At 67.3% G+C, this 56717-nt stretch carries 54 protein-coding genes and 1 riboswitch (2 of these 55 only partly in view); of the genes, 28 read left to right on the top strand and 26 right to left on the bottom strand.

Annotated features, from left to right (window positions below; all coding sequences use genetic code 11):
- From ACT9TC_RS13675 to ACT9TC_RS13660, 4 genes are all read right to left on the bottom strand, one after another.
- Positions 1–189, bottom strand: the beginning of a protein-coding gene (locus ACT9TC_RS13675) for an ABC transporter permease (RefSeq protein ID WP_458042937.1). Its footprint begins 1056 nt before the window's first position; the window shows 189 of its 1245 coding nt (coding positions 1–189); its start codon is at positions 187–189; its stop codon lies off the left edge, out of view.
- Between the two features lie 8 nt (positions 190–197).
- A complete protein-coding gene (locus tag ACT9TC_RS13670) occupies positions 198–1718 on the bottom strand; it encodes an ABC transporter ATP-binding protein (protein ID WP_458041009.1) in 1521 nt (506 codons plus the stop codon).
- Between the two features lie 101 nt (positions 1719–1819).
- Entirely contained in the window at positions 1820–2920 is a 1101-nt protein-coding gene (locus ACT9TC_RS13665) for a BMP family lipoprotein (protein WP_458041008.1), read from the bottom strand.
- Positions 2921–3086: 166 nt separating this feature from the next.
- Entirely contained in the window at positions 3087–4199 is a 1113-nt protein-coding gene (locus ACT9TC_RS13660) for a mannose-1-phosphate guanylyltransferase (RefSeq protein ID WP_458041007.1), read from the bottom strand.
- A 178-nt stretch (positions 4200–4377) separates the two neighbouring features.
- Here ACT9TC_RS13660 and sdhC point away from each other — a divergent pair, with 178 nt between their 5' ends.
- The 8 genes from sdhC to trpS all read left to right on the top strand — a co-directional run bounded on the left by sdhC (position 4378) and on the right by trpS (position 12467).
- Entirely contained in the window at positions 4378–4806 is a 429-nt protein-coding gene (sdhC, locus tag ACT9TC_RS13655; protein ID WP_458041006.1) for a succinate dehydrogenase, cytochrome b556 subunit, read from the top strand.
- A complete protein-coding gene (locus ACT9TC_RS13650) occupies positions 4806–5261 on the top strand; it encodes a succinate dehydrogenase hydrophobic membrane anchor subunit (RefSeq protein ID WP_458041005.1) in 456 nt (151 codons plus the stop codon). The genes sdhC and ACT9TC_RS13650 overlap by 1 nt, the downstream gene beginning before the upstream one ends.
- A 62-nt stretch (positions 5262–5323) precedes the next feature.
- Entirely contained in the window at positions 5324–7129 is a 1806-nt protein-coding gene (sdhA, locus tag ACT9TC_RS13645; protein ID WP_396642793.1) for a succinate dehydrogenase flavoprotein subunit, read from the top strand.
- 1 nt (position 7130) lies between these two features.
- Positions 7131–7916: a succinate dehydrogenase iron-sulfur subunit gene (locus ACT9TC_RS13640; RefSeq protein WP_458041004.1), complete on the top strand. Its 786-nt coding sequence runs from the start codon at positions 7131–7133 to the stop codon at positions 7914–7916.
- A 7-nt stretch (positions 7917–7923) separates the two neighbouring features.
- On the top strand, positions 7924–9168 hold the full coding sequence (locus tag ACT9TC_RS13635; protein WP_458041003.1) for an MFS transporter: 1245 nt from the start codon (positions 7924–7926) through the stop codon (positions 9166–9168).
- A gap of 9 nt (positions 9169–9177) precedes the next feature.
- Positions 9178–10419 carry a YihY/virulence factor BrkB family protein gene (locus ACT9TC_RS13630; RefSeq protein ID WP_458041002.1) on the top strand — a complete coding sequence of 414 codons (1242 nt, stop codon included), beginning with the start codon at positions 9178–9180 and terminating at the stop codon, positions 10417–10419.
- 17 nt (positions 10420–10436) lie between these two features.
- Positions 10437–11315, top strand: coding sequence for an exodeoxyribonuclease III (locus ACT9TC_RS13625; RefSeq protein ID WP_458041001.1), 879 nt, complete (start codon positions 10437–10439; stop codon positions 11313–11315).
- A gap of 147 nt (positions 11316–11462) precedes the next feature.
- Positions 11463–12467: a tryptophan--tRNA ligase gene (trpS, locus tag ACT9TC_RS13620; protein ID WP_458041000.1), complete on the top strand. Its 1005-nt coding sequence runs from the start codon at positions 11463–11465 to the stop codon at positions 12465–12467.
- A gap of 150 nt (positions 12468–12617) precedes the next feature.
- Here the strand turns inward: trpS and ACT9TC_RS13615 are convergent, their stop codons facing one another.
- Positions 12618–13220 carry an endonuclease domain-containing protein gene (locus ACT9TC_RS13615; RefSeq protein WP_458040999.1) on the bottom strand — a complete coding sequence of 201 codons (603 nt, stop codon included), beginning with the start codon at positions 13218–13220 and terminating at the stop codon, positions 12618–12620.
- 714 nt (positions 13221–13934) lie between these two features.
- Here ACT9TC_RS13615 and ACT9TC_RS13610 point away from each other — a divergent pair.
- The 7 genes from ACT9TC_RS13610 to ACT9TC_RS13580 all read left to right on the top strand — a co-directional run bounded on the left by ACT9TC_RS13610 (position 13935) and on the right by ACT9TC_RS13580 (position 19675).
- Positions 13935–14498 carry a GNAT family N-acetyltransferase gene (locus ACT9TC_RS13610; protein ID WP_458040998.1) on the top strand — a complete coding sequence of 188 codons (564 nt, stop codon included), beginning with the start codon at positions 13935–13937 and terminating at the stop codon, positions 14496–14498.
- 141 nt (positions 14499–14639) lie between these two features.
- Positions 14640–15515, top strand: coding sequence for an Fpg/Nei family DNA glycosylase (locus ACT9TC_RS13605; RefSeq protein ID WP_458040997.1), 876 nt, complete (start codon positions 14640–14642; stop codon positions 15513–15515).
- 79 nt (positions 15516–15594) lie between these two features.
- Positions 15595–15740: riboswitch (FMN riboswitch) on the top strand.
- 68 nt (positions 15741–15808) lie between these two features.
- Positions 15809–16849 (top strand): bifunctional diaminohydroxyphosphoribosylaminopyrimidine deaminase/5-amino-6-(5-phosphoribosylamino)uracil reductase RibD, encoded by a 1041-nt coding sequence (gene ribD, locus ACT9TC_RS13600; RefSeq protein WP_458040996.1) that lies wholly within the window; start codon positions 15809–15811, stop codon positions 16847–16849.
- Position 16850: 1 nt separating this feature from the next.
- Positions 16851–17498 (top strand): riboflavin synthase, encoded by a 648-nt coding sequence (locus tag ACT9TC_RS13595; RefSeq protein ID WP_458040995.1) that lies wholly within the window; start codon positions 16851–16853, stop codon positions 17496–17498.
- On the top strand, positions 17495–18769 hold the full coding sequence (ribA, locus tag ACT9TC_RS13590; protein WP_458040994.1) for a GTP cyclohydrolase II: 1275 nt from the start codon (positions 17495–17497) through the stop codon (positions 18767–18769). The genes ACT9TC_RS13595 and ribA overlap by 4 nt, the downstream gene beginning before the upstream one ends.
- Positions 18766–19248: a 6,7-dimethyl-8-ribityllumazine synthase gene (gene ribH / locus ACT9TC_RS13585; RefSeq protein WP_458040993.1), complete on the top strand. Its 483-nt coding sequence runs from the start codon at positions 18766–18768 to the stop codon at positions 19246–19248. The genes ribA and ribH overlap by 4 nt, the downstream gene beginning before the upstream one ends.
- Before the next feature lie 73 nt (positions 19249–19321).
- Complete coding sequence (locus ACT9TC_RS13580; protein ID WP_458040992.1) at positions 19322–19675, top strand: Fe-S protein; 354 nt, start codon at positions 19322–19324, stop codon at positions 19673–19675.
- A 91-nt stretch (positions 19676–19766) separates the two neighbouring features.
- On the opposite strand, the gene ACT9TC_RS13575 is transcribed toward ACT9TC_RS13580, so the two are convergent.
- From ACT9TC_RS13575 to ACT9TC_RS13540, 8 genes are all read right to left on the bottom strand, one after another.
- Entirely contained in the window at positions 19767–20591 is an 825-nt protein-coding gene (locus ACT9TC_RS13575) for an ABC transporter permease (protein WP_458040991.1), read from the bottom strand.
- On the bottom strand, positions 20588–21460 hold the full coding sequence (locus ACT9TC_RS13570; RefSeq protein WP_458040990.1) for an ABC transporter permease: 873 nt from the start codon (positions 21458–21460) through the stop codon (positions 20588–20590). Before ACT9TC_RS13570 ends, ACT9TC_RS13575 begins: the two co-directional genes overlap by 4 nt.
- The gene (locus ACT9TC_RS13565; protein WP_458040989.1) at positions 21457–22398 is read right to left on the bottom strand and encodes an ABC transporter ATP-binding protein; all 942 of its coding nucleotides are present in this window, start codon (positions 22396–22398) and stop codon (positions 21457–21459) included. Before ACT9TC_RS13565 ends, ACT9TC_RS13570 begins: the two co-directional genes overlap by 4 nt.
- Before the next feature lie 89 nt (positions 22399–22487).
- Positions 22488–24662 carry a fibronectin type III domain-containing protein gene (locus ACT9TC_RS13560; protein WP_458040988.1) on the bottom strand — a complete coding sequence of 725 codons (2175 nt, stop codon included), beginning with the start codon at positions 24660–24662 and terminating at the stop codon, positions 22488–22490.
- 55 nt (positions 24663–24717) lie between these two features.
- A complete protein-coding gene (locus ACT9TC_RS13555) occupies positions 24718–25716 on the bottom strand; it encodes a VOC family protein (RefSeq protein WP_458040987.1) in 999 nt (332 codons plus the stop codon).
- A gap of 32 nt (positions 25717–25748) precedes the next feature.
- Complete coding sequence (locus tag ACT9TC_RS13550) at positions 25749–26810, bottom strand: 4-oxalomesaconate tautomerase (RefSeq protein ID WP_458040986.1); 1062 nt, start codon at positions 26808–26810, stop codon at positions 25749–25751.
- Positions 26797–27522, bottom strand: a complete 726-nt coding sequence (locus tag ACT9TC_RS13545; RefSeq protein ID WP_458040985.1) for a 4-carboxy-4-hydroxy-2-oxoadipate aldolase/oxaloacetate decarboxylase — start codon at positions 27520–27522, stop codon at positions 26797–26799. The genes ACT9TC_RS13550 and ACT9TC_RS13545 overlap by 14 nt, the downstream gene beginning before the upstream one ends.
- Entirely contained in the window at positions 27519–28289 is a 771-nt protein-coding gene (locus tag ACT9TC_RS13540) for a PIG-L deacetylase family protein (protein WP_458040984.1), read from the bottom strand. The genes ACT9TC_RS13545 and ACT9TC_RS13540 overlap by 4 nt, the downstream gene beginning before the upstream one ends.
- Before the next feature lie 156 nt (positions 28290–28445).
- On the opposite strand from ACT9TC_RS13540, the gene ligM reads away from it, so the two are divergent.
- The gene (gene ligM, locus ACT9TC_RS13535; RefSeq protein ID WP_458040983.1) at positions 28446–29849 is read left to right on the top strand and encodes a vanillate/3-O-methylgallate O-demethylase; all 1404 of its coding nucleotides are present in this window, start codon (positions 28446–28448) and stop codon (positions 29847–29849) included.
- 72 nt (positions 29850–29921) lie between these two features.
- Here ligM and ACT9TC_RS13530 read toward each other — a convergent pair whose 3' ends face one another.
- From ACT9TC_RS13530 to ACT9TC_RS13520, 3 genes are all read right to left on the bottom strand, one after another.
- Complete coding sequence (locus tag ACT9TC_RS13530) at positions 29922–30455, bottom strand: flavin reductase family protein (protein WP_458040982.1); 534 nt, start codon at positions 30453–30455, stop codon at positions 29922–29924.
- Complete coding sequence (locus tag ACT9TC_RS13525; protein WP_458040981.1) at positions 30452–31651, bottom strand: acyl-CoA dehydrogenase family protein; 1200 nt, start codon at positions 31649–31651, stop codon at positions 30452–30454. The genes ACT9TC_RS13530 and ACT9TC_RS13525 overlap by 4 nt, the downstream gene beginning before the upstream one ends.
- Positions 31652–31806: 155 nt before the next feature.
- Positions 31807–32757 (bottom strand): LysR family transcriptional regulator, encoded by a 951-nt coding sequence (locus ACT9TC_RS13520; RefSeq protein WP_458040980.1) that lies wholly within the window; start codon positions 32755–32757, stop codon positions 31807–31809.
- A 204-nt stretch (positions 32758–32961) separates the two neighbouring features.
- Here ACT9TC_RS13520 and ACT9TC_RS13515 point away from each other — a divergent pair, with 204 nt between their 5' ends.
- Positions 32962–34236, top strand: a complete 1275-nt coding sequence (locus tag ACT9TC_RS13515; RefSeq protein ID WP_458040979.1) for an ABC transporter substrate-binding protein — start codon at positions 32962–32964, stop codon at positions 34234–34236.
- Positions 34237–34285: 49 nt separating this feature from the next.
- On the opposite strand, the gene ACT9TC_RS13510 is transcribed toward ACT9TC_RS13515, so the two are convergent.
- On the bottom strand, positions 34286–34762 hold the full coding sequence (locus ACT9TC_RS13510) for a MarR family winged helix-turn-helix transcriptional regulator (RefSeq protein ID WP_458040978.1): 477 nt from the start codon (positions 34760–34762) through the stop codon (positions 34286–34288).
- A 136-nt stretch (positions 34763–34898) separates the two neighbouring features.
- Here ACT9TC_RS13510 and ACT9TC_RS13505 point away from each other — a divergent pair, with 136 nt between their 5' ends.
- Both ACT9TC_RS13505 and ACT9TC_RS13500 read left to right on the top strand, forming a co-directional pair.
- The gene (locus tag ACT9TC_RS13505) at positions 34899–35816 is read left to right on the top strand and encodes an SDR family NAD(P)-dependent oxidoreductase (protein ID WP_458040977.1); all 918 of its coding nucleotides are present in this window, start codon (positions 34899–34901) and stop codon (positions 35814–35816) included.
- 11 nt (positions 35817–35827) lie between these two features.
- Complete coding sequence (locus ACT9TC_RS13500; protein ID WP_458040976.1) at positions 35828–37543, top strand: AMP-binding protein; 1716 nt, start codon at positions 35828–35830, stop codon at positions 37541–37543.
- Here the strand turns inward: ACT9TC_RS13500 and ACT9TC_RS13495 are convergent.
- The 3 genes from ACT9TC_RS13495 to ACT9TC_RS13485 form a co-directional block, all read right to left on the bottom strand.
- Positions 37451–38233: an NAD(P)-binding domain-containing protein gene (locus tag ACT9TC_RS13495; protein ID WP_458040975.1), complete on the bottom strand. Its 783-nt coding sequence runs from the start codon at positions 38231–38233 to the stop codon at positions 37451–37453. The genes ACT9TC_RS13500 and ACT9TC_RS13495 overlap by 93 nt on opposite strands.
- A 25-nt stretch (positions 38234–38258) precedes the next feature.
- Positions 38259–39140, bottom strand: coding sequence for an IclR family transcriptional regulator (locus ACT9TC_RS13490; RefSeq protein WP_458040974.1), 882 nt, complete (start codon positions 39138–39140; stop codon positions 38259–38261).
- A gap of 76 nt (positions 39141–39216) precedes the next feature.
- Entirely contained in the window at positions 39217–40587 is a 1371-nt protein-coding gene (locus ACT9TC_RS13485; protein ID WP_458040973.1) for an aminomethyl transferase family protein, read from the bottom strand.
- A 240-nt stretch (positions 40588–40827) separates the two neighbouring features.
- Here ACT9TC_RS13485 and ACT9TC_RS13480 point away from each other — a divergent pair, with 240 nt between their 5' ends.
- From ACT9TC_RS13480 to ACT9TC_RS13460, 5 genes are read left to right on the top strand one after another with little or no spacing between them, the layout of a single operon-like run.
- Positions 40828–41610 (top strand): ABC transporter ATP-binding protein, encoded by a 783-nt coding sequence (locus tag ACT9TC_RS13480; protein ID WP_458040972.1) that lies wholly within the window; start codon positions 40828–40830, stop codon positions 41608–41610.
- Positions 41597–42307, top strand: coding sequence for an ABC transporter ATP-binding protein (locus tag ACT9TC_RS13475; protein ID WP_458040971.1), 711 nt, complete (start codon positions 41597–41599; stop codon positions 42305–42307). The genes ACT9TC_RS13480 and ACT9TC_RS13475 overlap by 14 nt, the downstream gene beginning before the upstream one ends.
- A gap of 3 nt (positions 42308–42310) precedes the next feature.
- Positions 42311–43192 carry a branched-chain amino acid ABC transporter permease gene (locus ACT9TC_RS13470; protein WP_458040970.1) on the top strand — a complete coding sequence of 294 codons (882 nt, stop codon included), beginning with the start codon at positions 42311–42313 and terminating at the stop codon, positions 43190–43192.
- Positions 43192–44244, top strand: a complete 1053-nt coding sequence (locus tag ACT9TC_RS13465; RefSeq protein WP_458040969.1) for a branched-chain amino acid ABC transporter permease — start codon at positions 43192–43194, stop codon at positions 44242–44244. Before ACT9TC_RS13470 ends, ACT9TC_RS13465 begins: the two co-directional genes overlap by 1 nt.
- The gene (locus tag ACT9TC_RS13460; protein ID WP_458040968.1) at positions 44241–45503 is read left to right on the top strand and encodes an ABC transporter substrate-binding protein; all 1263 of its coding nucleotides are present in this window, start codon (positions 44241–44243) and stop codon (positions 45501–45503) included. The genes ACT9TC_RS13465 and ACT9TC_RS13460 overlap by 4 nt, the downstream gene beginning before the upstream one ends.
- A 70-nt stretch (positions 45504–45573) precedes the next feature.
- Here ACT9TC_RS13460 and ACT9TC_RS13455 read toward each other — a convergent pair whose 3' ends face one another.
- Positions 45574–46233 (bottom strand): GntR family transcriptional regulator, encoded by a 660-nt coding sequence (locus ACT9TC_RS13455; protein WP_458040967.1) that lies wholly within the window; start codon positions 46231–46233, stop codon positions 45574–45576.
- A gap of 247 nt (positions 46234–46480) precedes the next feature.
- On the opposite strand from ACT9TC_RS13455, the gene ACT9TC_RS13450 reads away from it, so the two are divergent.
- On the top strand, positions 46481–48448 hold the full coding sequence (locus ACT9TC_RS13450; protein WP_458040966.1) for an ABC transporter ATP-binding protein: 1968 nt from the start codon (positions 46481–46483) through the stop codon (positions 48446–48448).
- A 177-nt stretch (positions 48449–48625) separates the two neighbouring features.
- Here the strand turns inward: ACT9TC_RS13450 and ACT9TC_RS13445 are convergent, their stop codons facing one another.
- The gene (locus ACT9TC_RS13445; protein WP_458042936.1) at positions 48626–50458 is read right to left on the bottom strand and encodes a phosphoenolpyruvate carboxykinase (GTP); all 1833 of its coding nucleotides are present in this window, start codon (positions 50456–50458) and stop codon (positions 48626–48628) included.
- Between the two features lie 136 nt (positions 50459–50594).
- Between ACT9TC_RS13445 and ACT9TC_RS13440 the strand changes: the two genes are divergently transcribed.
- The gene (locus tag ACT9TC_RS13440) at positions 50595–52034 is read left to right on the top strand and encodes a helix-turn-helix domain-containing protein (protein WP_458040965.1); all 1440 of its coding nucleotides are present in this window, start codon (positions 50595–50597) and stop codon (positions 52032–52034) included.
- Here the strand turns inward: ACT9TC_RS13440 and ACT9TC_RS13435 are convergent.
- From ACT9TC_RS13435 to ACT9TC_RS13420, 4 genes are read right to left on the bottom strand one after another with little or no spacing between them, the layout of a single operon-like run.
- A complete protein-coding gene (locus tag ACT9TC_RS13435) occupies positions 51957–52973 on the bottom strand; it encodes a DUF4436 family protein (RefSeq protein WP_458040964.1) in 1017 nt (338 codons plus the stop codon). The genes ACT9TC_RS13440 and ACT9TC_RS13435 overlap by 78 nt on opposite strands.
- A 35-nt stretch (positions 52974–53008) precedes the next feature.
- On the bottom strand, positions 53009–53575 hold the full coding sequence (locus tag ACT9TC_RS13430; RefSeq protein ID WP_458040963.1) for an isochorismatase family protein: 567 nt from the start codon (positions 53573–53575) through the stop codon (positions 53009–53011).
- Positions 53576–53612: 37 nt separating this feature from the next.
- Positions 53613–53912 (bottom strand): hypothetical protein, encoded by a 300-nt coding sequence (locus ACT9TC_RS13425; protein ID WP_458040962.1) that lies wholly within the window; start codon positions 53910–53912, stop codon positions 53613–53615.
- Between the two features lie 26 nt (positions 53913–53938).
- Entirely contained in the window at positions 53939–54334 is a 396-nt protein-coding gene (locus tag ACT9TC_RS13420; RefSeq protein ID WP_458040961.1) for a hypothetical protein, read from the bottom strand.
- 573 nt (positions 54335–54907) lie between these two features.
- Here ACT9TC_RS13420 and ACT9TC_RS13415 point away from each other — a divergent pair.
- Positions 54908–55900, top strand: coding sequence for an ABC transporter substrate-binding protein (locus ACT9TC_RS13415; protein WP_458040960.1), 993 nt, complete (start codon positions 54908–54910; stop codon positions 55898–55900).
- Positions 55901–56002: 102 nt separating this feature from the next.
- A protein-coding gene (locus ACT9TC_RS13410; RefSeq protein WP_458040959.1) for a sugar ABC transporter ATP-binding protein crosses the window boundary here: on the top strand, positions 56003–56717 show its 5' portion. Its footprint extends 821 nt past the window's final position; the window shows 715 of its 1536 coding nt (coding positions 1–715); its start codon is at positions 56003–56005; its stop codon lies beyond the right edge, outside the window.

The raw sequence follows: 56717 nt of genomic DNA, 5'->3' as shown, positions 1-56717 counted from the left end.
GCGGGCGAAGAAGTAGCCGGCGGATTCCTGCACGTTCTCATCGGTGAACGCGATCATGATCGCGCCGACGAGAAGGGCCATCACGACAGCCAGCACCGAGATGATGGCGTTGCCTGTCGCGATCTCGCGCAGGGCCCGTTGCCAGCGACTCGGCTCGGGAGTCGAGGTCGAGGGTGCGGTTGTGGTCATGGTCTCGCTCACGCGGCGGCCCCCTCGAGATCCGGCGTCTCACCGGCCATCATCAGACCGAGCACGTCGCGCGCGGTGTCACCCGGGACGATGCCGACGATCCGGCCGCGATACATCACCATGATGCGATCCGCGAGCGCGGTGACCTCGTCGAGCTCGGTCGAGACGACGACGACGGGCACACCGGCATCCCGCGTCTCGACGATGCGTTTGTGAATGAACTCGATCGATCCCACGTCGACGCCGCGGGTGGGTTGCGCAGCGACGAGCAGCCGCAACTCGCGGCTGAGCTCGCGCGCGAGCACGACCTTCTGCTGGTTGCCGCCCGACAGGCGCCCAACCTTCGTCTCGATCGACGGCGTGCGCACATCGAACTCGGCGACCTTCTCGGTCGCGAACTCCTCGAGCCGGGCGCGTTGTACATTGCCCGCGCGGACGAACGGCGCCCCGTGGGCCCGATCGAGCATGAGGTTCTCGGTGATGGTGAACTCACCCACCAGGCCGTCCTCCTTGCGGTCCTCGGGGACGAATCCGACGCCGGCGTCGAGCACGTCGCGAACCGACCGGCCCAGCAGCTCCTGACCATCGAGCACGATGGAGCCCCGAACGTGCGGCTGCAACCCCATCAGCGCCTCGGACAGCTCGGTCTGGCCGTTACCCTGCACACCGGCGATCGCGAGGATCTCGCCCGCACGCACGTCGAAGCTGACGTGATTGACCACGACCTGCCCCCGCGGGTCGATGACCGCGAGGTCGTCGACGACGAGAGCGGATGCCCCGAGCTTCGGTGGCGCCTTTTCCACCGTGAGTTCGACCGCGCGCCCGACCATGAGTGACGCGAGGTCGGCGTTCGATGCGGTCGGCGATGCCTCGCCCACGACCCTGCCGAGGCGGATGACCGTGATCCGATCGGCGACCTCACGAACCTCGCGAAGCTTGTGGGTGATGAAGACGATCGACGTGCCGGCATCCCGCAGCTGCCGCATGATCGCCATCAGTTCGTCGGTCTCTTGCGGGGTCAGCACGGCGGTCGGCTCGTCGAAGACCAGCACCTTGGCATCGCGCGACAGCGCCTTGATGATCTCCACGCGCTGCTGCACACCGACCGGCAGGTCTTGCACGAGCGCGTCGGAATCGACGTCGAACCCGAAACGGTCAGAGATTTCGCGCACCCGGGCACGAGCCGCCGGCAGGTCGAGTCGGCCACCGAATCGCGTCTCTTCGTGTCCGAGCATGACGTTCTCGGCGACCGTGAAGACGGGGATCAGCATGAAGTGCTGATGCACCATGCCGATGCCTGCCCGCATGGCGTCACCGGGTCCGGCGAAGTGCTGCACCGTGTCGTCGAGGAGGATCTCTCCGGCGTCCGCCTGATAAAGCCCGTACAGGACATTCATCAGGGTCGACTTGCCCGCCCCGTTCTCGCCGAGCAGGCAGTGGATCTCACCGGCCTCGACGATGAGGTCGATGTGGTCGTTCGCCACCAGAGACCCGAACGTCTTCGTGATACCGCGAAGTTCGAGCTTCATGCTCCCGATCCTAGTTGGGGGTGAGTCGGATGCCGCGAGGGATCCGAACGAAGAAAGAGGGGAGGCCGGCTCGCGCCGACCTCCCCCCGAAGGTGCCGTGCTTACTCGGCCAGGTACGACTCGACGGCGATGTCACCGGCGATGATCGCCGCCTGCAGTTCCTCGATCTTGGCGGACAGCTCGGCGGGGACGCGGTCGGCCCAGTCGTGGAACGCCGCGATTCCGACGCCCTCGTTCTCGAGCGTTCCGATGAACGGGGTCGGGTCGAAGTCGCCGTTGCCGGCCTCGACGATCGCCTCGTTCACCGCGACGTCGATGCCCTTCAGAACCGAGGTGAGCAGCAGGTCACCCACCGAGGGGTCGGTCTCGTACACGTCCGCGTCCACACCGATGAGGGCGATCTCGCGACCGGAGTCGCGAATGGCGGCAGCGGCCGACTGGTAGATCGGGCCGCCCACGGGGAGGATGATGTCGGCGTTCTGGTCGATCAGGCCCTGCGCGATCTGACGCGCGGTGTCGTTGGCCTCGAATCCACCGGTGAACGAGCCGTCCTGCGCGGCGCGGTCCCAGCCGATGACCTGGACGTCCGCGCCCATCTCCTCGTTGTAGTACTCGACGCCCTGCGCGAAGCCGTCCATGAAGACCGAGACGGTCGGGAAGTTCTGGCCACCGAAGGTGCCGACGACACCCGTCTGGGAGACACCTGCGGACAGGTAGCCCGCGAGGAACGCGGCCTGAGCGGTGTCGAAGATGAGGGGCTTGATGTTCTCGGCGTCGGTCGTGCCGTCGAAGTCCTGGTCGACCGTGTCGTCGATCGAGACGTACTCGATGTCGGGGTTGGCGGTGGCGGACTCGAGCGCGGCCGGTGCGAGGGCGAAACCGACCGTGACGATCGTGTTGCAGCCCTGGTCGACCAGGTTCTGCAGGTTGGCGTTGTAGTCGGTCTCGGCCTGCGACTCGACCTCGGTGTACTCCACACCGAGCTCGTCGGCCGCCGCGACCAGGCCCTCGAAGCCGAGCTGGTTGAAGGACTTGTCGTCGAAGCCGCCGAAGTCCGACACCATGCAGGGCAGGTAGTCGAGCGCTTCGCCGCCGCCGTCGCCACCATCGGTGTCTTCCGGCGCCGCGCCGCAGCCCGCGAGCAGGGCGGCCGCCGAAAGCAGGGCCAAGCCGCTGAAAGCGGCCTTCTGAGTGATCCTCACTGTGTCCTCCAAAGACTCGCGCGAGCCCGACCGATCCGGGATCCGCGGACGAAACGTTACCTCCTGCGAGCCCAAGCGCTAGACCGTGTGGGCGCCGCGAAACCCAAAGGTTATAAAGACGCGATCCCGCGCAGGGCGGAACGCAGTCCCGGCACCGGTGACCAGGTCAGAGCACCTCGCCCTGTCCGCTGAGTTTCAGAGCGTCCACGACACCCTTCACGCGCTGGGCGTGCTCACTGGTCGTGACGAGGAGAGCGTCTTCCGTGTCGACGATGACGATGTCCTGCACCCCGATGACGCTGATCACGCGTTTGGTCTGCGAGACGACGATGCCGCTCGAGGCATCCGCCAGCACACGGGCGTTTCCGCCGAGGATGGCGAGCTCGCCCCGGCCACGGGAGTTCAGTTTGGCGAGGCTCGCGAAATCCCCGACATCGTCCCAGTCGAAGTGCCCCGGGATGACGGCCAGCCGGCCACGTTCAGCCGCTGGCTCGGCGACGGCGTAATCGATCGCGATCTTCTTCAGCGTGGGCCAGATGCGGTCCACGGCGGGACCGCGACGGTCACGGTCGTCCCACGCCTCGGCGAGCTCCATGAGCCCCGCGTGCAGCTCGGGCTCGTTGCGCTCGAGCTCGGCCAGCAACACATCGGCACGCGAAATGAACATGCCCGCGTTCCAGAGGTACGAACGGTCGGCGAAGTACTCCTTGGCGGTGTCGAGGTCCGGCTTCTCGACGAAGCGTTCGACCGCGGCTGCCTCGGGCGCCCCCTCGACGACGAGTTCGTCGCCCTTCTTGATGTAGCCGAAGCCGACGGATGCCTCGGATGGCTGGATTCCGATCGTGCAGATATAACCGTCACGCGCGACGGCGACGGCCTGCTGCACCGCGAACTCGAAAGTCCGCATGCCGCGGATCACGTGGTCGGCCGCGAACGATCCGATGATCACGTCGGGTTCGCGGCGCGAGAGCACCGCGGCGGCGAGGCCGATCGCGGCCGCCGAGTCGCGCGGTTCCGATTCGAGCAGGACGTTCGCGTCGGAGATGCCGGCGAGCTCGGCCTCGACGGCCGCACGGTGGGCGCGACCGGTGACGACAGCAATGCGCCCCTCGCCCGACAACGGAGCGAGCCGATCCCAGGTATCACGCAGAAGCGTCTGTCCCGACCCCGTCAGGTCGTGCAAAAATTTCGGGGCGTCGGCGCGCGAGAGCGGCCAGAGCCTGCTGCCCACGCCGCCGGCCGGAATGACGGCGTAGAAGCCTTCTATCGGTTGTGCCATGCAGTCAGGGTAGCCGCGGCGCTCTCCCACCATCGAACCCGCGCGAAGTATCTCGATATCGAGATAGTTAGGGTGCCCTAATCGCCGCGCCCGCACGGAGCGGGAATAGGATGTTCGTAGCGCTCGAGCCGCGTCGGCCCGGCGCATCCGTACCTCGCACCGATCAGGGAGGACGACCGTGTCCGCAGACACCCGCCAGGCACTGTCGATCTCAGAGACCACCTCCAAGCGCCCCGCCGGCACGCTCTATCGCGGCCGCGAAGGCATGTGGTCCTGGGTTCTGCACCGCATCACCGGCGTCGCCATCTTCTTCTTCCTCCTGGTGCATGTGCTCGACACCGCGCTCATCCGTGTCTCTCCCGAGGCGTACGACGCGGTCATCGGTACCTACAAGAACCCGATCATGGGCATCGGCGAAGTCTTCCTCGTCGCGGCAATCGCATACCACGCGTTCAACGGCCTACGGATCATCGCGATCGACTTCTGGTCGAAGGGCGCGAAGTACCAGCGCCAGATGTTCTGGATCGTGATCGGGGTCTGGGTCGTCACGATGGCCGGCTTCGCACCCCGACATCTCATCAACGTCTTCGCGGGAGGTGGTGAGTGATGTCCAGCGACACCCTGGCCGCTCCCCGTTCGCCCTACGCACGGCCCAAGCGCCGCGGCATCAACCTCGAGAAGTGGGGTTGGGTCTACATGCGTGTCTCCGGCGCGATCCTGGTCGTCCTGATCTTCGGGCACCTGTTCGCCAATCTGATGGTGGGCGACGGCATCCGCGGGATCGACTTCGGATTCGTTGCGGGCAAGCTCGCAAACCCGCTGTGGCAGTGGTGGGACGTCGCGATGCTCTGGCTCGCGTTGATCCACGGCGGCAACGGGATGCGCACCATCGTCAACGACTACGTGACGCACCGGACCGTACGCCGCGTGCTGGTGTGGGCGATCGGACTGTCGGCCGGATTCCTCATCATCCTCGGCACCCTCGTTGTCTTCACGTTCGACCCCTGCATCGGGGTCACCGAATCGAGCACCCTCTGGGAGACGTGCCGGGCCGCGGCCTGACGCACGATCCCCAACGACCCCTCTCAGGATCTCCAACGACCCCTCTCAGTAAGGCACCCCCTGTGACGACGACCGTGACCGGCACCGACCGCAAGACCGACGTGCACCACCATCAGTTCGACATCGTCATCGTCGGCGCCGGCGGTGCCGGCATGCGCGCGGCGATCGAGGCAGGGCCGCACGCGAAGACCGCGGTGATCTCGAAGCTCTACCCCACGCGCTCCCACACGGGCGCCGCGCAGGGCGGAATGGCCGCCGCGCTGGCGAACGTCGAAGAGGACTCGTGGGAGTGGCACACCTTCGACACCGTCAAGGGCGGCGACTACCTCGTCGACCAGGACGCGGCCGAGATCCTCGCGAAGGAGGCGATCGACGCGGTCATCGACCTCGAGAACATGGGCCTGCCCTTCAACCGCACGCCCGAGGGCAAGATCGACCAGCGTCGCTTCGGCGGCCACACTGCCGACCACGGCAAGACGCCGGTCCGCCGCGCCTGCTATGCCGCCGACCGCACGGGCCACATGATCCTGCAGACGCTGTTCCAGAACTGCGTCAAGCTCGGCATCAACTTCTTCAACGAGTTCTACGTGCTCGACCTGCTGACATCGAAAGACGCCGACGGCAAGACCCAGACATCCGGTGTCGTCGCTTACGAGCTCTCCACCGGCGACCTGCACATCTTCCACGCCAAGGCGGTCATCTTCGCGACCGGCGGCTTCGGCAAGATCTATAAGACGACCTCCAACGCGCACACCCTCACGGGCGACGGCGTCGGGATCGTCTGGCGCAAGGGCCTGCCCCTCGAGGACATGGAGTTCTTCCAGTTCCACCCGACAGGGCTCGCCGGCCTCGGCATCCTTCTGACGGAGGGCGCTCGAGGCGAGGGTGCGATCCTCCGAAATGCGAGCGGCGAGCGCTTCATGGAACGCTACGCGCCGACCATCAAGGACCTCGCCCCGCGAGACATCGTCAGCCGTTGTATGCAGCAGGAGGTCGCCGAAGGTCGTGGCGCGGGCCCGCACAAGGACTACGTCCTGCTCGACTGCACGCACCTGGGCGCTGAGGTTCTCGAGACGAAACTCCCCGACATCACCGAGTTCGCGCGCACGTACCTCGGCGTCGACCCGGTCGTCGAGCCGGTTCCCGTCATGCCGACCGCGCACTACGCGATGGGCGGCATCCCGACAAACGTCGCAGCCGAAGTGCTCGCCGATAACAACACCGTCGTTCCGGGGCTCTACGCCGCCGGCGAGTGCGCGTGCGTTTCGGTCCACGGCTCGAACCGGCTCGGCACGAACTCCCTGCTCGACATCAACGTCTTCGGCAAGCGCGCCGGCAAGAACGCGGTCGAGTACGTCAAGACCGCCGACTTCGTGCCGCTCCCGGAAAACCCCGCGGGCGCCGTTCGTGACCTGATCGAAGGTCTGCGCGCCGGAACGGGCACCGAGCGCATCTCTGTTCTGCGCAAGACGCTGCAGGAAGAGATGGACAAGAACGCCCAGGTGTTCCGCACCGAGGAGTCCCTCACCCATGTGCTCGGCGTCATCGAGGAGCTGCGCGAGCGCTTCTTGAACATCCACGTCGACGACAAGGGCAAGCGCTACAACACCGACCTGCTCGAGGCCGTCGAACTCGGCTTCCTCCTCGACATCGCCGAGGTCGTCGTCGTCACGGCCCGCAACCGCAAGGAAAGCCGCGGCGGGCACATGCGCGATGACTTCCCGAAGCGTGACGATGAGGTCTACATGAAGCACACGATGGCCTATCTCACCGGTGATCCGCACTCCTCGAAGGCGGACGACCACATCTCGCTCGATTGGAAACCCGTCGTCATCACGCGCTACCAGCCGATGGAGAGGAAGTACTGAGATGGTGTCGACTCTCGTTGAAACAACGGATGCTCCGGCGGACGCAGACCTCTCCCCCGCAGCTGACTCGGGCATCCAGTCGTTCCTGGTGACGTTCATCGTGCGCCGGTTCAACCCCGAGGTGGACGACGAACCCCGCTGGGTGGACTACGACGTCGAGCTCTACTCGACCGACCGCGTGCTCGACGCCCTGCACAAGATCAAGTGGGAGGTCGACGGATCACTGTCGTTCCGCCGCTCGTGTGCCCACGGCATCTGCGGTTCTGACGCGATGCGCATCAACGGACGCAACCGGCTCGCGTGCAAGACCCTGATCAAGGACCTCGACATCTCGAAGCCGATCTACGTCGAGGCGATCAAGGGACTGCCGCTCGAGAAGGACCTGATCGTCGACATGGAGCCGTTCTTCGCCTCGTTCCGCGAGGTCAAGCCGTTCCTCATCTCGAACACGGCGCCCGAGCCCGGCAAAGAGCGCGTTCAGTCGATCGTCAACCGCGAGATCTTCGACGACACCACCAAGTGCATTCTCTGCGCCGCGTGCACGTCCTCGTGCCCGGTCTTCTGGACCGACGGACAGTACTTCGGTCCGGCCGCGATCGTCAACGCGCACCGCTTCATCTTCGACTCGCGCGACGACGCGGGCGATGTGCGGCTCGACATCCTGAACGACAAAGAGGGCGTGTGGCGCTGCCGCACGACCTTCAACTGCACGGATGCGTGCCCCCGCGGCATCCAGGTGACCCAGGCGATCGCCGAGGTCAAGCAGGCCATCCTCCGCGGCAAGTAGCCACCTCGTGACCGGCGCGCCTCTTCTCGAGATCCGCCGGTCACGTGTGGCCGTGACAGCCGCGTATGCGGCGCAGGGCCTCGGCTATGCCGTTGTCGTCACGTCGCTGCCGTCCTTCACGGGGCGTCTCGGCATCGACGACGTCGCGGTATCGCTCATCGTGCTGCTGGTGTGTGTCACCGCAGCCGGGGGCTCCGTCGTGGCCGATCTGCTCGCGCGCTGGCGAGGTAGTCGGGCGGCCCTCGCCGCGGGCTTGATCGTCCAGGCCGCGGCGTTCGTCGGGATCGCAGTCGCCCCGCCGTTGCCGATTTTTGTCGCGGCATTCGGCGTTTACGGGCTCGGTCTCGGTGCGGTCGATGCGTCCGCCGCGATGCAGGGTGTGCTCGTCCAGCGGCGCTACGGCCGCGACATCATGGGCGCTTTCTTCGCCGCGTACACCGCTGCCGCGATCGGTGGGGCGTTGCTGGTGGCCGGCTCGGCGGCCGCTCTGGGCGATGCCGTCTTCAGCGGTGGCGTCGCGATGGGCCCCGCTTTGGCGCTCGGTGCCGCGGCTGTCGTCGCCGTCGCGGTCGCCGCGAACGGCACGCGCGCATTCGACCGCGCTCGCGCCGCCGCACCGGTTGGTGAGCGGCCCCGTATCCCGCTCCCCCGCCGCGGAATCTGGCTGTTCGGCTTCGTCATCCTGGCCGCGTTCACCCTCGACTCCGGTGTCAGCACCTGGAGCACGATCTATCTCAACGACGACCTTGCCTCCGGTGCGGCGATCGCACCGCTCGGTTATGCCGCCTACCAGGTCGCGATCCTGGTGACGCGTCTCACCACGGACCGCGCAACCGGACGGTGGGGGCGCACCGTGGTCGTCGTCACGGCGACATCGGTCTCGATCGTGGGGCTGGTGCTCGTTGCGGCACTCCCCTGGACGATTGCGGCGATCGTCGGCTTCGCGCTTGCGGGCGTCGCCGTCGGGGCGCTCGTGCCCCTGTCTTTCACGTCCGCGGGAGCGCTGGCGCCGACCCGCGGCGATGAGGTGATCGCCCGCGTCAACCTGTTCAACTACGCCGGCGCGGTCCTCGGGGCGGTTCTGCTGGGACTTCTCGCCGACGCGCCCGGACTCGGCATCGCCTTCCTGCTACCCGCCCTGCTGCTCGTGTCGATCCTGTTCCTCGCCCGGCGTTTCGGTCGGGCGGTTGCGGCAAGCGAGCCATCCGTCGGCACGTCCGTATTCGCGGACGGTGCCGATCCGAGTCGCTAGCCTGGGGGCGTGAGCTACCGCCGACCGTCCGACCCCGCGGTGGCTCCCGACGGCTCCGACGAGGAGAGCGCGGCCGGTCGCAGCGACGACGACGCCGGGCGGTGGGAATCCGCACAGGAGACGCTCCGACGCCACCTCGAAGAGCCGGTGCAACGGGCGACGCAACTGACGCGACGCACACTGGCCTGGTTTCCGGTCCGGGTGTGGCGGCACTTCCTTCGCCACAACGGGTTCTTGCTCGCGGCGGGAGTGAGCTACCAGTCGCTGTTCGCGATCTTCGGTGTGATCTACCTGGCGTTCGCGGTGGTCGGCCTGTGGATCGGCGCGAGTCCCGCGGCGATCGCTCGGATGATCGACATCATCAACGAGTACATCCCGAACCTGATCAGCGAGAACGGGCTGGTCACCCCCGAGCAGGTCGAGTCCGTCACCACCGCCACGGCGACGACCCTCGGCATTACGGGAGCCGTCGCGCTCGTCATCGTCGTGTGGACGGCCATCGGATTCATCACCTACGCCCGCCGCGCAGTGCGGGACATCTTCGGCCTACCCTTCGATACGCGCTCGTACCTCTTGTTGAAGGCCCGCGACTTGCTCGCCGCGGTGATCCTCGCCGTCGCGCTGCTCGTCGGCTTCGCCATCAGCGGCATCGCCACCTGGGCCCTGACACTGCTGTTCACCGTCTTCGGGATCGGCGACCTGAGCGTGTTGTCGAACGTGACGGCGCGAGCCGTTTCCCTCCTGGTCTCGTTCGCGATCAACGGCGCCGCGCTGGCCGCGCTGTTCCGGTTCCTGACGGGGGCGGCGCTCGCCTGGCACCGGATCTGGCCGGGCGCTTTGCTCGGCGGCGCCGCCATCACCGTGCTGCAGGTGGGCGCCGGTGTGCTGCTGATCTACACGCCCTCGAACCCCCTTCTGGCGACGTTCGCGGTGCTGATCGGGTTTCTCCTGTGGTTCCGCCTGAACGGCATCGTCATCCTGGTCGCGGGGGCGTGGATCGCGGTCGGTGCGGCCGATCGGAACCTGGCGCTGACGGAACGCACGGAAGAGGAAGCGCGGCGCGACGAGTACCGGGCGTTGCTCGTGGCCGCGGATGTTCGTCTGCGCGAGGCGCGCATCACTCGTGACACCGCGCCCTGGTATCGCTCCTGGCGCGCGGGCCGCGACGTACGTCTGGCCGAGGATGAGCTCGAACGCCTCCGAGACTCTCCCCCGCCGGAGCCGCAACCGCGCGGCTTTCTGCTCGACTGAGCTACGGGGCGCCGAGCATGTCGGAGGCCGTCGATACAGTAGAACGCGTGCCTCGACCCATCCGCATCGCCTCTGTCAACGTCAACGGCATCCGGGCGGCGGTGCGCAACGGGATGGCCGGATGGCTCGACCGGGCCGATGTCGACATCCTCGCGCTACAAGAGGTGCGCGCCGAGCTTTCGCACGTCGAGAGTGCTCTGCCCGGGTGGAACCTCGTCCACGACGAATCGCTCACCAAGGGCCGGTCGGGGGTCGCGGTGGCCAGCCGACTGCCCATTGCCGCCTCGCGCATCGAGCTGGGCGACGAGACGGTCGACTCGCGCGGCCGGTGGATCGAGGCCGACCTCGACGTCGACGGAGAGCCTCTGACCGTCGTCAGCGCCTACGTCCACTCGGGCGAGGACGGCACCCCGCGTCAGGACGCGAAGTACGGATTTCTCGACGCGATGGAGCGCCGGATGCCCGAGCTCGCCGCCGACGGCTCGCTCGCCGTGATCATGGGCGACCTGAACGTCGGGCACCGCACGCTCGACATCAAGAACTGGAAGGGCAACGTCAAGAAGGCCGGGTTCCTCCCGCGCGAGCGGGCGTACTTCGACCGGTTCCTCAGCGAAGCGGGCGAGCCCGTGACGGGTGTCGACGGTTCGGTCGGGACGGGGCTCGGATGGGTCGACGTGGGGCGCCGTTTCCACGGCGAGGTGGACGGCCCGTACACGTGGTGGTCGAATCGTGGTCAGGCCTTCGACAACGACACCGGCTGGCGCATCGACTACCAGCTGGCGGCCCCCGCCCTCGCGGACCGGGTCACCGACTACCGGGTCGCGCGAGCGGCGGCATATTCCGAGCGCTGGAGCGATCACGCGCCGGTCATTGTGGACTACTCGCTCGGCGGCTGACCGGACGGGTCACTTCGACAAGCTCAGTGACCGGCGGCCAACCCGCTCGCTGAGCCCGCGCCCCGCGCCGCTCGCGGAGCCCGCGCCCGTGCCCCGCTCCCTGAGCTTGTCGAAGGGAGCACCCGTCCCGCGATCTAGGATTGACCGGTGAGCAAAGCGCGCCTGTACTCCGGAATGCAGCCTTCGGCGGATTCCCTCCAGATCGGCAACTACATCGGTGCGCTGCTGCAGTGGCGCGACCTGCAGGAGTCGTACGACGCGTTCTTCTCCGTCGTCGATCTGCACGCACTGACCCAACCGAACGACCCGGCCGAGCTGCGTGAGAAGACCCGCCGCACGGCCGCGCAGTACATCGCCGCCGGCATCGAGCCCGCCAAGTCGACGCTGTACGTGCAGTCGCACGTACCCGCGCATGCCGAGCTGGCGTGGATCCTCGGCACGCTGACAGGCTTCGGCGAGGCCGGTCGCATGACCCAGTTCAAGGACAAGTCCAGCCGCTACGGCCAGGATGCAACATCCGTCGGTCTCTTCACCTATCCGGTGCTGATGGCGGCCGACATCCTGCTCTACCAGACAGCGGTCGTGCCTGTCGGCGACGATCAGAAGCAGCACATCGAGCTGACGCGCGACCTGGCGGAGCGCTTCAACGCTCGCTACGGCGAGACTTTCCGGGTGCCGATGCCGATGATCCAGCAGGAGTCTGCGCGCATCTACGACCTGCAGAACCCGACCGCCAAGATGTCGAAGTCGGCGGAGTCGGATGCGGGTGTGCTCTGGCTGCTCGATGACCCGTCCGCCACCGCGAAGAAGGTCATGCGTGCCGTGACCGACAGCGACGGCACCGTGCGGTACGACCGCGAGAACAAGCCGGGCGTCTCGAATCTGCTGGTGATCTATGCGGCCCTCACCGGTCGTCAGATCCCCTCGATCGAGGACGAGTACGCGGGGCGCGGCTACGGCGACTTCAAGAAGGGCCTCGCCGACGTCGTGGTGTCGGAGTTCGAGCCCGTCCGCGCGCGCGCACTGGAGCTGCTCGACGACCCGGCGGAGCTCGATCGTGTGCTCGCGGCCAACGCCGACCGCGCGGACACCGTCGCGAGCTCCACGCTCGACACGGTCTACGAGCGCGTCGGCCTCCTTCGCCGCCGCTGATCACCGTCCCTGCGCCTCAGCCAGGCGCGCGACTGAAACCTCCCGAGCCGTTCACAATTCAGTCTGTGCGCGTGCGCTCTCGTCCGGACCCGCATGATCCCGCTGGTCCGGAGGGTGACGGTGTGCGCGCAGACTGAGTTGTGAACGCGGTCAGCGTACCGGGCCCCGACGAAGTAGCCCCTTGAGTGCCGCGAAGACCTCATCTTCTCGGTACAGGATGTCTTCGGCAGGGAGCCGCAGCACGCAATAGCCCTGCTGCGCGAGTTTGAGGTCGCGACGATAATCCTTGAGCTGCTGCTCCCAACTTCCGTGGTGGGCCTTGCTGTCACATTCGATGACCAGCCAGCCATCCACCACCAAGTCGACGAATCCCACACCCGAGAACGACACCTGCAGGTCAACGGCGCAGCCCAGCCGCATCAGAAGCAGACGCACCAGCGACTCGGTGCCCGACTCGGAACGCGAATCGAGAAACCGCCGCAACACGCCAAACCGGCTCGGCAAAGCGGCGAAGACGTCGGCCAGATCATCCGGCGTGACCAATCCCTTGTGGAGCGCGCTGTCGAGTGTCGCGATCGCGTACTTCGGTTGCTGGCACCGAATGGCGTGCACGAGCGCATCGACGATGTCGACCGCGCCACGCATCGGAGCGACCACGAAACGATGCCAATGCAGAACTACCCCGTCGCGAGTGCGTGGCAGCGGATGCTCGCGCGCGTTCGGTGCGCGCATGCGGCTGTCGCCGCGCTCCATATGAACGTGGAGCGCTGAAGAATCGAAGACGAATACGTCAAGCACGCTCAGCAGTGAGAGGCACCCGAGCCGTCCTCCGACCCGCACGGCCTGCACGAGTTGCGTCGGCGCATCGGACGAGAGGTATCTGTCGCGTCTCGCCCGGATGAGGCGCCCTGCCCGCACCGCTCTGGTGATCGCTCGCGATGTCATTCCGTTCGTGCGCAACTCAGCGCGCTTCCACACATCCCACATCTCTCGAGGCTGCTGGCAGAGCGGGGACACGCCGCGCTTTTCTGGCCGAACCGTGGACAGTGACCCGAGGGGACGGGTGTGGAGGACCTGATGAAGGAACCTCGGCGCCGAGTGCGGGGTCGGTGCGGTTCACAATTCAGTCCCGAGCAGTCTGCTGCGGCCTGGCTGGCGCGAAACAGTGGGGCCTGTCCAGGTCGCCTGACCGGGGGAGACTGAATTGCGAACACCAAAGCGAGGCGAAGGGCAGCGCGGCCGGATCGGGCAAGCGGCCGCACGTTCCACGGGGCCAAGAGATCGAGGGGGCTGCGCGCGGTTCGGAATTCAGTCCCGCGTGGTCTGGCCGAGGCGCACCGCCGCGGAATGGAGCGGACAGAGCCCTGGGCCCAGTCCGCAGAGACTGAATAGCGAACCGCACGGCACGGTCATGACACGGCATGGCCCGCGGCTGAGCGCCGGCGGCGCGAACGGTAGGGTCGCGGGGTGGAACCCATCGTCCTGCACACCGAGCGCCTCGAGTTGTCCATCCCGACGCTCGCCGATATGGACGCGATCACGGCGGCCGCGCAGGATCCGGAGGTGCCGCGCTGGACGACGCTGCCCTCGCCGTATACACGAGCCGACGCCGAAGAGTTCGTCGCAAAAGCCGCGAGCTGGTGGGAGTCGACGAGCGAGTTGACCTGGGGCATCCGCATCGACGGGTCCTGGATCGGGATGATCGGGTTGCACGCCACGAGGCCCGGCGGCGACGCCGAGATCGGGTTCTGGCTGGCGAAGGACGCCCGCGGCAACGGGTACCTGACCGAGGCGGCCGCCCGCGTGATCGACTTCGCGTTCGCCGAGCCACTCTCGCTCGCGCGCATCCAGTGGCGCGCCATCGTGGGCAATATCGGCTCGGCCCGCCCCGCTCGCGCCCTCGGCTTCCGGTACGAGGGCATCACGCGCCAGGGTCTGGCAGATCCGCGGGGTCGGTACGACGGCTGGGTGGCCGGGCTGCTCGCGACCGACGACCGCGCGCCGCAGCCCTGGCCCGGCGTGCTGGACTGAGACGTTCGTCTGCTCCGACAGGCTCAGAGGTCGAGGACCGGGACCGGGGCGGGCTCAGGGACCGAGACAGAGACCGAGACCGAGACCGAGACGAGTTCAGGACCGGCGACAACCCCCGTTCCCCGTGGCAGGATGGGCCCCATGCCGGAGATGCCCGAGGTCCAGGGACTCGTCGAGTTCCTGCGCGGACGCATCGTCGGCCTGCAGATCGCCAAAGCTTCCGTGGCACAGATCGCCGCACTGAAGACCTTCGATCCGCAGATCACCGCGCTGCACGAGGCATCCATCGTCTCGGTCGATCGGGCCGGCAAGTTCGTGGACATCGGATGCCGCGGGCCCGCGGACGAACCCCTGCACCTCGTGTTCCATCTGGCCAAGGCGGGGTGGCTCCGCTGGTACGACAGTGTGCCGACAACCCTCGTCAAGCCCGGACGCTCTCCCATCGCCATCCGCGTTTCGCTCAGCGACGGGTCGGGGTTCGACCTGACGGAAGCGGGCACGAAGAAGTCGCTCGCGGTCTATGTCGTGCGGGACCCGGCCGACGTGCCGGGCATCGCACGGCTGGGGCCCGACCCCCTCGACCCGGCGTTCACGGTCGAAACTCTCGCGGGACTCCTGGAGGGCCGACGGACGCAGATCAAGGGCGTGCTGCGCGATCAGTCGATCATCGCGGGCATCGGCAACGCCTACTCCGACGAGGTACTGCACGTCGCACGGATGTCGCCCTACGCGCTGGCGGCATCACTGACAGCCGAGGACGTGCAGGGCCTGTACGACGCGATGCACGCAACGCTTCAGGATGCGGTGGCCACGGCATCCGGCAAACCACCCGCCGATCTGAAAGACGCCAAGCGTCGCGGTATGCGCGTGCACGGTCGACGTGGTGAAGCCTGCCCCGTCTGCGGCGACACCGTTCGAAGTGTCTTCTTCGCCGACAACTCGCTCGAGTACTGCGCGACGTGCCAAACCGGCGGCAAGGTGCTCGCCGACCGTCGCCTCTCGCGGCTGCTCAAGTAACGCACGATAAGACGGCCCGCGTGCCACCTGGCGGGAATGAATCGCGCATGACCGCGTTGGATAGGATCAGATAAGTAACAACGTGCTCCGGGGTCGGTGAGAATCCGAACCGGCGGTGACAGTCCGCGAGCTGCGGCGCTTTGCGCCATGGCTGATCCGGTGGAATTCCGGAACCGACGGTGATGCGTGGGAAACCACGCGAGTCCGGATGAGAGGCAGCACGCGGCGACCATCATGACGGTTGCCGATGCGCAATTCGTTGCGAGCACCCCGGATGAATCGAAGGATCCGGGATGACATACAACGACACCGAGTGGCAGGCCATGGGCCGCGCCACAGAGCTAGCGCTCCTCGGTCCGCGGGGCATCAACCCCCAGGTCGGTGCCGTGGTCTTGAGCCCGACCGGCGAGAGCCTCGCCGAGGGATGGCATCGCGGCGCGGGCAACCCGCACGCCGAGATCGAGGCACTGTCGCGTCTGTCGCCAGAGGATGCCCGTGGTGCCACGATTGTCGTCACGCTGGAGCCCTGCAACCACACGGGGCGCACCGGCCCTTGCGCCGTGGCGCTGCTCGACGCGGGCATCTCGCGCGTCGTGTACGCCGTTGCCGACCCCGCCGAGCCGTCGTCGGGCGGCGCCGAACGGCTTCGTTCGCACGGTGTGGACGTGGAGGCGGGGGTGCGCGCCGACGAGGTCACCGAGATGCTGGACTCGTGGCTGACCGTCGTTCGTCTCGGCCGTCCTTTCGTGACCGTGAAGTGGGCGCAGAGCCTCGACGGCCGCGCCGCCGCGGACGACGGCACGAGCAAGTGGATCACCGGGCCGGACGCGCGGGCCGACGTGCACCGGCGGCGTGCCTCCGCGGATGCGATCGTCGTCGGGACGGGAACGGTCCTGGCCGACGATCCCGCCCTGACCGCCCGGCTCGCCGACGGCGGACTGGCCGAATCGCAGCCCCTGCCCGTCGTCATCGGCAACCGTGCCGTGCCGCCGGATGCGGCGCTGCGGCGGCATCCGCGCGGTGTGCTCGAGGCCGGGACGCAGGACCTGCATCAGGTACTCGATGACCTGCGCGAACGCGGTGTGCAGAGCGTCTTTGTCGAGGGCGGACCGACCCTCGCGAGCGCATTCGTGCGCTCGGGTCTCGCCGACCGCGTGCTGACCTACATCGCCCCGGTTCTGCTCGGTGGCGAGAAGACGGCGATCGGCGACATCGGCGTCTCAACGATGGCGGAGGCCCGCCGCCTGACCCTCACCGGCATCGAGCGACTCGGCGATGACGTCTTGCTCATCGCCGAACCCGCGCGCACCTCCGCCGACGAAAGGACCGACTGACGTGTTCACCGGAATCATCGAAGAGATCGGCGCCATCACGGCGATCGAGCCGTCGGGCGATGGGGTGCGGCTCAGCGTCCGCGCTCCCCTGGCGATATCGGATGCCTCGCACGGCGATTCGATCTCGGTCAACGGGGTCTGTCTCACCGTCGTCGCCAGCGATGAGTCGTCGTTCACCGCCGATGTGATGCGCCAGACGCTCGACATGTCGACGCTCGCGGACTTCGCCCCCGGGCGCCCCGTGAACATCGAGCGTGCGACGGCCGTCGGCACCCGTCTCGGCGGACACGTCGTTCAGGGGCACGTCGACGGAACGGGCGTGATCCTCGAAGTCCGGCCCGGCGAGCGCTGGCGGGTCGTGCGCGTCGGCGTTCCCGAGTCCCTCGCGCCCCTGGTCGTCGACAAGGGGTCGATCGCGATCGACGGCGTCTCACTCACGATCAGCGCCGTGAGCGACCCGGGCGCGGCAGAACCGTGGCTCGAGGTATCCCTCATTCCCGAGACGCTCGAGGCGACCACGCTCGCCGAGCGGGTCGTGGGCGATCCCGTCAACCTCGAAACAGACATCCTTGCCCGTCACGTGCAGCGCATGCTCGCATTTACCGCGACACCCACCCAAACACCCTCGAGTGAAGGAGGCTCACGATGAGCCTTTCCCCGATTTCCGTCGCCCTGGACGCGCTTCGCGCCGGGCGGCCCGTGATCGTCGCCGACGACGAGAACCGCGAGAACGAGGGCGATGTCGTGCTTTCAGCCGAACTCGCGACGCCCGAATGGGTTGCGTGGACGGTGCGCTGGTCGTCGGGCTTCATTTGCGCCCCGATGCCCTCCGAGGTCGCGGATACCCTCGACCTGCCGCCCATGGTGGTGCACAACGAGGATGCTCGGGGCACGGCGTACACGGTCAGCGTGGACGCTGCCGACCGCATCTCGACGGGCATCAGCGCCGCGGATCGCGCACACACCCTCAACGTTCTGGCGAACCCTGAGTCGACGGCGGCGAGCGTCATCCGACCCGGGCACGTCCTTCCCCTTCGCGCCGTCGACGGCGGCGTGCGTGAGCGCAGCGGACACACCGAGGCGGCGGTCGAGCTGATGCGCCTCGCGGGCCTGCGACCGGTGGGGGCGATCGCCGAGATCGTGGCCGAGGACGGCAGCATGATGCGCCTCCCCGGGCTCATGGAACTCGGCGAACGCGACGGAGTGCCCGTGATCACGATCGAACAACTGATCGCGTACCTCGAAGAACACGAGCCGCGCGAGGCCGAGCCGCAGGGTGTTCACCGCCGTCGCGTGAGCCTGCGCGCCGAGTCGATCGTGCCGACGACGCACGGCACGTTCCGTTTTCTGGCTTACAAGGATCGGGTCACGGGCACCGACCACCTCGCCGTCATATCGGGCGAGATCCCGGATGCGCCGCTTGTGCGCGTCCACTCGGAGTGTCTGACCGGCGAGGCATTCGGGTCACTCAAGTGCGAATGCGGGCCCCAGCTCGACGCCGCTCTCGACACTATTGCCGAAAAGGGCGGAGTCGTCGTCTACATGCGCGGCCACGAGGGCCGCGGCATCGGACTGATCAACAAGCTGCGTGCCTACAGCCTGCAAGAGGCGGGCCTCGACACGGTCGACGCGAACCTCGCCCTCGGGCTGCCCGCCGACGCCCGCGACTATGCCGCGGCAGCCGGTATCCTCGCCGATCTCGGCATCGAGCGCGTGCGGCTCATGACGAACAACCCCGACAAGGTCGATCAGCTGCGCGAGTTCGGCCTCGACATCGTCGAGCAGGTTCCCCTGTTGGTCGGCGTCGGCCCGAACAATCACCAGTACCTCGAGACGAAGCGTGACCGGATGGGTCATCTCATCGCCGAGCAGGAACTCGCCGATGCATTCGCCGATATGAAGACGGGAAACGACGTATGAGCGGTAAGGGAGCGCCCGTCCTGCGGGCAGAAGACAAGCCGGACGCCTCGGGCCTGCGCGTCGTGATCGTCGCTGGCGAGTGGCACGAGCAGATCAGCGACGGCATGATCGCGGGGGCGACGCGCGCCCTCGACGAGTTCGGCGCGGACTACTCGCTCGTCCGCGTGCCGGGCTCGTTCGAGCTGCCCGTGGCGTGCAAGGTGGCCCTCGAGGCCGGAGCCGATGCCGCGGTCGCCCTCGGCGTCATCATCCGCGGCGGCACCCCGCACTTCGAATTCGTCTCGTCGGCGGCGACCGACGGCCTCACGCGTGTGGCGCTCGACACGGGCAAGCCGGTCGGCTTCGGCGTACTCACCCTCGACGACGAGCAGCAGGGCATCGACCGCGCCGGCCTGCCCGGCTCGCGCGAGGACAAGGGATACGAGGCCGCGGATGCCGCCATCCGCACCGCCCTCGTGCTGCGCGCGCTGCGCGGCTGACGCCAAGCGCCTCGCGCTAGATGAGGTCCCCCTTGCTGGCGCTACTCTCCGCCGTGCCCCTACTGTGAGCAGCATGGAGATCCTGCGTCACATCGTCGTGTTCGTGCACATCACCGGCTTCGCCGTGCTGTTTGGCGCCTGGGCCGCGCAGGCGTGGGGCGGCAAGCGGCAGATCACCGGGCTGATGAACGTCGGCCTCGCGATCGCGGCCGTCGCGGGCCTCGCCCTCGCCGCGCCCTGGGGCATCGAGTACGACCTGAACTACGTCAAGATCGGCGTCAAGCTCGTCGTGCTGTTGATCATCGGCGCGCTGATGGGCATCGGTCAGGCGCGCGGTCGTCGAACCGGTGCTGTTCCCGCTCCCCTGTTCTGGTCGATCGGCGCGCTCACGCTGCTCAACGCGGGTATCGCCGTCATCTGGCGCTGACGCGTTTCGACTCGTCGCTGCGCTCCTCACTCAACGGCCGAGGATCTCGCCGGTCGTTGAGCGAGCGCAGCGAGACGAAACGCCCACCCCGTCAGTCCAAGAACAGTGCCCGCAGGCGCTTGGTCGTGAAGACGAGTCCGATCGCGATCATCACCACGTAGTAGAGCACGTGCCACAGCATCCCCGGGTGTAGCGAACCCGTCGTCAGCCCCCGGACGAGCTCGACGCCGTGCCAGAGCGGCAGCGCTCGCACGATCGCCTGCACCCATTCGGGGTAGACGGTGATCGGGTAGAAGGTCGCCGAGAACAGGAACATCGGCAGCATCACGAAGTTGATCCAGTCCATGTGCTGGAATGCCTTCATGTAGCTCGTCACCGCCATCCCGAGGCTCGCGAAACCGAAGGCGATCAGCATCACGGCGGGCAAGGCCAGGAGCGCCGTCCACGAGAGGTTCAGCCCGGCGAACTGCATGATGATCAGAAACCCGGATGCGTAGACCAGGCCGCGCAGCAGCGCATAGAGGATCTCACCGAGCGCGACATCCAGCGGCCCCAGCGAGGTCGCGAGCATGCCCTCGTAGAGCTTGCCGTAGTTGAGCTTGAAGAAGACGTTCCACGTCGAGTCGTAGATCGCCCCGTTCATCGCCGACACAGCCAGCAGGGCGGGCGCGATGAAGGCCGCGTACGAGACGACGAGGCCGGCGGATGTCTCGACGGTTCCGATCAGCGCGCCGAGACCTATGCCCATCGAGGCGAGATAGAACACGGGCTCGAAGAATCCTGAGAGCACGACCAGCCAGTTCGACGAGCGAGCCGCGAGGAGTCCGCGCTGCACGACGGCGCCGGGGTTGCCCGCCCAGAGCGCCCGCACTCCCCCGCCACGGGACGGGGCCGTCGTCATCGTCTGCGCCGTCATCGCGCCAGCCTCCTGGTGAAGATCCGGCGAGACAGCAGGTACCCGCCGACCGCCAGCACCGTCAGATAGGCGATGTGCACGGCGACCATCAGGACGGACTCGTCGCGACCGTAGGTGAGCGCGCGTCCGAGTTCGGTGGCGTGCCAGAGCGGCGAGACCCACCCGATCCACTGCAACCACACGGGGAGCGTGGCAAGCGGATAGAAAGTCCCCGAGAACAGGAACATGGGCATGAAGACGAAGCGCTGCACGAGGGCGAACTGACCCCGGTCATCCTGGATCGACGCCGCGTAGGCCAGCAGCGGTGCGCCGAACGCGAGTCCCCCGACCAGTGCTACCAGCACCGCGAACGAGCCGGCCGCCAGGTTGGGTACCGCCCCGAACAGGCAGAGGAACGCGAAATAGGCGACCGCGACGACCACCATCCGTGCCGTTGCCCCGAACACGACGCCGGTCGCGATCTGCGAGCTCGACAACGGCGAGGCATTGAATCCATAGAAGTAGCGGCGCCACTTGAACCCGCCCAGAACCGGATAGGTGAACTCTTCGCTCGCCACCGAGATCGTGGCGGTCATGAGCAGAGCGGGTGCGACAAAGACGAGGTACGAAACCTGCTGCCCGCCGTCCACGATCGGGACCTCGATCAGGGCAGCCAGGCCGACGGCCAACCCCAACAGATACAGGATGGGCTGCCCGAGCGCACCGACGACGATCGTCCAGCCGTACGCACGCATCGTGCGCACCATGTGCTCGGTGACGTACCAGGCGCCCCGGGTGCGCGGACGCTTACCCCAGGCGAGCGCCTCTTGCCGCAGTTCGTCGAGGGTCGGGGTGGGCGACGGCGTGGGCGCGGTGATCTGGCCGCTCATTCGATCAGCGACCGTCCGGTGAGGCGCAGGAAGACATCCTCGAGGCTCGATCGCCGCACGAGCGAGGTGATCGGCTCGAGCCCGAGCTGGGTGATGCGCTCGAGCGCATGCTCTCCGTTGTCGGTGTAGATCAGCACGCGGTCGGGCAGCACTTCGACCCGCTCGCCGATTCCCTCGAGTTGCGGCGCGACCTCGGCGTTGCGGTCTGAGCCGAAGCGCACTTCGAGCACTTCGCGCGTCGAGTGGGCGCGGATGAGGGATGCGGGGGTGCCCTCGGCCATGATGCGGCCCTTATCGACCACGATCAGGCGGTCGCAGAGCTGCTCGGCCTCGTCCATGTAGTGGGTCGTCAGAACGAGCGTCGTGCCGGTCTCTTTGAGCCGGAACAGCCGGTCCCAGAGGACGTGCCGGGCTTGCGGGTCAAGGCCCGTAGTCGGTTCGTCGAGCAGCAGGATGCGGGGGTCGTTGACGAGCCCGCGAGCGATCGTGAGCCGGCGCTTCATACCGCCGGAGAGCTGGTCGACCTTGCTGGTCGCCTTGTCTTCGAGCTGGGCGAAGGCGAGCAGTTCGTCCGCCTTCTGGCGGCAGACGCTCGCGGGCAGACCGAAATACCGACCGTAGATGAACAGGTTCTCGCGCGCGTTGAGCTCGCCATCGAGGTTGTCTTGCTGCGGCACCACGCCCAGGCGCGAACGAATGTCGGGACCGTGCCGGTCCGGGTCGAGACCGAGGATCGAGAGGTCGCCGCTCGTGCGCGTCGAAACCGCGCCGATCATCTTCATCGTCGTGGACTTGCCAGCCCCGTTCGGGCCGAGCAGCCCGAAGGACTCCCCCGGCGCGACCTCGAAACTCAGACCATCGACGGCGACGAAATCGGGCTTGCCCTTGACGCGATACGTCTTGACGAGGGACTCGGCGGAGATGACGGCTTCTGGCACCGGACTACCCTAACCGCGGGCGCTGACATCGCCGACCGCACCCACTCAGCCGCCGGCTCAGCCGCCGGCTCAGCCGCCGAAAAGCGGCGTTACCGCGCGGGCACCCGGGCGCGGCGCGCGACGATCACCATCGCTCCGCCGAGGGACAGGAGGGCGAGCGCGACGTTCGACAGGGATCCGTCCGACTGTCCGCCGGAGTTCGCAAGCCTCGCTCTCGCGGGGACTGCTGCCGCGGGCGTCGTGACGCCGACGGCGGCGAACGCCGTCTGACCCGACGTCCCGAACCCCGACACAACGAGCGTGTGCGAGCCCGGAGCGAGGGTCGACGGGATGGTGACGCTGAACCGCGCAGCGCCCGCGCCATCCGTCGTGCCGATTCCGACCCGAACCGGCGTCGAATACAACGTCGCCTCGACCGAAGACGTGGGAGCAAAACCCGTCACCTCGACGAAGAACTGCTGGCCGGCGACGATGTTTGTCACGACGCTGCCATCGGCGGCCAGCAGCCGCACCGTCGTGCCCGGGGTGGACGTCGGCGGGGTCGACGGAGCAACGGATACGACAACAGACACGGGGCTCGACGGCGTCGATGCCAACGACGTCCCCGTGCTGTTCGTCGCCGTTACTGCGAACGTGTAGCTCGTGCCCGCGGTCAGACCTGGCACAACGCACCACAACGCCGTCGTCGTGCATGTTGCACCGCCTGGTGACGCGGTCACCGTGTACGAAGACACCGCAGCACCGCCGTTCGATGACGGCGCGGACCACGTGACGAAAGCCTGCCCCGCGCCCGCGCTGGCCGACGCCGCGCCTGGCGCGGAGGGTGCGGTCGCGGCGACCCCGATCGTCACGGTCGCGGTTGCGACCCCAGAGGTCGCGCCCGTCCCCGTCACCGTGTAATCCGTCGCACCCTGAACCGGTCCGGTCGGCGTGCCGCTGACCGACCCCGAGGCCGGGTCGAGCACGAGTCCCGCGGGCAGTGCGGGCGAAACCGTGTACGTGACAGCACCCACGAAGCCGGTTCCAGACCAAGCACCCGTCGGCACGATCGGCTCATTGAACGTCGCCGAGATCGTGCGGGATATGGGCGACAGCGCGGCAGGTACGGGCGCGAGCGACAGCGCGAAGGCACGCCCGCCCCCGTCAGAAACCGCGTAGGCACGGTCGGTGTTCGGCAGGAATGCGACGCTGACGATTGCGAACACGAGGTCGATCGATTGTGTCGTCGCCGTGGCGGGGTCGACCACCGCGACGCCTTTCGATCCCGTCACCCAGACCAACCCATCGTCGGGGTCGACGATCGGCTGGTACGACGACCAGGGCAGTGGCGCGGTAGACGAGACATCGCCCGTGCTCGTGTCGATGATCCTCAGGGTCGACGTCTGAATCTGCATGAAGGTCATCGGATCCATCGAGTACGCCGTGTTGACGCTGTAGAGCTCCGTGCCATCCGTCGAGAGCGTGATGGAAACGACCTGCGTCGAAGATGAGACGGTGTCGAGCACCGTTCCCGTCCCCGTGTCGACGACAGAGATCGTGCTGCTGCCGTCAACGACGTAGAGCTTGGTGCCATCCGCAGACAACGACGCCTTCGTCACATTCGAGATCGACGCCAGCGAGGTGCGTTGCGTCGGCGAGGTGTTCATCACGAAGAGGCCGTTGCTCTGGCTATAGTACAGATAGTCGCCGCCCGGCGAGACGGCTAGTGCGGTTGCGGTGCTCGGCACCGTGACGGTCTCGTCGATGGTCGCCGTCGCCGTGTCGATCACCACTATGGCCAGAGCGGCGTTCGTGGTCGTCACGTACAGGCGCGCGCCGTCGGGCGAGAGCTTTGCCGACTGAACTGATCCGGGAAGGGTGATAGGGCGAACCGTCTCGGTCGAGGTGTCGATGATCGCCATGGTCGTCGCCCCGAAGGCGAATAGCTGCGAACCATCCGGCGAGCCGATCATCAGGCCCGGCCGCATCGTGCCGAGGTCGATGCTGCGCACAACCGTGTTGGTATCCGTGTCGATGACCCGGACGGCAAAGCTGTTGTCGACCGACACATAGACGACTTCACCCGTGGCCGAGGCCACGACCGAGCGCGGGTACTGGCTGAGGAGGATCGTGTCGTCGAGTGTCGGCATCTCGGCCGCTGCTGCAGGCGCAGCGACTCCCACCAGCACGATCGCGGCCGCGAGAATGCTGGTCAGAAGCAGTGCGATCCGTGACCGGATCGATCGTTGCGGTACGGGGGACGAGAAACCTCGGTGGGGGGGCACGTTTCCGACACTATCGGTAGATCTAACCCACCTCGGAACGCTTCTCCGCAGCCCCTCAGTGCTTGCGGCCCTCGAGGGCTGCGCGGTCGATCTCTTCCTGATTCTCGACGTACGGGGTGCCGTGTGTGTGGAAGGTCGCGACGGTCTTCATGCCCCACGCCTGGCCCTTCGCACGTTCGGCCGCGGTCCACTCCACGACCGGCCAGTCGGGGTCGAGGATCAGACGTGCACCGGCGTTGGCGAATTCGATGCGATTGCCGCCGGGCTCCCACACGTAGAGGAAGAACGTCTGGTTGATGGCGTGCTTGTAGGGGCCGTACTCGATGTAGATCTTGTTCTCGAGGAAGATGTCGGCGGCCTTGAGGATGTCTTCGCGGGTGTCGGGTGCGAGCGCGAAGTGGTGGAAACGTCCGCGCGTGCCCGTCCAGTCCTCCGAGTACACGACGTCGTACGACTTCTGCGCGAAGCGGAACCACCACGCGGCGTACCCGCCCTCGTCCTTCACGACGCGCTCGGACTCGCGCGCGCCCATCACGTCGCGCCAGAACTCGCCCGATTTGGTGACATCGGCGGCGAGGTAGTTGATGTGGTCCATGCGGCGGACGTTCACGCCACGGCCCGGGAAGGCCGATGCCTGGTTCTTCAGCGCCGGGGTGTCCTGCTCGTCCGGCACGTAGTGCTCGGTGTCGTAGTAGATCGCCATGAGGTGGCCATCCGGGTCTTCGAACTCGTACGAGCGGCCGACGCCCACCTCGGGCTCGCGCCATCCGTGCCCGAGTCCGGCGGCCTCGATCGCGGCGACGCGACGCTCGAGTGCCTCTTCGCTCGACGCGCGGTACAGCGAACGCCCGACGCCGTTGGTATCGGAGGCCGTGAGCTTGATCGTGTAGAGCTGGTACTCGTCCCAGCAACGCAGGTATGCCGAGTCGCCGATGCGGGCGACCTCGCGCATCGCGAGCAGGTCGCGGAAGAAGTGCAGGCTCTCTTCGAACTTCGGGGTGAACAACTCGACGGCGCCCAGATGGGCGATATCGAAGTTCTCGGTGCGGGCCATGGGGTGTCCTCTCTGACGTTTGGTACTCGGGACTACAGTCGCGGACGCGGAAAAACCGTGCCGTCGAAGATCTTGCGCGCGGTGCGCTCGGAGACGGATGTGCCGTACCAGGCGTCGTCCGCGCGGCGCTCGACCGCGACCCGCGCGGGGAACGCGCCGGTCGGGTGCTCGATCAGGCTGGGATCGGCGGCCGCGTCGACCGCGATGTCGGAGCCGACGGCCCCGGGAATCCGGATGCCCGCGGCAACCGATGCCGCCATGAGTACACCGATCGAGGTGTGTACGCGGGAGGGAATGAATGCCCTCGTGGAGATGGCGCCCCCGGCGCGGGGCGGCGAAAGCAGGAACATCTTCGGCACCGTCTGCGCCGAGACATCCCCGAATCCCATCAGCGGACCCGCCTGCAAGCGGATCCTCTCGATCTCGGCGACCAGCTCGGACCGCGCCTCGAGCTCTTCGGGGCTCTCCGACCCATCGACGCCGAACTCGTCGGCACGGAGCAGCACCACGGGCATTCCGTTGTCGATCAACGTGACGCGGTGTCCATAGATCTCGTCGACGACGTTGCCGGTCGGGAGCAGCGGCGAGTCTCCCCCGACCTCGAGCTCGATCGCGCACGCAATCCCCGGCACACCGTCGATCGCGAAATCTCCGTCGTAGGCGACGACCCCACCGGGCGTGCGGATGCGTGTGCTCGCGACATCCCCCGTGTTCAGCATGCGGATCCGCACCGGGGTCTCGCCGTCCTGCGCATCGATCAGACCGCGCTCGATCGCGAACGGGCCGACGCCCGCCAGCAGGTTGCCGCAGGTCTGCGCGTCACTGACGACGGGCTTGTCCACCACGACCTGCAGGAACAGATAGTCGACGTCGATGCCGGGTTCGCTCGACCGCGAGACGATCGCGACCTTGCTGGTGAGCGGGTGCGCTCCCCCGAGTCCGTCGATCTGCGCCGGATCAGGACTGCCCATGACACGCAGCATGAGCTCGTCGCGTTCGGCGGGGTCGGAGGGCACGTCCTCCGCGAGGAAGTACGCCCCCTTTGACGTGCCGCCCCGCATGAGCATGCAGCGGATTCCGTCAGCGCCCGCCATGCTCCGCCTCGAACTCCGCTTCGCTCATATAACGACCACCGAGGTCGCGGAAGACGTCGCGCAGGCCCTTGCGATCGAGGCTGAGGTCACCGCTCTGATAGGCGGCGCGATCGGCCGCCTCTTTTTCGACGCGGGTGTCGGATGCGGCGAGCACGCTCTCGGCGTCGGCCCGCGGCACGCACATGACACCGTCGTCGTCGGCGATCACCACGTCGCCCGCCCGAACGACGACTCCCCCCACGACAACCGGGACGTTGACCGAGCCCGCCGTGGCCTTGACCGTGCCCTGCGCGTTGATCGCGCTCGACCAGACCGGAAAGCCCATCTCCCGCAGGTCGACGACATCGCGAACACCCGTCGTGGTGACGAGTCCGCGCACCCCGCGCTGCGCGAGCGCCGTCGCGAACAGCTCGCCGAACGCCCCGTCGACGGAGGGCGAGGTCGTTGAGACCACGAGGATGTCGCCCGGTTGGCACTGCTCGATCGCGACGTGGATCATCAGGTTGTCGCCGGGCCACGACAGCACGGTCACCGCGGAACCGGCGATGCGCGAGCCATCCTGAATCGGACGGATGTCCGCCCCGACCAGGCCGATCCGCCCCATCGCCTCGTGCACCGTCGCCACGCCGTGCACACCGAGGGCATCGATCGTCGCGGAATCCGCGCGCGCGACATCCGTGACGACCACGCCGGTCTGCTGCGTGCCCGTCATACCAGCACGTCCGTGACCTGCGGGTAGTACCGCATGTAGGCCTCACCCATGGTGGTGGCCCCGTCAGTTGCGGCGGGCAGGCCGAGGTTGGGGCCGGCGTTGCGCTTGACCTGCACGCCACGGCGCACGGCGAGCGAGGTGTAGTACTCCCACATGTGCTTCTGCGCGGGTAGGCACTCCATGGCCTTCTGCTTGAGAGGGAACGCGGCCGTGATATCGAGCAGCACGTTCGGCTTGAAGTCCGACTGTTCGGGCTGGTGCGGCTCGAAGAAGAACACGGGCGGCGCGCCGATGATGTCGTCTGTGCCCGGGTAGGAGCCATCCGAATTCGCCACGCCGATCGCCTGAGCGAGCACGCGCGCTTGCAGCGCCATCCGCGCCGCCGCGGGGTGGTCACCGTTATAAGGATCGGCAAGCGGATGCGTCAGCACGACCGTCGGCTGCGTGCGACGGAAGACGTCCACCAGTTTTTGCACCGCCTCGGGAGACTCGATCAGGGGGTAGTCGCCGAGGTCGAGGAACTCGATGTCGGCGCCCAGCGCCGTCGCTGCGGCCGTTGCCTCCTCGCGGCGAATCGCCTTGATCTCGTCGAGCGGTTTGCCCGCGATCCACTGGCTCGCCGATTCGCCGCGCTCCCCGTAAGAGAGGCACACGACGGTGGCCCGCTCGCCGCGCATCGTCGCGGCGGCGATCGCACCGCCGGCGCGCCAGACGAAGTCGCCGGCGTGAGCGCTGACGACGAGAAGCGAAGGACTGGTTTCTGCCATGGGGGAACTCCTGACGTGTAGGGACAGCGAATCACACCCCTAGCGCGATGGTCAAGATTTTGGTTACAATTCTGGCGACGCTCAAATCACTCTGGACATAGTGATTTGCCCTCCGTACCATCAGGACTACCGACAAAGATGTTGAAAGGAACCACCATGGCCAGCAATCTGCAGCAGGTACTCGACGAGGCGGGCAACACCGTCGAGATGCTGCGCAACTCGAAGCTCGGCACCTACATCTACCCGGTCGTTCCGGCCGAGTTCTCGAACTGGCGCCGCGAGCAGATCGCCTGGCGCGATGCGGCCGTGCTGTTCGATCAGACCCACCACATGGTGAACCTGTTCGTCTCGGGACCCGACGCCCTGAAGCTCCTCGCCGAGACCGGCATCAACAGCTTCACGAACTTCCCGGTCAACACCGCCAAGCAGTTCGTCCCCACCGCCTCCAACGGCGGCGTGATCGGTGACGGCATCCTCTTCCGTGAGGGCGAGAACGACTACGTCTACGTCGGCCGGGCGCCGGGCGCCAACTGGCTGCAGTACCACGCCGAAACCGGCGGATACAAGGTCGACGTGACCTACGACGACCGCTCCAACTCGCGCCCGTACGGCGAGGCTGTGTCTCGCAAGTACTACCGCTTCCAGATCCAGGGCCCGAACGCCTGGCCGATCATCGAGAAGCTCAACGGCGGCGAGCTCGAGAAGGTCAAGTTCTTCCACATGGGCGAGCTCACGATCGCGGGCGAGAAGGTCCACACCCTGCGTCACGGCATGGCCGGTGCGCCCGGCCTCGAGCTGTGGGGCCCGTACGAGCAGCACGGCAAGATCCGCCAGGCGATCCTCGAGGCCGGAGCCGAGTTCGGCATCGAGCCCTGTGGCTCGCGCGCCTACTCCTCCAACACGCTGGAGTCGGGCTGGATCCCCTCGCCGCTGCCCGCCATCTACTCGAGCGAGGCGGAGCGCGGCTACCGCGAGTGGCTGCCCGCGAACAGCTACGAGGCGATCAACGCCCTCGCCGGCTCGTTCGTCTCCGACAACATCGAGGACTACTACCTCAGCCCGTGGGAGCTCGGCTACGGCTCGTTCGTGAAGTTCGACCACGACTTCATCGGCCGCGACGCCCTCGAAGCGATCGACCCCGAGACGCAGCGCAAGAAGGTTACGCTCGCCTGGAACGACGAGGACCTGAAGAAAATCCTCACGAGCGTCATCGACCGCGAGGGCGTCGGCTACCAGTTCTTCGACCTGCCGAACGCCAACTACGGCTCGTCGAACTACGACGCCGTGATCGACGCCGACGGCAACACGGTCGGCCTGTCGCTCTTCACGGGCGTGACGGCGAACGAGAAGCGCGGCCTGTCGCTCGCGACCGTCGACCGCGACGTGCCGATCGGTACCGAGCTGAAGGTCGTCTGGGGCGAGCCGAACGGCGGATCCGGCAAGACCACGGTCCAGCCGCACGACCAGATCGAGGTACGCGCGATCGTCAGCCCGGTTCCCTACGCGGTCACCGCCCGCCAGGAATACCAGGGCGGATGGCGCTCGACCGGTCAGCTCTGATCTGATCCCGCAATGATGAAGGCCCGCATCCCTCGGCGGCTGCGGGCCTTCGTCGTTCGGGGAGCGGCTCCGTCAGCGCCGCGCGAACGCCGTGAGCTGTGCGGGATCGGCAACGGATTCGGCATTGAGCCGGTGCCACGTGCGGTTCTGGTACACGAGGCCATCCGGCAGCCCCGGGCCGTCAGCCAGGCGCGACTCGATCGCCGTGCCGACGAAGACCGTCGACCCTCCGGCGTCGATCCGGTGCAGGATGCGCGCGCGCAGCCACGTGTGCGCGTCGTCGAAGACCGGCTCCCCCGTCTCGAGCCGGCGCCACCGCGTCTCATCGGCGAACCGATCGATGCCGCTGGTCGCGCCGAGGATCGCGAGGTCGAGGTTCTCGGCCGACAGCAGGTGCACCACGACGGTGTCTGCCAGGCGTAGCACGACGGCGCTCGAGCTGTGCACCGAGACCGAGAACATCAACAACGGCGGGTCGGCGCTGACCGCAGATACAGACGATGCCGTGAGCGCGATGGGCACACCCGAGGCGTCGGCGGTGATGAGTGCCACACCCGCGGGATGCGAGCGAAACGCGGCCTTGAATTCGTCCGGCGAGGTCATCATGCGACCGAGGCCAAGTAGCGGATGGCTCCCTGCCGCCAGTTGAGGGTCACGTGGTGCGAGATCATCTCGACGTCGCGCTTGGCGCGCGAGATCGGGTGCTCGGCGTTGCCTGCGCGGGCACCCACGAGCGAGAAGATCTGCTGCACCGACCGCAGCGCCGTGCGTGTGACGAGAGCATTGTCACGTGCCTCGCGTGCGGTGTCGGCCTCGCTGGACTCCTCACGGCGACGTGCCCGCTCGGACGCCTCGAAACTGCGCTTCTCGATCAGCAGTCGAGCCATTTGGATGTCGCCCTGAGCCTGTGCGAATTCGCTGGCTACGTACTCCTGATCGGCGAGGCTGACGGAACCCCCCAGCGCGTTGGCCACGCGGGTCGACGACCCGACGGTCTCGGCGAAGTGCTCCGCCGCGCCCCAAGCGGCCCCGACCGCGCACGAAGCGAAGGGGAATCGGCCGTGCGAGGGCCAGGTCGCATACATCGTGTCGAACGTGGGATGCATCGACCGGCGCTCCTTCAGCTTTCGCACGGTGTCCTGCGTCCGCTGCACGCGGTGCTCCGGCACGAAAACGTCGGTCACGGACTGTGAGCGGCTGCCCGTGCCACGCATGCCGGTCGGATGCCAGTCATCGATCGTCTCGGCATCCTCGCGCGGCACGAGGAACATGTGGCCCTCGCCGTTCTCGCCGACGGGCGCGTTGAAGATGAGCCACTCGGAGAAGTCGGAGCCACTGCAGAAACCCCACGTGCCGGTCAGGCGATAGCCGCCCGGGACCCTCTTCACGACGGCCTTCGGGTTGAGGTTGGTGTTGCCCGCGAGCGTCGCGTAGGTGTCCGTGCCCCAGATCTCGTCCTGCACCTCTTCGGGGTACGCCAGGATCGCCATATTGTCGGAGCTCAGGATCGAGAACACCCATGCGGTCGACGCACAGCCGCGGGCGAGGTTCATCGCGATCCGTGCGTGCTCGTGCTCGCTGAGTTCCAGTCCGCCGTACTTCTTCGGTTTGAGGACGTGCAGCAGACCCGCGTCGCCCAGACGGCGGTACGTGTCGTCGGGGACGCGACGGTCTCGGTCGACGTCTGCGGCGCGCTCGCGCAGGACGGGGATCAGAGCCTCCGCCGAGGCGACGACATCATCCGCCGTCAGAGTGGACGAAGGGGCGACCCGCGCCGACGTGGGTGCGAATGTGGAGGACATGGGAACCGCCTCTCGCGCGGCGTCGGTGCCGCGCTGTTTGGTGAGTAGTCCCCCCATCCTCACCAGTGCGCGCTTATGCGGTCAAACAGAACAATTCGACGATAAAGCTCAGCAAATCCGTTCAACTGAGTGTGGCTCTAACTCGCCGAAGAGTCTCACGGACCCTCCGCGCCATACTGTCGGCGCACCAGCTCGGCGAGTGCCCGCGCACGGGCCGAAAGCTCCACCCCACGCGCCCAGGCGAACACGACCGGCACCGACGGGGGCGGCGGGACGATCTCGCACTCGATGAGAGGGAGACCCTCATAGCTGAGCTTGTTCGCTGGTCGCTGCACGAGCACCGCGTAGGCCGAGTCTGAGCGCGCGACGATCGACCGGGTGAGTTCGAACGCGTGGGTGCGGTGCCGCACCCGCGGAACGAGTCCGCGCGCCTCGAACATCGACATCGCGTAGCGGGTGCTGGGGGTCTGGTCGAAGAGCACGAAGGGCAGGTCAGCGAGCTCCTCCATCGTGACAGCCTTCCTGCTCGCAAGAGGGTTGCCCGCCCCGAACAGGGCGTAGCCGCGCGCCACGTACAGCTCGAACGTCTCGAGGGCCTCGAACCCGCCCATGTCGTACATTATGGCGACGTCGATCGCACCCGAACGGAGGGCCGCACTGAGCTCGTCCTGCGCTCCCACCACGAAGTCGATGGATACCTGGGGATGCAGCGCCTCGTATTCTTCGAGTATCCGCGGCAGCACCGCCGGAGCGAGCGTCGCGAAGCATCCGAGTACCACCGGTCCGACGAGTTGCGTCCCTCCCCCTTGTACAGCGTAGTTCAGCTCCGCCACATCGTCGAGCAACCGGCGGGCCTTGTCGCGGACCAGCATTCCCGTCGAAGTGAGGGTGACTCCCTGCGCACGACGACGAACACAGAGCTCTGCACCCAGCGCGCGTTCCAGTTCGGTAATGGAGGCCGAAATTGCGGAGGGCGAGAAGCGCAGAGCTTTCGCCGCGCCGCTAATCGTGCCGGCGTCGGCCGCGGCGACGAAGTGCGTGAGCTGACGAAACGTGAGTTCGCCTCGGGTGAGCTGACCCTCGAGGGTGGGATCGACGGTGACCATGCGCCCACCCTATAGCTCATCAAAACCGTGCTTCTTCCTCGTATTGTTCTGTTTGACCGGCGAAGCTCTCAAAGAACAGGATGGACGCGGATCCACATCCCGGTCGCTCCCCGCGAGGACGCGGCCGCGACGCCATCGCCAACCGCCGCGTTCAGTGACGACCGCCGACGGGATGCGCGTCACTACCACGGGAGGCACAGCTCGATGAAGATCTCAGGTTCCTCGCGTCGCGCATACGCGACGCTCGCCACTGTCGGAGTCATTGCTCTCGCAGTGACCGGATGCGCCAGAGGCGGTGGAGGTTCGGGCGACGCGAGCGGGGGCTCGGTCGAAGCGAGCCCGGGCATCACCGACACGTCCATCACGATCGGCACCACCGCGCCGCTCACGGGCAACGCCGCGGGAGTCGGAAACTGCGCGGTCGACGGCGGAGTCGCCTACTTCGGCGCAAAGAACGCCGAGGGTGGTATTGAGTTCGGCGACGGCAAGACGCGCACCGTCGAGTTCAAGGCCTACGACGACGGCTACGACCCGCAGCGTGCCCTCGCAAACTTCCAGCAGATGCAGGCAGACGGCGCCTTTGGCGCCGCGCTGAGTCTCGGGACGCCCACGAATCGCGCCTGGCGCGAGGCCGCGATCGACGCCGAGTTCCCGCAGGTTCTGCTGCAGACGGGCGATCCCCTCTTCAGCAACCGCGAAGAGAGCCCATGGCAGTTGGGATTACTCCCCGTCTACCAGCAGGAAGGCGAGGCGTTCGGCGAACTGCTCGCGAACTCTCCCGAAGATCACAAGGTCGCGATTCTGTTCCAGAACGATGACTTCGGCCAGGGCTACGTCGAAGGCTTCAAGGCCGCCATCGAAGGCGCCGACAACGTCGAGATCGTCAAGGAGCTCGGCTACGAAGCCACCTCCACCGATGTGAACGCGCAGATTACCGACCTCGCGTCGACCGACGCTGACATCTTCTTCAACGCCATGTCGTCGCTCGCGCCTCTCGTCATCGGTTCACTGCAGCAGGCCGACACGATCGGCTGGCACCCCAGCTGGTTCCTCCCCTCCGTCTCGGCAAGTCCCGCAGCGTTCCTGGTTCCGTCAGGCGTCGCCGACACCTTCCCGGGCATCTACACGACCGCGTCATCGATGACCGCAGGTTCGCCGTTGTTCACGGAGGACCCCGAGAGCACGGTCTTCCTCGACGCACTCGCGGAGTACACGGCCCAGAGCGGCATCCCGAGCTTTCCGCAGTGCCTGTGGAGCTGGATCGGTGCGTCGATCCTCGAGCAAGCGTTCATGAAGATGGAGGAGCCGACGCGCGACAGCTTCATGGAAGCGCTGCGTTCGATCACCGACTACCCGGCACCGTTCCTGCTCGACGGGGGTGTCATCGACACGACATCTGATGACCGACCGGCGATGAGCAACCTCGTCGTCCAGACATACAACGGAGCGGGCTTCACGATCGTCGACGAACTGGGCTGAGCCTCAGCGTCGGCTGACGGGCGCGCGGACCTTCGGGTGCGCGCGCCCGTCAGCTCGCGGGGGCCTCTTCCTCCAGAGCCTCGGCGACGGGCACACGATGCCCTGCCCGATCGAGTGCGTTCCGCGCCCGCCGCAGATAGTCGCCGAACTGCTCGCGCTCGTTCTCGGATAGATCTGACACCAGAAGATCCTCGAGCGCCTCGACCTGCGGTGTCAGATCCGCAACGGCCTCCGCGCCGCTCTCCGTCAAGAAGAGCAGGATGCGGCGACGGTGAAGCGGATCGCTTTCGCGTCGGACGAACCCGGCTTCTAGCAGCGGATCCATCGTCGCGGCCATGGTCTGCGCGCGAACGAACGAGCGCCGCGCGAGTTCCGAGCTCGTGATGCCGGGTCGCCGGGCGAGCACCGTCATCGCCGTGTACTGGGCCGCGGTCATCCCGGCCGCCGCGCAGGCCTCGAACAACCGTGGACGCAGAGCCAGGTCGAGCTGTTTGATGATGTAGACGAGTCCACGACTGCTCTCCACGTGCTCCTCCTCTCGCCGCGGTTCAGGGTAGCGCGTTCGGTCACTTCCTCCCGATCTTGAGTTTCAGCTATCCTGAATATGAATTGGCGCGAAGTCGCGCGGGTTCATGCTCATGCTCATGCTCAAAGGAGAAGCCATGACGCCGACCAACGAGACCGTCCGCCTAGATGGACGTGTCGCGATCGTCACCGGCAGCGGTCGAAGCCTCGGACGCGCCTATGCCCTCGCGCTCGCAGACGCGGGTGCAGCAGTCGTCGTCAACGATGTGGACCCCGTGACGGCGGCCGAGACGGTGGCCGCCGTCACCAGCACAGGCGCGCGAGCGGTCGCCGTCGTCGCGCCCGTCGGCCCCACGAGCACAGCAGAAGCGCTCGTTGATGCGGCGCTCACGCAATTCGGGCGCCTGGACGTCCTGATCGCCAACGCCGGGGTACTGCGCGACCGCGTGCTGTGGAAGATGGAGGACGCGGACTTCGACGCCGTCGTCGATACGCACCTGCGCGGCACCTTCACGTGCGGCCGCGCGGCCGCGATCGCCATGCGCGAGCAAGGGGACGGCGGGCGGATCGTCGTGATCGGGTCACCTGCGGGCCAGTTCGGCAGCTTCGGACAAACGAACTATGCCGCGGTGAAAGCGGGTCTCGTCGCGATGGCACGCACCTGGTCGCTCGAACTCGCGCGCGCCGGCATCACCGCGAACGCCGTGATTCCCACGGCCCTGTCGCCGATGACGGCAACGATCCCCGCGTACACGCAGGTCTATGAGGACTTCCTCGCGACCGGTGAGATACCGCGCGAATTCCGAAGCGGCCACGCTCTGGGAACACCGGAGGACGTCGCGCCGCTGCTGGTCTGGCTCGCCTCCGAGCGCTCGGCACACGTCACGGGCCAGGCGATCGGGATCGGCGGCGACCGGCTGACCCTCTATTCACACTCAGCCGCTCTGCGCACCCTCGACCACGACGGCGGCTGGAGCGCCGAGGGGATCGACGAGGCATGGCGAGACGATCTGTCCGCGATGGCCCAGACATCCGGTCCGCCAGATCTCCCTTGAAGGGCATGGCGATGAAGGGGTACTACAGTGACGTCTGGCAGGCGCTCGGACGCGCCATGCCGGACCGCACCGCAATCGTCGCCCCCGACGAGCGCATCAGTTACCGACGGTTCACGGATGCAGCGGGGTCGCTCGCGCACCATCTGACCGAGCAGGGTCTCGGCCCGGGTGACGGCCTCGGGATTCTGCTGTACAACCGGCCGGAGTATCTCGTAGCGTTCTACACCGGCTTCGCGACGGGGATCGCTCCGACGCCCATCAACTATCGGTTCCGTCCCGCCGAGGTCGCCGCGCTTCTCAACGACAGCGGCGCGGGCGCTCTTCTCTACCCGGCCTCGCTGGCCGAGGTCGTCGAGGAGGCCGTGCTGCTGTGCGCCGTTCGCCCCGCACTCATCGAGATCGATGACGTGGGCCGCGGCACAGGGCCCGTGCTCGCCAGGGCAACCAGCTACGCCGATGTCATCGCGACCCCCGGGTGGTTGCCCGAGACTCCCCCGCCCGGCGGCGAGCTGCGCCTCTATACGGGCGGCACCACGGGCCGCCCGAAGGCCGTGCTCTGGGGCGCGGAGGACATCCTGGACGTCCAGCTGTACTCGATCTACGACTCGGTCGGCGTACGCCCCCCGACCGACATGACGCGGGCCGTCAACATCGCCCTCGCCCCCGAGACGCCCCGCGTCGTCAGCCTGCCACTCGCCCCGTTCATGCACGGCACGGCGCTCTTCACCTCCATCAACACCCTGATCCTGGGCGGCACTGTCGTCGTCACCTCCTCCCCCCGCCTCGACGCCGACGATGCGGTGCACCTGAGCATCGAGGAGGGTGTGACGCGGCTGATCGTCGCGGGCGACGCCATCGCTCTCCCCCTCGCCATCGCCGCCGAACAGGCCGGCATCACCCGGCTCGGGCGCGTCTCGTCGGCGATCAGCTCGGGGATGCGCTTCGGAGACGTAGCCAAACGTCGCCTGCACGATCTCGGGCTCACGTCGATCATCGACCTGCTGGCCTCGACCGAGGGCGGCCCCTTCGCCGTCAATGTCACGACGTCGGTCGACGATGTGCCGGGCATATTTCGGCTCATGCCGGGCGCCGTCGTGCTGGACGAGCAGCAGGAAGAGGTGCAGCAAAGCGTCGGCGCCCGCGGCATCCTCGCGTTTCGGGGAACCCTGCCGCGTGGCTATCTGGGCGATGAAGAAAAGACACGTGCGACCTTCCCCGAACTCCGCGGAGTCCGGCACGTCGTGCCCGGCGACTGGGTCCGGGTGCTGCCGGACGGCGGCGTGGAGCTTCTCGGCCGCGGCAGCGCCGTCGTCAACACGGGCGGCGAGAAGGTCTACCCGGTCGAGGTGGAAGAAGCGCTGTTGACCCACCCGTCCGTCGCTGATGCCGTGGTCTTCGGCATGCCCGATGCCCGATTCGGCGAGGTCGTGACCGCCGTGGCCGTGCCCGCGCCGGGCGCGACGGTCGACATTGAGCAGCTGCGCGACCACGTCGGCACGCGCCTGGCCGGCTACAAGAAGCCGCGCAACGTGTTCGTCCGCGAGAGCCTCGAGCGCACACCGCACGGCAAGGTCGACATGCTTCGACTGAAGGAGAGCGTGGCCGCTGAGCTCACCGGCGGGCGAAGAGCGGGCTCAGTCCCGCTCGGCCAGGATCCGCTCGAACCAGGCGAGAGTCGCGCGCGTCATATCCGCGGGCTGACCGGATGCCTCGAGCTCGGCGAGTGATGCTCGCACCTCTTGTTCACGACGCGGCGCGTGCTCGTACGAGCCCGAGATGAGCCGCTCAACGAGCGCTGCACCTCCTTCGCCGAGCTCTTGCGCAATGCGGTCGCGCAGCCAGCCCTCCGAACCGGACACCCGAGCGGCACCCAGACTCTCGATGACGAGCGCCGCGAGGCCTTTCATGAAGATGCTCCGCAGGAGCTTCATGCGAGCCGCCTCGCCCGCCGCGCCCGGCACCACCGTGAGCGGCATCCCGAAGGGCGCCATGAGCGCCACGAATCCTTCGGCGCCCTCGCCGCTCGCGAGAAGGTCGGTCAGGTGGCCGTCGCGCGGAACCGGCGCGAGAACGGCCACATCCGCCATCCGCACCCCGGCGCGCTCCGCCCGCTGCGCGATCTGTTGCTTGACCTCCGGTGCGGTGGTGTTGAGGTCGGCATAGATCGTCTGCGCGCCGAGGAGCGGGATCGTCCCGGTCGCGACCTCGATGGCAGCCGACGCCCCAACCAGGCTCAGGACGACATCCGCGCCGTCGATGGCATCGGCCAGAGAGTCGCGCTGGTCGACAACGGTGCCGGGCGTCGTGCGCGTGTCCTGGTAGGGGTCGAATCCCCGCACCTCAGCGTGCGCCCCCGCAAGCCCCGCCGCATAGAGGCGGCCCGCTTCGCCCAGGCCGATGATCGCGATTCTCGTCATGACACTCGTCACGATACCGGCGGCGTCATGACACCCGCGGCGGGGTGGGCGGATCGTGCGGGTCGTGCGCGAGCCGCTCCAGGTACTCGATCGAGCGCCGCGATGACCCCACGAGCGAGCGGATACTCCGAGAGCCCTCGCCCGCGTCCGGCAGGTACGCTCGGGCCAGATCGTGCGAGACGCCGACCGCGGCGCGGCGCAGCAGGTCGATCAGCGGCTGCGGCGACGCCCCGTCGTTCGGCACGACCACACCGAGCGCCGCATACACCGAGCCGTCCGGACCCGTCACGGGCACGGCGATCCCCGTCGACTCTCCGTGAATGTGCCCCGCGCTGACCGCGTAGCCATCCGCTCGCACACGACGAACCTCGCGGCGGAGCTCGTCCGGATCGACGATCGTCCGAGCCGTGTACGCGCGCAGCCCCTCGGCGATGACGTCCTCAACGATGGACGGATCACCGTAGGCGGCAAGGACGAGTCCGCTCGACGACGCGAACAGGGGGATGCGTCCGCCGATCAGCGTCGCGTTGAGCACGGCGTCCTGCGCCGACATCCGTTCGATGAAGAGCACGTCGCGACCGGCGCGCACACCGAGCTGAACGTGCTGGCGAACGCGCTCGTGCACCGCCCCCAGCCACGGGCGCGCGATTTCACGCAGGCCGACCGCGCCCGGCGTGCGACTCGCGAACTCCCAGAGCCGCACGCCGAGGCGGTAGGTGCGATCGGGCTGCCTCTCCAGCAGCCCCTCGCGTTCGAGCTCGGCGATGAGCCGGTGCACACTCGAGGGCGCGAGGCCCGTGGCGTCCGAGATCTCGGTGAGTGTGAGAAACGGATGCCACGCGTCAAACGACTCCAGGATGCGCAGGTGCTTATGCAGCACCGACTCCCCCGCGGATCCGCGAGCCATGGCTTCCTCCTCGACGCATCCCGTGGGATGCCGGGCGCCATGTTAGCCCACGGATCGCGCGGCGTGAGCTCGAGCGTCAGTCGTTCACGCGGTAGACCGTCCGGGCCCAGTCATGGAAGGGAGCCGGAGCCACGGTCGCGCGAATCCGAACCTGACGGTGCTTGGCGTCGACCGAGTGCTTCTGCGAGATCGGGGCCTCGCCCCACACCACCTCGACGACCGACCCGTCGGCGATGTCGACGTCGAGCGTCGCGAGCGACATGTACAGCTGATCGAAGGCGACATAGCCGGCGTCGGTCGAGATGCCGACCGGCTTGCCGTCGTGCAGCACCTCGTCCATCTGGTAGAAGCCGTAGCGCGCCTTCGGGAAGTCGAGGAACTTGGCCGGCACGCCGGGTTCGACCTGCGACTTCACGACATCCGCCACGTCGTCGGCGTTCCAGAGCAGCGTGACCTTGTGCCGCTTCTGGTTCTCTTTGTGACGCTCGAGCGCCTCGCGCCCGTGGAAGTCGTGGTCGAATCGCACCGACCGACCCAGCCCGAGGTCGTAGGGGGTCATGTAGTAGTCGTGGATGTCGTCCGAGAGGAGCGATCCCGCGATCGAGCCGGCCCGATTCGCCGGAAGCCACTCGCGGTACTCGGCGAGGTCGTCGTCGAAGATCGCCGGGAACGGCGTCGGAACCCAGCCCGCCTCGAGCGGCGTCGCCGAGTAGGCCTTCGCTCCGACACGGCGGATGCCGAATTCCTCGCCCGCCTCGAGGATCGCGTCGAGCACGACCTGGTTGTCTTCCCAGGGTCCGAAGAATTCGAACCCCGGCTGGCCGGCCATGCCATGGCGCAGACCCTTGACCGCGCGACCCGCGATTGTGAAGTCGCCGATGTGGAAGAACTTGACCTCGGGCACGGGGCCGCCGAACAGCTTCTCCATGACCTCGTTGGCCGCGGGACCCTGCAGCTCGTACCGGTAGAACGTCGGCGGGCCCTGGCGCATGTGCGAGTTGGCCTCGAGACGGTGGTGGACGTCCTTGCCCGCTGCTTCGGCTTTCTCCACGTTGAATCGAACCCAGTCGATGAGCAGGTGGTGACCGATGAGGACGAGTCCCTCGCGTTCGGTGGAGTTGTAGAACAGGATGCCGTCACCGATCAGGTAGCCGTCCTGGTTCACCGAGATCAGCTGCTTGGCGATGCCCGGACGGAACGTCGCGAACGTGTTCGGCGAGATCGACTCGAGCAGCGGGATCAGGTCGTCGCCGCCCAGGAAGAGCTGCGTCATGTGGTGCGACTGGTCCATGAGCGCAACCGTGGTGTTCCACGCACGCTGCTCATCGCGCCAGTTGGTGAATTCGGGAGCGACGGGAAACGTGAAAGCGGGCCAGTTCTGGTTGCGCAGCAACTCGACGGCTCCGCCGACACGGGTGATCGCCTGGGCGAGGGATTCGGATGTCATCTTCGACCTTCCTGTGGAGGGAACCTCATCGTAGGCAGGAGCCACATACGATCGGTCAGAGATTTCCGTTGAAAAGAATCGCGGCTGTCAAGAGCTTCATCGCGATGGTGGAATCACAATCTCGACACAACCCCACAGACTCACACCAAAATCGTTGACAATGCGGGTGTCGGTCCGTAACGTCCCTCAGGCGGGGCTCGACCCGCAGAGTGCAATGGTGCGACGACAAGGACGGTAGCGATGGCGGCTCAGCTGACCTTGAACGAGGTGAATCTGCGCTTCGGCGGCGTCCGCGTCCTCGAAGATGTCGGCTTCACCGTCGAACCCGGCCAGATCTTCGGTCTCGTCGGTCCGAACGGCGCGGGCAAGACCTCGCTCTTCAACTGCATCAGCGGGCACTACCGGCCGACGTCCGGCTCGATCAAGATCGATGACACCGAGATCCTCGGCACCCGTCCGTCGAGCCTCGCCTCTCTCGGGTTGGCCCGCACGTTTCAGCACCCCGCGCTCCAACTGCACTCGAGCGTGCTCGAGAACGTCCTGCTCGGTGGGCACTCCCGCCTCCCCCGCGGGCCCATCTCGTGGTCTCTGCGCCTTCCCCCCACTCCCCGCGCCGAGCGGGACCTCCGCACCGAGGCGCGGGCGCTGCTCGAGCGGAACGGACTCGGCTGGGCGGCAGACCTTCCCGCCGACGAGCTGTCGCACGGACTGCACAAGGGCGTCGAGCTCTGCCGCGCCCTGATCTGCCGGCCCCGCTTGCTTCTGCTCGACGAGCCGGCCGCCGGCCTCTCGCACGGCGAGGTCGAGCAGTTCATCGCCACGATCCGGCGCTTGCGCGACGAAGAGGACATCACCGTCATCATCGTCGAACACCACATGGGCCTGATCTCGGCACTCACCGACCGCGTCGTGGTGCTCGACCACGGTCGAAAGCTCATGGAGGGCACGGCGGCCGAAGCCCAGTCCGACCCCGGCGTGATCGAGGCTTACATCGGAAAGGAGCCCGCGGATGACGCTGCTTGAGCTGGTCGACGTCACGGCCTTCTACGGCTCCGTGCAGGTGCTTGAGGGAGTGTCGCTGAGCGTACCCGAGGGCGGCGCGGTGGGCATCCTCGGCGCGAACGGCGCGGGCAAGACCACGACGCTCCGCGCCATCACCGGTGTCGTCCGCACGGGCGGCAGCGTGAAGTTCGACGGCCGCGAGATCAGCGGCATGCGGCCCGAAAATGTCGCGGCCCTCGGCATCGCCCACGTCCCGGAGGGGCGTGGCACGCTCGGCCAGCTGTCCGTCCGCGACAACCTGCGCGTCGGGTCGTACCTGCGCAAGGACCGCAAGGGCATCGCAGAAGACATCGACTACTGCCTCGATCTCTTCCCGCAGCTCAAGGACCGGATCGGCTCGCACGCAGCGGCTCTCTCGGGTGGCGAGCAGCAGATGCTGGCGGTCGGTCGTGCCTTCATGGCCCGCCCCCGCCTGCTGCTGCTCGATGAGGCATCCCTCGGTCTCGCCCCGAGCACGGCGCGAAACGTCTACGACGCCATCGGGCGCCTGCGCCGCGAGTCCGGCATCGCGATGCTCGTAGTCGAGCAGAACGCCAACCTCGCATTCAGTCTTGTCGAATCGGCCACCGTGCTGGAGACCGGCAAAAACGTCATCACCGGAACTTCGTCCGAGCTCAAGGGCATGGACGAGATCCGCCGCGCCTACCTGGGAGGCTGACGGATGGGTACCTTCGTCCAACTCGTCATCGACGGCCTGTCGGCCGGGTCGATCTACGCGGCGCTCGCGCTCGCGATCGTCCTGGTCAACCAAGCGACAGGCCTGATCAACTTCGCGCAAGGCGGGATGGCCGTCCTGTCGGCCTACATCGCCTACGCGTTCCTGCAGATCGGCCTGCCGCTCATCCTCGCGATCATCGCGTCGATCATCCTGTCGTTCGTCCTCGGGGCGATCATCGAGCGATTCGTCATGCGCCGCTTCGAGGGTGGCGAGCCCGACACGGCGATCGTGGTCACGGTCGGTCTGCTCACGCTGATCACTGGAATCTGCGGCTGGATCTGGAGCTACAACAACCTGCAGTTCCCCTCGCTGTTCCCGCTCGACAGCGTAAACATCCTCGGCGCCGTCGTGAGCGTCCGCTCGATCGGGACGACGCTCGTGATCGTCGGCATCATGGTCCTGCTGCAGCTGCTGTTCCTGCGTACCAAGCTGGGGCTCGCATTGCGCGCCGTCGCGAGCAACCCGCAGTCGGCGTCGTTCTCCGGCCTGCCGGTCGGTCGCCTCCTGATGACCGGTTGGGGTCTCGCGGCCGTGCTCGGCGCGGTCGCCGGGGCGCTCATCGCACCGCAGCTGACCCTCACCCCCGGCATGATGGACACAGCTCTCGTCTACGCGCTCGCGGCCGTCATCCTCGGCGGTCTGTCGAGCCCGATCGGTGTGGTGATCGCCGCCTGGGCGATCGGCATCCTCGAGAACCTCGCGGCCGTCTACGTGCCGATCATCGGATACGACCTGAAGATCGCGGTGCCGTTCATTCTGATCTTCGTGGTCTTGATCCTCCGCCCCCAGGGCCTCTTCGGACGGAAAGACGTGGTGCGAGTGTGATGGCGCAGGCAGCAAGTCTGAAGAACAAAACGTGGGTGAAGTGGGGCGGCATCCTGCTCGTCGTCGTCATCCTCGCGGTGGCTCCGCTGATTCTGCCGGAGTTCGCCAACCAAACGGTCGCCCGCATCGGCGTCTTTGCGGTCGCGGTACTCGGGCTGAACGTCGTGATGGGCTACACGGGCCAGGTGTCGCTCGGCCAGATCTTCTTCGTCGGCGTGGGCGCGTACGTCACGGCCTACGGCGTGAACAACGACTGGAACATCGTCCTGGTCTTCGTGCTCGCGATCCTCATCCCCGGCATCCTCGGCCTCTTCGTCGCCCTCGCGGCGGCGCGGCTCGGTGGGCTGGCCATCGCGATGGTCACGATCGCCCTCCCGATCGTCGGCGTGCCGCTCGCCAAGCGCCTGTCGGAATTCACGGGCGGATCGCAGGGCACGTCGGCGAGATTCTCGGATGCTCCGGAATGGACCGGTCTGTTCGATGACCAGTGGCAGCTCTACATCGTCATCGTGATCGGTGTGGCCACGTTCCTGCTGACCCGCAACCTTGTGCGCGGCAAGTTCGGCCGCGCCTTCGGAATCGTGAAGAGCAACGAAGCGGTGGCATCGTCGATGGGCATCTCGCCCTACCGGTACAAGGTGCTTGCGTTCACGATCGCGTCGCTGATCGGCGGAGTCGCCGGCTTTCTCTACATGGTCGTGGTGCAGTACACGTCCCCCGAGACGATGAGCTTCGGACACTCCATCACACTGCTGGCCGCGATGGTCATCGGTGGAGCGGGAAGCATCATCGGGTCGATTCTGGGCGGCGCGTACTACGTGCTCGGACCGCAGCTGACGAACCTGATCGATCCGAACCTGACCGCCGCCCTCCAGGGCGCCCTCCTGCTGCTGATCCTCTTCATCCTCCCCGGCGGCCTCGTGTCCCTCCCCCGTCTATGGCGTCGCCGCCGCGGCGGCAACCGCCCGGGCGATACGGCTGCCCAGGGCACCGAATCCACCTCCCCCGCACCGCAACAATCACAGTCAGAAGAAAAGAGGAACGTGACATGAGCACGCTTCGTAAAAAGGCGCGGATCACCACGGTTGTGGCAGGAATCGGCATCGTCGCCGTCCTGGCCGCCGGGTGTTCCCGCGGAGGCGACGGCGGCGGATCCAGCGATGGACCCGCCGAAGCCAGCCCCGGAATCACCGACACCAGCATCACGCTCGGCATCACCACCCCTCTGAGCGGCGCCACCGCCGGCCCCGGTACCTGCACGGTCGCCGGGATCACGGCCTGGTTCGGCGCGAAGAACGCCGAGGGCGGCGTCGAGTTCGGCGACGGCAAGACCCGCACGGTCGAGATCGACGCGCTCGATGACGCCTACGACCCGCAGAAGGCGCTCGCCAACTTCCAGCAGCTCGAAAGCAGTGCCTTCCTGATGACGTCGGGACTCGGCACGCCGACCAACCGTGCGTACCGCGAAGCGGCGATCGCGGACGAGGTTCCCCAGGTGCTGATCCAGACCGGTGACCCGATCTTCAGCAACACCGAAGAGAGCCCGTGGCAGCTCGGATTCGTACCGATCTACCAGAACGAGGGCGCCGCGTTCGGCGAGCTGCTCGCGAGCTCCAGCGAAGACCACAAGGTCGCCATCTTGTCTCAGAACGACGACTACGGCGAGGGGTACGTCGAGGGCTTCAAGGAGGCCATCGAGGGCGCCGACAACATCGAGATCGTCGATGAGCTGACCTACGAGGCGACCGACACCGACGTGAACGCGCAGCTCACCGAGCTCGCCGCGACCGACGCGGACGTCTTCTTCAACGCGATGTCCATCACACCGCTCGTCATCTCGTCGCTGCTCAAGTCGCAGGAGCTCGGCTGGCTGCCCAGCTGGTTCCTGCCCTCGAATACCTCGAGCCCCGGCGCCATCCTGACCCCGGGCAACGCCGTGGCGTTCCCCGGTGTCTATACCGTCGCGTTCGCGCAGTCGGCGTCCGCACCGACCTTCGCCGAGAGCGAAGAGGGCGCGGCGTTCCTGTCGAACCTCGCCGAGTACGCGGACTTCCCGGATGTCCCGCAGTTCCCGCACTGCGTGTGGAGCTACCAGATCGGCGCGACGCTCGAACAGGTCTTCGCCAAGATGACCGAGCCGACGCGGGCCGACTTCATGGAGCAGCTGCGCACGATCAGCGACTTCACGGCCCCGCTGATGCTCGAGGGTGCATCCATCGACACGACGCAGGATGGCCAGCCCGCCATCTCCGGCGTGACGGTCCAGAAGTACAACGGCGCGGGATACGCGACGGCCGAGACCTTCGGATAACACCTCCGCTACGGCAAGCAGAACGGCCCGGTCGGGAAATCGACCGGGCCGTTCTCGCGTGCTGTTGCTGTCAATCGAGGCGGCGCAGCACGCCCACGATGCCCTCGAGGTGCGCCCTGGTGGCGGCCTCGGCGGCATCCGCGTCGCGCGCGAGTACCGCGTCGATGATTGCAACGTGCTCGGGTGCGGACTCGGCCGCCCTGCCGGGGTGGAACGCCAGCCGGAACTGGTGCCGCGCCGACTGCGCGCGCAGGCGCTCCAACAGTTGGCGGGCGGTGTCGTGTCCGCTGATGTCCCGGATGCGCCGATCCATCTCCTGATTCAGGCGTGCGTACTCGACGAGATCTCCGCCGGCCACAGCGGCGCGGATGCGCTCGCGAAGAGCTGTGAGCTGCACGGCGTCTTCGTCCGTCAGCCGCTCCGCTGCTTTTCGCGCGCACAGCGCCTCGAGGCCCATCCGAACCTCGACGATCTCGACGGCCTCGTCGACGCTGATGGCGCGGACGCGTGCCCCGCGGTTCGGGAGACGCTCGACGAGCCCCTCACCCGTGAGGTTGAGCAGGGCGGTGCGAACGGCCGCGCGCGTTGCCACGAATCGCTCGCTGATATCGGCCTCGATCAGACGCTGATGGGGGGCGAACTCACCGCCCAGAATGGCCTCGCGGATCTGCTGAGTGAGATCGGGGCGACCACCCGGCTCGGGCTCGACCGCGGGTGCAACAGAAACCACGACCCCTCCTGTCCGTCGTAGGCGACGACCCTGTCGCCATGCTGCCTCGAGAGTATCGTACGACCGATATTGGCGCCGACATTCGCGCCAATCCTCCCTTCCGTCTGCGCGAGACTTCGCTTGTGTCCTCGAACAGGCGCAAGAACGTGACACACGCGAAGTCTCGCGCTGCTGGGCGGTGGGGGCTGAGTACGAAGTACGGTCGAAGGTAGCGCGATTGCGCATCCGTCCCACCCCGAGGTAGATCATGGCCGACACCACCCGCACCCGTGGCCGTGGCCGCGGACGCCGCTCCGAGCCCGAAGGCCCGCGCGCGACGATGCGCCAGCTGCTCCCCTTCCTGTTCGAGCACAAGAAGGTATTGATCGTCGTCGCGATCCTGAGCGTGCTCGGCGCGGGCGCGACCCTGGTCCAGCCGCTCCTCGTGGGCCAGATCATCGAGCGGGTGCAGACCGACGTGTCGCTCGGCGCGCTCGTCTGGCTGCTGGTCGGATTCGTCATCGTCTCGTCGATCATCTCGGGCTACCAGCACTACTTGCTGCAACGCACAGGAACGGCCGTGGTCTACTCGAGCCGCCGCAAACTCATCTCACGCATCCTGCACCTGCCGATCAGCGAGTTCGACGCCCGCCGCACCGGTGACCTGGTCTCGCGCGTGGGCACCGATACGACCCTGCTCTACGCCGTCCTGACACAGGGCCTCGCGGATGCGATCGGTAGCGCGCTGATCTTCGTGGGGGCCCTGATCGCGATGGCGATCATCGATCCGCTTCTGCTCGCACTGATCGTCGTCGTGATCGGCGTGTCCGTCACCGTCGTGGTGTTGCTGAGCGGACGCATCCGCACCGCCTCCACCGAGCAGCAAGTGAAGGTGGGCGAACTCGCATCGGGTGTCGAGCGCGCCGTCGGCTCCATCCGTACCGTGCGCGCCTCGGGCGCGACCGAGCGCGAGGTCGTGCAGGTATCGTCGCTCGCCACCGAGGCCTACGGCGTGGGGGTGCGGATCGCCAAGGTCTCGGCCCTCGTCGTTCCGATCGCCGGCATCGCGCTGCAGGTTTCGCTGCTCGTCGTGCTCGGCGTCGGCGGCTTCCGCGTCGCATCCGGGGCGATCGGCATCGCCAGCCTCGTGACGTTCATCATCTTCCTCTTCATGCTGATCGGCCCCCTGGGGTCGACGTTCGGCGCCATCACGAGCGTCAACCAGGCGCTCGGGGCACTCGGCCGCATCCAGGAGGTGCTCGACCTGCCGACGGAGGACCAGGAAGACGCCGCTCTCGCTGGCGCGGTCGCCGCGCGCGTGCGGTCTGCGGATGTCTCGGCATCCGCGTCCTCCGCGTCCCCCCGCTCGGCTACAGCCCCCGCACTGGCATTCCGCGACGTGCACTTCCGCTACCCCGACGACGTGGTCGCGGCCCGTGCCGCCGCCGCAGCGGCAGCGCGGAGCCTGCTCGAAGAGGTCCACCTCGAAAAGCCCGCACAGGAGAGCGCCGCGTTCGGGAGCGCGGCCGAGCACGAGGCAGAGCAGGAGGCCGCGCGCGAGGTGCTCCGAGGCGTCTCCTTCGACGTGCCTCATGGCGCCCGCGTCGCCCTCGTCGGGCCGAGTGGCGCCGGAAAGAGCACCGTCCTTTCTCTGCTCGAGCGGTTCTACGACCCCACTGCTGGGGCGATCGAGCTCGACGGCGCAGACATCCGCACCCTTCCACGTGACGAGCTGCGCGCTCGGTTCGGATACGTCGAACAGGATGCCCCGACCCTCGCCGGCACGATCGCCGACAACCTGCGGCTCGCTTCGCCCGAGGCGAGCGACGCCGAGTGCGAGGCGGTGTTGCGTGCCGTGAACCTCGGCGATGTGCTCGAGCGCAGCCCGCTCGGACTTCAGGCCCCCGTGGGCGAGGACGGCGTCATGCTCTCGGGCGGTGAGCGTCAACGGCTGGCGATCGCGCGAGCCCTGCTGTCCGCTCCCCCGATCCTGCTGCTCGACGAGTCGACGTCATCCCTCGACGGCGTCAACGAACAGCGCATGCGCGATGCGATCGACGCGGTCGCGACGGGCCGAACCCTGCTCGTGATCGCGCACCGCCTCTCGACCGTCGTCGACAGCGACCTGATCGTCGTGCTCGACAAGGGTCGCGTCGTCGGTCAAGGCACCCACTCCGAGCTCGTGGTGTCGACCCCGCTGTATCGCGACCTCGCAAAGCACCAGCTGCTGGTGTAGTCCCCCGGCCCCGCTCTTGCTGCAGCTCGCCGCCCGGACTTGGGGCGTCGGGCCAACGACTTGGGGCGTCGGACGAACGTTGGGGCGCGGCACTCCGCGCCCCAACGTGATCTCCGCGCCCCAAGTCAGCGGGCGGGAGGCGGACTAGGGCTAGCCGGTGGGCGGGAGGAGGATGAGCTACGTGCGCAGGCGGTAGCGCAGAGCGGACAGCTCGGATTTGAGCGCGGCCGGCACGCGGCCGTCGAACGTCGCGTAGAACTCCTCGGTCAGGTCGGCCTCGGCCTGCCACGTCAAGGGATCCACTGCGAACAATTCTTCGAGATCGGCCTCGGGCACGTCGATGCCGTCGAGGTTGAGGTCCTCCGTGCGCGGCAGGCGGCCGATCGGGCTGTCGACGGCGCCGACCTCGCCCTCGATGCGGCGAACGATCCACTCGATGACGCGCGAGTTGTCGCCGAAGCCGGGCCACAGGAACCGTCCGTCCGCGCCGCGGCGGAACCAGTTGACCTGGAAGATGCGCGGGGCGCGGTCGAACCGCAGCTTCTGGCCGACCTTCAGCCAGTGGCCGAAGTAGTCCGCCATGTTGTAACCGCAGAACGGCAACATGGCGAACGGGTCCCGGCGGAGCTCACCGAGCGTGCCCTCCGCGGCGGCGGTGCGCTCGGAGGACATGTTCGAGCCGATGAAGACGCCGTGCGTCCAGTCGGTCGCTTCGAGGACGAGGGGGACGTTCGTGGCACGGCGTCCGCCGAACAGGATCGCGTCGAGCGGCACGCCCTCCGCAGCATCCCAATCCGGCGCGATCTGCGGGCACTGCCCCGCGCTCACGGTGAAGCGCGAGTTCGGGTGCGCGGCGGGACGACCGGATGTCGGGGTCCAGGGGTTTCCCTCCCAGTCGGTCAGGTGGGGCGGCGCCTCATCGGTCAGGCCCTCCCACCAGACATCACCGTCGGGGCGGAGCGCGACGTTCGTGAAGATCGTGTTGCCCCAGAGCGTCTCGACGGCCGTGACGTTGGTCGACTCGCCCGTGCCCGGCGCCACGCCGAAGAAGCCGGCCTCGGGATTGATCGCCCACAGGCGACCATCCTCGCCCGGTCGGATCCAGGCGATGTCATCGCCGAGGGTCTCGACGCGCCAGCCGGGGATCGTGGGACGCAGCATCGCGAGGTTCGTCTTGCCACAAGCCGAAGGGAACGCGGCGGCGATGTGGTACTTACGACCCTCCGGGCTGATCACCCGGATCAGCAACATGTGCTCGGCGAGCCATCCCTCATCGCGTCCGATGACCGACGCGATGCGCAGCGCGAAGCACTTCTTGGCGAGGATCGCGTTACCGCCGTAGCCGGAACCGTACGACCAGACCTCGAGCGTGTCGGGAAAGTGCACGATGTACTTGTCGTCGTTGCAGGGCCACGCGACATCCTTCTCGCCCGGCGCGAGCGGCGCACCGACCGAGTGGACGGTGCGCACCCACGAGGCGCCCTGCGCGATCTGATCGGTGACATCGGCACCGACGCGGGTCATCAGGCCGATGCTCGTGACGGCGTACGGGCTGTCGGTGAGCTGCACACCGATATGCGAGAGCGGCCCGCCGACGGCGCCCATCGAGAACGGGACGACGTACATCGTGCGACCGCGCATGCTGCCGGCGAAGATCTGCGACATCGTGCCGCGCATCCCGGTCGGGTCAGCCCAGTTGTTGGTGGGGCCGGCGTCTTCTTCGCGCTCGGATGCGATGAATGTGCGACCCTCGGTGCGCGCGACATCCTTCGGGTGCGAGCGGGCCAGGTACGAGCCCGGACGCCACTCGGGGTTGAGCCGGATGAGCGTGCCGTCGTCGACCATCTGCCGCAGCAGCGCCTCGTTCTCGGCACGCGATCCATCGACCCAGTGCACGCGAGCCGGTTGCGTGAGCGCCGCGACCTCATCGACCCAGGCGAGCAGCTCGGTGAGGCCGGCCTCGTCGGCGGGGCGTTGTCCGAAGTCGGTGACGCGACGGGGGACGGCGATACGGGTGCTCAGGGATTCGGCAAGTGCCACGATGCGCTCCTACTTTCTCGGCTCTTCTCCATTTCACCGCGATCCCTCGGTGATTTGCCGAAGTTTGCATCGGAAAGAAACGCGATTCTTTCCCTATACTCAAGGAATGGTCGGCTCCGCTCTCGAACTCACCACCCTCGGTCACCGCATCCGGCATCACCGGCTGCAAAAAGGACTGACACTCGACGAACTCGGCGCCCTCGTGGGGGTCGCCGGCAGCCAGCTGAGCCTCGTGGAGAACGGCAAGCGCGAACCAAAGCTCTCGCTTCTGCAGGCAGTCGCCGCGGCGACCGACACGGAAGTGTCCGACCTGATCTCGGGCGAGCCCCCCAACCGACGGGCGGCTCTCGAGATCGAACTCGAACGCGCGCAGGCGAGCCCGGCGTTCCGTCGTCTCGGGGTTGCTCCGGTGCGCGTCACGAAGACGATGTCGGATGAGACGATCGAGTCGCTGTTGGGTCTTCATCGCGAACTGCAGCGGCGCGAGCGCGAGGCCATCGCAACGCCCGAAGAGGCGCGCCGGGCCAACACCGAGCTGCGCCTGCGGCTGCGGGAGCTGGACAACTACCTGCCCGACATCGAACGCCTCGCCGAGAAACAGCTCAAGGCGGCGGGGCATGTCTCGGGCGCCCTCACGCACCGGACGGTCAGCATCATGGCCGAGCGGCTCGGCTTCGAGCTGATCTACGTCAACGACCTACCCAGCTCGACCCGATCGATCACCGATCTCGAGCACGGCCGGATCTACCTTCCTCCCGCGTCGATTCCCGGCGGCCACGGCCTGCGCTCGATGGCACTGCAGGCCATGGCCCACCGCCTGCTGGGTCACACCCGCCCGACCGACTACGCGGACTTCCTGCAGCAACGCCTCGAGATCAACTACTTCGCGGCATGCTGCCTCATGCCGGAAACGGCCGCGGTCGCCTTCCTGCAGCAGGCGAAGAAAGACCGGAACCTGGCCGTCGAGGACTTCCGTGACGCGTTCGGCGTGACGCACGAGGCCGCCGGGATGCGCCTGACGAACCTCGTCACCAAGCACCTCGGCATTTCGCTCCACTTCTTGCGGGTCGGTCACACCGGTTCGCTGCAGCGTGTGTACGAGAACGACGGTCTTCCCCTGCCGATGGACGTGACGGGCTCTGTCGAAGGCCAGATCGTGTGCCGCAAGTTCTCGGCGCGCGGTGCGTTCGACCAGCAGAACCGCGCAACCGAGCACTACCAGTACACGGACACACCAGCTGGCACATTCTGGTGTTCGACGCAGACGGGCAACACGACCGACGGTGAGTTCTCGATCACGGTCGGGGTGCCCTTCGACGACGCGCGTTGGTTCCGCGGCCGCGAAACGGCGAGCCGCGCCGTCTCGACGTGCCCCGACGAGGCGTGCTGCCGACGCCCCGCTCCCGAGACCGCGAGCCGCTGGGAGGGCAAGTCATGGCCCTCGGCGCGCGTGCACATGCAGATGTTCTCACCGCTCCCCCGCGGCGCCTTCCCCGGCGTGGACGACTCCGAGGTCTACTCGTTCCTCGAGCGTCACGCCGACTGACGCTGCTGCGGGGTTGTCCTGGCGCGGCGACCAACGGAACCACGCCGCGACGTAGATCGCGAGCCCTCCGATGAGTCCGACGATCACCCAGAGCACGATCAGGAAGTCGATCCATGATCCGATCGGTGGCGAACCGGGCAGGAAGGTGCGCAGCGGAATGGTCGCGAACAGCATCGCGCCCATCCAGCTCATGAAGGATGCTTCGACGCGGCGTCGCCCGCGATAGACGGCGATCGCGACACTCAGCACGAGCACCGGCATGACGATCATGAGGCCGAGCAGCACCGCACCGAACGCGATCGTGCTGCCCGAGCGGGTAGCCGTGAGCTCGACGGCGAACACCGGCTCGGGCTGCCCGTCGAATTCCACGACGCCCCCGGTGGCGACCTCTGCGATCGATATGTTCCAACCGGGAACCCGCCCCGTCGCGACGATGTAGGTCTCGAGCGGTGTCCGCTCGCCCTCGTCGTCGTAGTAGGCAAGGAAAATGGTTTCGGCGGTGTGCACGTCGAACGGCCATCGCTCGATTACACCGTCGGCGATCAGGTCCACGCTCACGGCCGACGGCACGCTCCCCGCGGCGAATTCGATCGTGCGCGAACCGGCGGCCCCGCTGACGAGGAGGTACAACGTCCGCTCAACGCTGATGCCATCCTCCGCCGCGAACCCGGCGGCCTCTTCGAGGTCCAGGTTGACCGTGATGCGGCCCGCCGTCGCCTCCACCGCCTGAGGTTCGATCCTGAACAACGCGCCTTCGCCCGTGTCGAAATCGTCGCTTACGGCGTCGGAGACAGTGCCGCTGCTGGCATACAGGGAGATCACGAGGCCGTAAACGAGCGCGATCATCGCAACGAGGGCGACGACCCAGATCGCACGCAGGCGGCGACGCGCGGATGTCGATGCGGATGCGTCGCCCGCGCCCGCCCCCTGATCCGTCACGGTCACAGTGTCCCATGGGCCCTGACGGAGTCGCCTCACGCCAGCTCGGCTCCGGCGCGTTCCAGCTCGGCAAGTGCCGCCGCGCTCGTTTCTGCGGCGACGCCGGCGACCAGGTCGGTCAGAATCCGGACGCGTCGCCCATGCGCGATCGCGTCGAGAGCCGAGGCGCGCACGCAGTAGTCGGTGGCGAGTCCCGCGACGTCCACCTCGGTCACCCGGTGGGATTCGATGAGTTCGGCGACTCGGGCGCCATCGTCGGCCGTGCCCTCGTAGAGCGAATAGGCCGGGATGCCCTGGCCCTTCTTGACGTGATGAGTGACGCGGGCGGTGTCGAACTCGGGGTCGTATTCGGCACCCTCGGTGCCCGAGACGCAGTGGACCGGCCAGGTGTCGATGTAGTCGGGTTCGGGGTGGAAGTGCCCGCCGTTGTCGCCGCGGGGATCATGCCAGTCCCGCGAGGCGACGATCACGTCGTAGTCGTCGCCATGCTCGTCGAGATACTCCGTGATCTTCGCGGCGACAGCATCGCCCCCGTCCACGGCGAGCGCTCCCCCCTCTGTGAAGTCGTTCTGGACATCGACGATGAACAGCGCCTTGGTCATCCCCTGAGCGTAGCGCCGCGCCCTCCCCCGGTGCGGGTCAGGCGAGGGCCTCCACGAGGCTCACCTTGCTGACGGCGACACGCTGAGGCACTCCCGCGAATGCCTCGGCACGGCCCTCGGACGCCATGTAGGTGCTCTCGAGCTCGAGGAAGGCCGCCTCATCGCCCTCTGCGCTGACGGCCCACACGAACTGGTTCGACTCGCGCACCGCGTAGGCGAACTCGATCGCGAACCCTGCGGCCGACCGCACCCGCGGCATCCACTCCTTCCACCATTCGAGGAAGGCGTCGAACTCCCCGTCGACGATCGTGTACGTGCGCAACTGGATGGTCTTCACCCCTCCAGCTTGGCACGCGCCACCCCTCATCCCTCGACGATCAGGGCAATCCAGCCCGCCGCGAAGGCGAGCACCGCCACACCGACCATCAGCAACGTCAGGCGCACGAGCGCACGGACCAGGGGGGACCCCTTCGACAGCCGCATGCGGTTGTGCCATCCCACGCGGTACTCGATGTCGGCCATGTCCCTCTGGCCGATGCTTTCCAGGTCGTGTGCGGTCAGCGCGGCCTCGTTGACGACGCCCTGATCGTCGAACCACCGCACGAGCGCACCCTCGTCGGTGTGTTCCACGACGGCGCGGGTGGGCGCCCAGCTCCCGTCCGCGATGCGTGCGACGAGGGCGAGAAAAGCCAGGCCGATCGCCCCGAGCATGCCGATCCACGTGAAGACCTCAGCGATGAGTCCTACCACGTCAGCCATCCGTTCAGGCTACCGGCAGCTCGCCTTGCTCATTCGGCGACCCGGTCGGTGAACTGTTTCCAGAGCCATTCGATCGTGCCGACGAGGTCGACGGTGAGGGATCCGGTACGTTCGGCGGCCGGGGAGCGCCACATCCGCGTTACCCATCCCGCCGGCACGCTGAACCTCCCCATCCCGGCCCGCTCGTTCGTCGCCCGCGACGCCTGACCCGACGGTGAACCACCCCTCGCGCGGCGAGACACCCCGCGTCGAGGGGTGCCTCGCCGCGGCGGGGGTGTCTGGGATGTGCGAGATGCATGGGAGCGCTCCCCGCGGGTGGCGCGACCCGCGCGGCGCCCCACGCTCGGCATGGCGGCGAGCGCTCACATGTGATGCCTCACTTTTCGCCGCCAATCCGGTCCCGTGCCGCGGAATCGCGGGATCATGTGGGCTCCGTGACGTAATCGTTACCAAGTCCGCTCTGTTGTGAACGGAAATGTTAGGGCTAACATTCAGCTGCGACGCGCACTCGAAAGCGTTCGCGAACCCACGACACCGGCACAGTTGCCGGTCCCAGAACGAGGAGGTTTTGGAATGATGAGAAAAGGCAAGCTTTTCGCCGGATTCGCGCTCGCGGGAGCCATCGCTCTCACGGCAGCGGGATGCTCGAGCTCGAGCGACGCGGGTGGAAGCGGTGATGGCGGCGGAGACGAACTCGTCACGGTCGGCTTCGCGCAGACAGGTTCGGAGTCGGGCTGGCGCTCGGCCAACACCGAGTCGATGAAGACCGCGTTCTCGAAAGAGAACGGGTTCGACCTGATCTTCAACGCGGCCGACAACGACCCCGCGGCGCAGATCGCGGCCGTGCGCGACTTCATCAACCAGGGCGTCGACGCGATCGTCATCGCCCCGATCGTCGAAGACGGCTGGGACGACGTGCTGCAAGAAGCAGCTGACGCCGGAATCCCCGTCGTCCTCGAAGACCGCACGGTGACGGCCCCCGACGACCTGTACGCCAGCTGGGTCGGTCTCGACTTCCGCAAGGAGGGCGTGATGGCCGGCGAATGGGCCGCCGAAGAGTTCGGCGATACCGCAACCAACATGGTCGTGCTCGAGGGCACGACGGGTTCGGCGCCCGCCAACGAACGTGCGGCCGGTTTCGACGAGGCCATCGAGGGCACCGCGATCGAGAAGATCGACTCGCAGACGGGCGACTTCACCCGCGACGGCGGCAAGAAGGTCATGGAAGGGTTCCTGCAGAAGTACGGCGTGGACGGCATCGACTTGGTGTACGCACACAACGACGACATGGCGCTCGGCGCCATCGAGGCGATCGAGGCCGCTGGGGCGGTTCCGGGCGAAGACATCAAGATCGTGTCGATCGACGCGGTGAAGGATGGCATGCTCGCCCTGATCGACGGCAAGATCAACTTCATCGTGGAGTGCAACCCGCTGCTGGGTGAGCTGGCGGCCGGCATTGTGACGGACGTCCTTGCGGGCAACGAGGTCGACAAGGAGTACTACGTCACCGACCTCAGCTTCACACCGGAAGAGGCCGCGAAGGTCATCGACGACCGTCTGTACTGATCCGCTCTGAACGAATAATCAGCTCGGACCACAGATCCGAAGCCGCCGGGGACTCAGTTCCCGGCGGCTTCGGTCACCGAAGTAACGAAAGGCCAAGTAGCCATGCCCGCGGACACCGAAGTCCCCCCGGTGATCGAGATGACCGGCATCACCATCCGCTTTCCCGGAGTCCTCGCCCTCGATGACGTCGCCCTGACGCTGCGCCCGGGCGAGGTGCACTCGCTCATGGGCGAGAACGGCGCCGGAAAGTCCACCCTGATCAAGGCGCTCACCGGCGTCTATACGATCGATGCCGGCACGATCCGCGTCGCGGGAGCCGAGCGGGTGTTCGAGACGACGGCGGATGCTCAGGCCGCCGGCATCTCCACCGTTTACCAAGAGGTGAACCTGGCCCCCAACCTGTCCGTCGGCGAGAACGTCATGCTCGGGCAGGAGATCCGGCGTGGCGGCACGATCGGCTGGAAGGCCGTTCATCGCGCGGCCGCCGAGCAACTCCACAACCTCGGACAGAGCCTCGACACCCGATCGATCCTTTCGAGCCACTCGATCGCGGTGCAGCAATTGGTCGCCATCAGCCGGGCGATGGTGCTCGACGCGAAAGTGCTGATCCTCGACGAACCGACCTCGAGTCTGGACCGCCACGAGGTCGAGCAGCTCTTCGCCGTCATCCGCACGCTTCGCGACCGCGGCGTCGCCATCCTGTTCGTCAGCCACTTCCTCGATCAGGTCTACGAGATCTCGGACCGCATCACCGTGCTGCGCAACGGCCACCTGGTCGGTGAGTACCTGGCGCGCGACCTTCCGCGCGGTCAGCTCG

It is taken from the genome of Microbacterium sp. HM-570 (assembly GCF_054165885.1).
Note: the sequence above shows the minus strand (reverse complement) of the source record. Positions and strands in the feature narration are given on the sequence as shown.

Excerpts from the sequence above, each read along its gene's own strand:
- ACT9TC_RS13670 (WP_458041009.1), bottom strand. The coding sequence starts at position 1,718 with ATGAAGCTCGAACTTCGCGGTATCACGAAGACGTTCGGGTCTCTGGTG.
- ACT9TC_RS13660 (WP_458041007.1), bottom strand. The coding sequence starts at position 4,199 with ATGGCACAACCGATAGAAGGCTTCTACGCCGTCATTCCGGCCGGCGGC.
- ACT9TC_RS13650 (WP_458041005.1), top strand. The coding sequence starts at position 4,806 with ATGTCCAGCGACACCCTGGCCGCTCCCCGTTCGCCCTACGCACGGCCC.
- ACT9TC_RS13640 (WP_458041004.1), top strand. The coding sequence starts at position 7,131 with ATGGTGTCGACTCTCGTTGAAACAACGGATGCTCCGGCGGACGCAGAC.
- ACT9TC_RS13625 (WP_458041001.1), top strand. The coding sequence starts at position 10,437 with ATGTCGGAGGCCGTCGATACAGTAGAACGCGTGCCTCGACCCATCCGC.
- ACT9TC_RS13615 (WP_458040999.1), bottom strand. The coding sequence starts at position 13,220 with ATGGAGCGCGGCGACAGCCGCATGCGCGCACCGAACGCGCGCGAGCAT.
- ACT9TC_RS13605 (WP_458040997.1), top strand. The coding sequence starts at position 14,640 with ATGCCGGAGATGCCCGAGGTCCAGGGACTCGTCGAGTTCCTGCGCGGA.
- ribD (WP_458040996.1), top strand. The coding sequence starts at position 15,809 with ATGACATACAACGACACCGAGTGGCAGGCCATGGGCCGCGCCACAGAG.
- ribA (WP_458040994.1), top strand. The coding sequence starts at position 17,495 with ATGAGCCTTTCCCCGATTTCCGTCGCCCTGGACGCGCTTCGCGCCGGG.
- ribH (WP_458040993.1), top strand. The coding sequence starts at position 18,766 with ATGAGCGGTAAGGGAGCGCCCGTCCTGCGGGCAGAAGACAAGCCGGAC.
- ACT9TC_RS13580 (WP_458040992.1), top strand. The coding sequence starts at position 19,322 with ATGGAGATCCTGCGTCACATCGTCGTGTTCGTGCACATCACCGGCTTC.
- ACT9TC_RS13575 (WP_458040991.1), bottom strand. The coding sequence starts at position 20,591 with ATGACGGCGCAGACGATGACGACGGCCCCGTCCCGTGGCGGGGGAGTG.
- ACT9TC_RS13570 (WP_458040990.1), bottom strand. The coding sequence starts at position 21,460 with ATGAGCGGCCAGATCACCGCGCCCACGCCGTCGCCCACCCCGACCCTC.
- ACT9TC_RS13555 (WP_458040987.1), bottom strand. The coding sequence starts at position 25,716 with ATGGCCCGCACCGAGAACTTCGATATCGCCCATCTGGGCGCCGTCGAG.
- ACT9TC_RS13550 (WP_458040986.1), bottom strand. The coding sequence starts at position 26,810 with ATGGCGGGCGCTGACGGAATCCGCTGCATGCTCATGCGGGGCGGCACG.
- ACT9TC_RS13545 (WP_458040985.1), bottom strand. The coding sequence starts at position 27,522 with ATGACGGGCACGCAGCAGACCGGCGTGGTCGTCACGGATGTCGCGCGC.
- ACT9TC_RS13540 (WP_458040984.1), bottom strand. The coding sequence starts at position 28,289 with ATGGCAGAAACCAGTCCTTCGCTTCTCGTCGTCAGCGCTCACGCCGGC.
- ligM (WP_458040983.1), top strand. The coding sequence starts at position 28,446 with ATGGCCAGCAATCTGCAGCAGGTACTCGACGAGGCGGGCAACACCGTC.
- ACT9TC_RS13530 (WP_458040982.1), bottom strand. The coding sequence starts at position 30,455 with ATGATGACCTCGCCGGACGAATTCAAGGCCGCGTTTCGCTCGCATCCC.
- ACT9TC_RS13525 (WP_458040981.1), bottom strand. The coding sequence starts at position 31,651 with ATGTCCTCCACATTCGCACCCACGTCGGCGCGGGTCGCCCCTTCGTCC.
- ACT9TC_RS13520 (WP_458040980.1), bottom strand. The coding sequence starts at position 32,757 with ATGGTCACCGTCGATCCCACCCTCGAGGGTCAGCTCACCCGAGGCGAA.
- ACT9TC_RS13515 (WP_458040979.1), top strand. The coding sequence starts at position 32,962 with ATGAAGATCTCAGGTTCCTCGCGTCGCGCATACGCGACGCTCGCCACT.
- ACT9TC_RS13505 (WP_458040977.1), top strand. The coding sequence starts at position 34,899 with ATGACGCCGACCAACGAGACCGTCCGCCTAGATGGACGTGTCGCGATC.
- ACT9TC_RS13500 (WP_458040976.1), top strand. The coding sequence starts at position 35,828 with ATGAAGGGGTACTACAGTGACGTCTGGCAGGCGCTCGGACGCGCCATG.
- ACT9TC_RS13495 (WP_458040975.1), bottom strand. The coding sequence starts at position 38,233 with ATGACGAGAATCGCGATCATCGGCCTGGGCGAAGCGGGCCGCCTCTAT.
- ACT9TC_RS13490 (WP_458040974.1), bottom strand. The coding sequence starts at position 39,140 with ATGGCTCGCGGATCCGCGGGGGAGTCGGTGCTGCATAAGCACCTGCGC.
- ACT9TC_RS13485 (WP_458040973.1), bottom strand. The coding sequence starts at position 40,587 with ATGACATCCGAATCCCTCGCCCAGGCGATCACCCGTGTCGGCGGAGCC.
- ACT9TC_RS13480 (WP_458040972.1), top strand. The coding sequence starts at position 40,828 with ATGGCGGCTCAGCTGACCTTGAACGAGGTGAATCTGCGCTTCGGCGGC.
- ACT9TC_RS13475 (WP_458040971.1), top strand. The coding sequence starts at position 41,597 with ATGACGCTGCTTGAGCTGGTCGACGTCACGGCCTTCTACGGCTCCGTG.
- ACT9TC_RS13470 (WP_458040970.1), top strand. The coding sequence starts at position 42,311 with ATGGGTACCTTCGTCCAACTCGTCATCGACGGCCTGTCGGCCGGGTCG.
- ACT9TC_RS13465 (WP_458040969.1), top strand. The coding sequence starts at position 43,192 with ATGGCGCAGGCAGCAAGTCTGAAGAACAAAACGTGGGTGAAGTGGGGC.
- ACT9TC_RS13460 (WP_458040968.1), top strand. The coding sequence starts at position 44,241 with ATGAGCACGCTTCGTAAAAAGGCGCGGATCACCACGGTTGTGGCAGGA.
- ACT9TC_RS13450 (WP_458040966.1), top strand. The coding sequence starts at position 46,481 with ATGGCCGACACCACCCGCACCCGTGGCCGTGGCCGCGGACGCCGCTCC.
- ACT9TC_RS13440 (WP_458040965.1), top strand. The coding sequence starts at position 50,595 with ATGGTCGGCTCCGCTCTCGAACTCACCACCCTCGGTCACCGCATCCGG.
- ACT9TC_RS13430 (WP_458040963.1), bottom strand. The coding sequence starts at position 53,575 with ATGACCAAGGCGCTGTTCATCGTCGATGTCCAGAACGACTTCACAGAG.
- ACT9TC_RS13420 (WP_458040961.1), bottom strand. The coding sequence starts at position 54,334 with ATGGCTGACGTGGTAGGACTCATCGCTGAGGTCTTCACGTGGATCGGC.
- ACT9TC_RS13415 (WP_458040960.1), top strand. The coding sequence starts at position 54,908 with ATGATGAGAAAAGGCAAGCTTTTCGCCGGATTCGCGCTCGCGGGAGCC.